This window comes from Allofrancisella frigidaquae (assembly GCF_012222825.1).
In the GTDB taxonomy this organism is placed as follows: Bacteria; Pseudomonadota; Gammaproteobacteria; order Francisellales; family Francisellaceae; genus Francisella; species Francisella frigidaquae.
The window spans coordinates 403,701-461,371 of record NZ_CP038017.1 but is presented as its reverse complement, the minus strand read 5'-3'; the positions used below and the strand labels follow the sequence as shown (position 1 = coordinate 461,371).

The window sequence follows — 57,671 nt, the reverse complement described above, 5'->3', positions numbered from 1 at the left end:
ATCAACAAACTTTTCCTGCTTATTAATCACAAACAAGCTTATAAACCAACTAAATACTAGATAAGGCAAGCTAAGTATTAATCTAAAAAGTCTATAACCAAAAACTGCAAGAAAAAGTATAATCGCAAGTATAAAAATAAAAGCAACTAAATTTATTTTTATAGACTTATCTGCTAGAACAAGCATTACAAACCCATGGTATTTAGTCGCCCAAATACCTATCAGTGTAGCTGCAGCAACTACAAATATAAGCTTAAAAATTTTTATCATTTTCCACTTCCTTTTGCTTATGCTCTACTAAACTACTTTTATTACCTGCTAAAAGCTGGTTTTGTTGTTTAACCAAAGCTTCAACAGTATTTTCTAAACTATCATTCAAATTCCGTCTATCTTGAGCATTTAAATCTGTAATAGCTTTCTCTAAATTTTTAGCGTCCTGGTTTTGAATAAATCTTTGTTGCAAAATTTCTAGCAAGTTTGCTTTAGTTTTATCTATAACAACTTGATCATTAGCATACACAGCATTTTGTAAAGCTATTAAAGCATTATAAAGATTACTTGCCACCACATATTTAGCTTCGTTAGTCGATACTATTTTTTGGTTTTTTGGAATATCTTGTATCTCGATAACTGAGCTTAAGAAACTTAAATACTTGTTAGATTTTGTAGTATCAGTTTTAGTTTGGTCTAAATTTTCCGGTGTTATATAAATAAGTTTGTCTAATTGTTGTTGTATATTAATAAAAACATTAACGATATCACTCCTAGAATCATATTGATCCAAAGCTTTTTTAATGTTTTGCATATCATTTGCACTTAAATTAGCAACCTTACTTGCTTCTATCTTACTAAAAGCGATGCTTACCAACTCTTTAGCTTTAGCTGTATTTCCATTAAATAAAGCTACATCTTTTGCCAAGGTCAAATAATCAATAGCTGATTGGATATTAATAATACTCATTTGCATATATATATCTTTAGTTGGAGTAGCAATTTGGTTATTTAACGCTTCTAACTGACCTTGAATAGCTCTTAAATTACTTTGCTGAGCCTGTGCTAGAAAGCCTTCTTGCTCTATAGATTTTATCTGGCTAGATTGTGTAGCTTTTAACTGATTAACTTGGGATTGTAGTTTTTCGTAGAATTGGTCTATTTGCTGGGATTTTTTAGATTCTATAGTTGAATTAACAAGCATATATCCAGTTAGACCTATAGCAATCAAAGACCCCACTAAACTAAGCTTTGATATCATTGTATTTGACGTAATATTTGACGCTGTTTTTTTATTCTCTTTTGGATCACTATTTTGATTACTTTTCTCTACTGACATAATCATTAGCCTCTATATGTTGTAATATTTTTACATAAATACAATAATTACTTAATTTTTCAAGTTTTAACGTATTATGGAACCCTTGTGAATTAACAAATTTTAACATTTTTGTGCTCGTTATGGTAACTATACTATCTCCAGGTAGCGGTATTTTTTCAAAAATTCTGTTTAAAGATTTAAATACATCTATACTTGTTGTTATTATGAACCTAGGCTGTTTGTCTCCCCACAGTTTTAAATATTTAGTATATAAAGCTTCCTTACTCTCAAAAGCGCGTTGATAAGTTTCAAACTTTTGACAAGTTGTATGTTTACTTATTTCCTTTTCTAAATACTCATTACCATCAACACCTGAGAAAATAGCAAACTTCCTATCAGATAAACCTTGCTTTGAGATGAGTTTAAACAGCTCTTTAGAATTATATTCTTTTGGATGCTTTGCATTAAGATTAAAGTTTGCTAGATGCTTTGCTGTTGTAGCACCAACACTATATATAGACTTATCCATAAAATTAGATGGTAAATACTGACTAAATAAACTTTCCACAGCATATTTACTTGTAAATATAAAATCCGTGTAATTTTCAATTTTAAAATTTATTTTCTTATGTACTATTTTTATAGATGACAGTACCTCAACTGACAAACCGCTAGACTTAAATAATTCAGCAAGTTGCTTAGCGTCATCATATGGACGAGCAATCAGTATATCCATTTACTGGTGTTTAAGTGCCTGTGAATATATATAGTCTAGCATAGACTTTAGTCCATTTACTCTAGTAGCGCTCAAATTACTACCAAAGCCTATTTCTTTTATAAAGTCTGTGGTTGATTGTAATATATCACTAGGCTTTGAATCATTATAAACCCTAAGAAGCAACCCTATTAAACCAGAAACAATCAAAGCATCACTTGTAGCTATAAAGTGTAACCTATCATCTATTATATCGCTATCAAACCAAACTTGCGATTGACATCCTTTGACAAGGTTTTGTTGCACTTTTTTCTCCTCTGGAAAATGGGTTAGTTGCTTCCCTAAAGATATTATATAATCATACTTATCTTCCCAGTCTTCAAAAAAGGATAATTCTTCAACTAAATCTTGTTGTCTTTGAATAACTTGATTTTGCATTTGTGCTATTGGCTTCTCTAGAACCTTAAAATAAATAATTTGCTAATATTAACACAAACAATAAAGCTTATAAACTTTATAGCTTTCCCAAAATTATAGTTGGATATTAAATACATAAAAAATGTTTAAAAAAACAAAATATATATTGACAGTACAAGTAAATGGTTATAGAATACTCCATGTTGTTCCCCGATAGCTCAGTCGGTAGAGCAGTTGACTGTTAATCAATTGGTCGGCGGTTCAAGTCCGTCTCGGGGAGCCAAAAATTTCACTTTCTCATGAAAAGTTTACATTTAGAGTCTTCTGGTTTTTATATTTATCTCCTCCTTTTTTAAGCTATGAATGCCAGATGACCCTAAATTTTCTCCAAGTAAAGTTAAACGTCTATAGCTAGTTTTAGTTCCTTTTGATTTATTTAAATTTCACAAACCTAATAAACACAACTGGAACTCTCTTTTAAAGGGCGGTTGTAAACTAAAATTACATGTTTCTAACCACGTTAAAATATTGTTGCCTTGTTACCATCTTGTCTAATTCCAAGCTTATAACAGTTTCTTTAACTATTTTTAGGACTTTAAGGTTACAATTTTACATTTGAGCTAAAGTTATGACGGTGCAGGTATAAAAAATGTAAAGTTTATTTTTTAAATATTGATTTATAATTTTAAATATGTATAATTAATAAAATAAATTAAACCTTAATTTATTACACTTACACACTTAACTTAAATAAGGTTTAATTTTATAACGACTCTTGATAGATGTAAGTTTCCCCTCAATTCTCATATCTCCTGACTTGCATCTATCATAAGTCTTTTTTCCTTATATTTTATAGTTGTTTTTTGCTATAATTCATGAACACGAATTATTATAAATTCAACAATTCATGAAAGCATCTCAAACTATTATTACTACTACAAAAGAGCTACCTAAAGAAGCTGTACTTATTAGTCACCAATACATGCTAAAAGCGGGCTTAATCAAAAAACTTGCGTCTGGAATATATACTTGGCTACCAGTTGGGCTAAAAGTACTACAAAAAATCCAAGACATTGTTCGTCAAGAAATGAATAAATCAGGAGCTAGCGAATTACTATTACCAAGTGTGTTACCTTCTGAACTTTTACAAGAAACTCATCGTTGGAGTAAGTTTGGTCCTGAGCTTCTAAAACTAAAAGATAGGCATGATAGAGATTTTTGCTATGGTCCAACCCATGAGGAGCCTATTGTAGATATGGCTAGAGATACGATCAAAAGTTATAAGCAGCTACCTTTAAACCTATATCAAATCCAAACAAAGTTCAGAGATGAAATCCGTCCTCGTTTTGGTGTGATGCGTGCTCGTGAATTTATTATGAAAGATGCTTACTCTTTTCATGAAAATAGCCAATGCTTACATACTACTTATCAACAAATGTATCAAACTTACTGTAATATTTTGGACAAAATCGGTTTAGAATATCGTCCTGTAAAAGCAGATACAGGTGCTATAGGTGGTGATAATAGTCATGAATTTCAAGTTCTAGCAAACGCTGGTGAAGATATTATTTGCTACAGTAATAGTAGTGATTATGCAGCGAATATTGAGCTAGCAACTTATGCAAAACCAGATTTTAGTAAAAAAGAAGTTTCTAAGAATCCTATAAAAAAGATTTATACTCCTGATATCAAAACTATTGAAAGCCTATGTAAGAAGATGGACTTTGATATTAAACAAACCGTAAAAACTATGATTATCAAAGATGCTAAAAACAATTTTTTTGCGTTAGTGATACGTGGTGATCACGAACTTAATGAAACTAAAATAAATAAACTAGAGCAAATAGTAGCACCGTATACTTTAGCCACAAAGGAAGAGATTTTCTCAATTTTTAATGCTAACCCTGGTTCACTTGGTATAAATAATTGCCCTATTCCGATAATTGCTGATTACAGTGCTGTAGCAATTACAGATCTATGTTGTGGTGCTAATGAGGACGATTATCATCTTAAAAATGTAAACTGGGATAAAGATGTAACGAACTATCAGGTTGCTGATATTAGAAATGTAGTTGCTGGCGATATCTCACCGGATGGTAAAGGTACCTTAGAATTAACTAATGGTATAGAGGTTGGCCATATTTTTGAACTTGAGGATGTTTATTCTAAACCGATGAATGCTAATATTATTGGGCAAGATGGCAAATCTAAACCTATGTTAATGGGCTGTTATGGATTTGGTGTATCCCGGGTTATAGCTGCAGCAATAGAACAATCTCACGACGATAAAGGAATCATCTGGCCAGAAGCTATAACCCCATTTCTAGTAACTATATTGCCTATCAATTACAACAAATCTGCGCAGGTAAAAGAAGTTGCTGATAAACTTTATCAAGACCTAATTTCCAATGGAATAGACGTACTCTTAGATGATCGTGGCAATCGCCCAGGAGTAATGTTTGCTGATGCTGATTTGATTGGTTGCTCTCACCATGTAATAATTGGTGATAGACTTCTTGAGCAAAATTTAATTGAATATAAAAACCGTAAAACTCAAGAAAAACAAGAAATCTCTATTGAACAATTAAAAGAAATTCTAAAAGTCTATTACTATAGTTATTCCAGCTAAGTTGTGTTTAAAAGTTAAAGCTAAGCTTATAGCTGTAGTAAGTAGGTTCCAGATCGTAAGTTTGGAATGACAAGCATTTTTCTATATTGTTTACTCGGATTAACTATACCCTATTTGACCAAACTTAAAATACCAGTATACTTCTAATAAACCCAACTCCACTTTAATAATTATGATCCAGCCAAAATCATACATTGACACCTCACCGTCCGTATATGGAAAATTTGCTGTAATGGCAGCTGAGTATAATGCAATTAGTTTTACCCAAGGAGCGCCTGATTTTGATACTCCAGAATGGTTAATTGATCGTACAAACTTTTACATGCAACAAGGTAAAAACCAATATTCACCAATTCCTGGTACCTTAGTATTACGTAAAGCTGTAATTCAAAAGACCAAAAGTTGTTATGACGTAGATATAGGCATCGATAATGTCGCTATTACAGTTGGGGCTATCGAGGGGCTATTTGCAGCTATTACAGCATATGTAGAAAAAGGCGATGAAGTAATAATGTTTGACCCTGTATTTGATGCTTACGTTGGGTTAACAAAACTCAACCAAGGCAAACCAATAAGACTAAACTTACTGTCAGATGGAAAAATAGATTTACAAGCTCTAGCAAATGCAATTACCGATAAAACTAAAATCATTATTCTTAACTCTCCTCACAATCCTATGGGAAGTGTTATCTCAAAAGAGGAATATTTAGAATTTGCTAAAATCATTAAAGATAAGAATATCTTAGTTATAGCTGATGAAGTTTATGAGCATATTTATGCTGGTGAAGTTTTTACTAGTGCTTTAGAAATTCCTGGACTTAGAGATAAACTAATAGTGTTACAATCTCTTGGTAAAACTTATAATCTAACAGGATGGCGTTTAGGAATTGCAATAGCCCCTAGTGAAATTATAAAAAATATTTTGGCAGTAAAGCAGTTTTCAACTTTTTCAGCAGTCCACCCTATGCAGCTAGCCTTAGCTGAAGGGATTTTAGAACACCCTGAATACTACCAAAACCTTCATAAACTTTATAAAAAACAAAACTCTTTATTACGCCAACATTTAAAAGGTTCTCAATTTAAGCTTTTAGAATGGCATGGTTCACCTTTTCAGATGCTGGATTATACCAATATCAGTAATGAAAATGACAGTGAGTTTGCTACAAGACTTATTACAGAATATGGTGTTGGACTAATACCAGTATCCTCACTTTTTGAAAAGCCTAAAAATGGTTTACTTAGATTATGCTTTGCTAAAAAAGACAATGCTATTATAAAAGGAGCAAAAATCCTCTCAAAAATCTAAAAACAAACTACATTACCTAGGGAAATAACAGAGCATGAATAAACTAAAAGTTGCAATAATACAGAGTGATATAATTTGGGGTAATAAAGAGTTAAACTATACAAAGCTAGAGCAAAAAATAGCCACTCTAGACCAAGAGATGGACTTAATCGTATTACCTGAGATGTTTAATACTGGTTTTATTATGAACCCAACTAATGAAGCTAGTTTCCAAGAAGATATTGTTAACTGGATGTACAATCAAGTAAAAGATAGAAACTCTGCTATCGTTGGAAGTGCAGCAACATTTGCAGATAATAAAATTGCTAACAGATTATATTTTGTAACCTCTGAAAAAGAAGTATACACGTATGATAAAAATCATCTTTTTATATATGCAGGTGAAGACAAAAAATATACTAAAGGAAACCAGCGAAAAATAATCCAATATAAAGCTTTCAAGATACTTCTTACAGTTTGTTTTGATCTACGCTTCCCCGTATTTAACTGTAATAATAATGAATACGATATTTTACTAAATGTAGCTTGCTGGCCTGAATCGCGGCGTGAACATTGGCAAGCTTTACTTAAAGCTAGGGCTATAGAAAATCAAGCATATGTGGTAGCTTGTAACAGAGTTGGTAAGGATCCAAACTTCAGTTACGCTGGAGATAGCATGATTGTCGACTATAATGGTGGAATATTAGCTTATCAAGAATACAAAGAAACTGTACTTATTGCTGAATTAAATAAAAACGAGCAGGTTCAACATAGGGAAAAATTTAATTTCTTATCTTCCCAAGACAATTTTATTCTTCACCTCTAATAGTTTTTGCTAATTTCTGTAACATAGCATTAACAAACTTGTACCCTTCTTCTGTACCCATACTATAAGCTATTTCAACGTATTCTTTAATAATTACTTGATATGGATTTTCCAAACATTCTATAAGTTCTGCAACAGCAGACTGCAATACAGCCAAATCAACATAGTTTATTGAATCTATACCGTCTTTGGAGCTTTGTTTTATATGCTCTTGTATAGTTTCTTCATTCGACTCTGCAGAATCTATAAGTCTATAAAACAGATTCCAATCTGTTTGGTGCCTTTCAGCATTATCAGAGAAATATTGAACTTTCAATTCATCGAACGTATTATCTGCAACCTTTTTTTGGTATAAAGCTTGTACGGTATATAAACGAGCATTATTTCTAGCTCTTGCTGTAGTTTTCATAGTAGTTAAAATTTTAATTGACGAGTTATCTTAATAGTCAACAATTATAACTTATTAGCAATAATATATATAGCAGTTGTGACACATAACAAACTTATAGGTACAATTATATATAAACCATTAATAAGGATGTCATGCTGAACCTATTTGACACGTCTCACTATTTTACTATTTAAATATACACTTTATTTAAAATTGTATGATACAATGCCATGATCTTTAATAACCAACTATATCGAAAAATATGAAAAAAGCTATATATATAATATCTTTAGCGCTTATAGCTACTATATTGGCATCTTGTAGTACAAATAATTCGCAAGAGTTTCCTAAAACGCCTTATACATCAGGAAATGTTTCGCTAACTTTGAAAAAAGGAGTAACAACAAAAGAGCAAGTGATACAAGCCTTTGGATCACCAAATATTGTAACTCAGAATGCTGATGGAGATTCAGTTTGGACATATCAGACAAATGCAACTATCCAAAACAGTTCTAAAAAAGAAGGTTTTTTAACTCTTATTCTTGTTGGTGGAGCTACTAAAAATAGCGATTTTATGGAATCACAAAAAACTATGACTATTATAATAACATTTAAAGATGATGTAGTTTCAAACTTCAAATCTCTATCAACAAGCTTCTAAAAAAGAGGGCAAAATGTTAAAAAAACTTTCTAAATCTATCATATTTCTAATGATAATTATTTTAGCTAGCTGTGTTGTAGAACCGCCAAAACCAGACCTTACTCCGCTACAAATACAGCTCATGCAGACAAAAGTTTTTAATGTTAATAAACGTTCTGCTTTTAATTCTACGGTTACTGTTATGCAAAACCTTGGATATATTATTCATGATGCAAACTTTGATACTGGTATAATTACAGCACAGAGTACCCAAACTGTAGACTTCTGGCAAGAAGCCCAATACACTGAAGCTACAGCATTTATACAAAAGTATAGAGGTTCAAAAAAAGACTCTAGCATAAGAATAAACTTTGTTGTGCATAAAACTGTTCCAAACCCAAGTCAACAAAGCTCTGTTCCGATTCATAAATCAACTGCTGTAGTCGATCCTCAAGCATACAAGAATGCTTTCACCAAGATTCAGCAGCAAATTTTTATTGATACTGGAGTATCGCCAGTATTAGACCAACCTATACAACAAACCGTTTAAAATTTTTAAATCTCTTTACGACTATTTTTCTCGCCAAATTTAGTTTACTATTCTACAAATAAATAAAACATACTATATTCTGATATGCATAAATGGTGGCAAGAAATTAAGTTAAAAGATATGACTAGTGAGCAGTGGGAATCTGTATGTGATAGATGTGGATTATGTTGTTTGAATAAACTACAAGATCATGACACTGACGAGGTCTACTACACTAAGGTTAGCTGTAAGCTTTTAGATACATCAAAATGCCAATGTTACATGTATGAAAAAAGAAAACAGCTAGTACCTGAATGTATAAACCTAACCTATAAACAACTAAAAAGTCATGCTTATAAGTGGCTACCAAACACTTGTAGCTACAAGTTACTTTTAGAAGGTAAGGATCTACCAGAATGGCACCATCTAAATACTGGCTCAACTGAACAAATGCATAAACAAAAAAAATCAGCTAAACATTTTGCTATTTCAGAGTATGAACTAGATGTGGATGAGTACTTAGATGATTTTATAATAAAGTTAGATAACTAATTCTTATTTTTAGTATATACTTCGCTTACTAACTCTTTATTGGGCATGCTCATGTCTAATTTACTACCTATAAATCCTCTTTTTGAAAAAGTTATTACAGACTTTTTTAATGAAGGTTATTGTGTCATAGATAATTGGCTTTCTAAAGATGAGACTTCTCTATTAACAGCTGAATTGGCTCAACTCTACCAAGAAGATTGTTTTAGAAAATCAGCAATAGGTAATAAGCTAAATGAGACAGTTAAAAGATCTATCCGCAGCGATTTTATTTACTGGCTAGATGAAACAAAACATGCTCAATCATTTTTTCAAAAAATAAATAACTTTATAGAATATATAAATAAAACTTGCTTTGCTGGCATCGTTACAAAAGAGTTCCATTATGCAATTTACCCCAAAGGTGCTTTTTATAAAAAACACCTTGATACTTTCCAAAATGATGATCGTCGCAATATATCTATAGTGTGTTATTTAAATGATGCTTGGCAAGAATCTTATGGTGGCGAACTTAAGTTATATCTTCCAAATGGAAATTTAAACATCTATCCAGCTTGTAGCAAGATAGTGATATTCAATAGTAAAAAAATAGAACATGAAGTTAAGACTATTTTGTCAGAAGTTAAAAGGCTCAGTATAACTGGTTGGTTGAAGACTAGCTAGGTAAATTTGGGATTGTATATAATAGAGCTTTAATCTTTTAATTTATAAAATAAATCACTAGACCCAATGCAACCAGCATAATAGCAAATATTTTTTGTAAAATTTTATCATTTAGTTTTTTCTTAAGCTTAGTTGATAAAACCATACCAGTAACACTACCAACTATAAATAGTATTGCTACGTACCAGTTCATACTGTCTAAATCATAGTGTGAAATAAACCCTGATATTGAAACTACAAAAATAACAAGTAGTGATGTATTAATAGCCCTCTTAATTGGCATGCCTGTTATAAACATCAAAGCTGGAACAATTAAAAACCCTCCTCCAACTCCAAAAAAACCTGTTAAAGTCCCAACAATAGCTCCACTTAAAAGTAACGCTGTAATGCATCTAATACCGATACTCTTACATATAGAATGCGTATCAGAGATAATTTTTGACTTTATTAAACTCCAAACACCTATAACTACCATAAGTACAGAGAAACTAAGCATTAGAGTTTGATCAGTTAAAGCTTGAGAAAGATAACTACCCACAGGTGCAAACATTACACCTGTAACTATCATAATGAATGCTGCTAAGTAATTTAAATCATGATTTTTTAAATTTATAACCAGTCCAAAAATAGCAGTAAACCCCACAACTAATAATGATATGGTTATAGCACTATGGAAGTCTAGTCCCACACCATAAGTTAAAAGAGGCACTGCTAGTATAGAACCCCCTCCACCTGTTAAACCAAGAGCTATACCACAAATAAGACCAAAGATTATTAATGAGATCATTTACTTCACCAGACCACATTTTAAATTAGCTGGAACAGCAACATCCATATATTTAGGGTTTGGTAGATTTAAATTTGCCATAAGCTCTGCATACTCTTGTGCTGATTTAACTTGTAATCTCGGATTAAACCTCTTCTCCTCACCAATAGTACTAGATGTAAAGCCATTATAATCATGTCCAGGATAAACTATAGTTTCATCTGGAAGCTTGAAAAGTTTGTTGTTTATACTATCGTATTGAGCAAAAGAGTCTCCATGTTGAAAATCTGTTCTACCAGTACCTCTTACAAATAGAGTGTCACCTGTAAAAAGTTTATCTCCAAGAATAAAACTATAAGAGTCATCTGTGTGACCTGGGGTGTATATAGCTTTTAGCTTCATACCATCAAAGTTTACAGCTTCACCCTCTTTTATCTTCACAGAAACACACTCTGCTTTTGTGTGTGCTCCCATTACTGATTTGCAAGCTGTTGATTCTCTTAGTAAACCAAGTGCTGTAATATGGTCAGCATGTACATGTGTATCAATTGCAGCAACTAGTTTAAGATCTAGCTCGTCAAAAAGTTTATGATACTTACCTAACTGCGTATCAACTGGATCTATTATAATAGCTTCTCTACCTTCTCCTGATGCAATAAGGTAAGTATACGTAAAAGTATCTATATCAAATAATTGTCTGAAAATCATAACCTCTCTCCTATTTAGCTTTTTTATTGTACGGTAACAGCTCTAAGATATTTGCTAAAGCACAAGTGCCAGACAAACCTGCAAACAAAAGGCCAGCTCCAAAAAAACCGCTTAAAATTGCAAAATATTGTGACACTGTAAATGACAATACTACCCCTAATAGCACCATAAAACCAACTACTATTTGCACTTGACGCATAATTGGAAAAGGCTCTTTTACGTTTTTTTGAGTTGGTTGCTTATGTTGTTTCCATGAGTTTATACCACCATCTAAAAGATAAACTTTCTTTGCTTTAAGTCCAGAAACTTTATCTGCTGCTTGATTAGTTCTATTACCAGATTGGCAATGAAGTACTACGACTTCATCAGACTTAATGTCAGCATCATAAATATCATCAATCATAATGTTTTCAGCACAATCAATACATTCTCTTTTATGCTCATGAGGTGTTCTAATATCTATTAATTTAACCTTTTCTTTTTTTTGTAAATCCAAAAATTCTCTTACTGATATTTTTTCTACTTTATGCATCTTTTTCTCCTTTTATTTTTTTCTAATTTAGATAACTCTAATATTTGTATTAAATTTTTTTACTTATCTTCACAATAAACTGAGTGCAGAGCTTCTAATATCTTTGCTACACCTTTGTCTTTTATACTATAAAAACAAACTTGTGATTCTTTTCTGACCTTAACTAAGCCTTTTTTTCTAAGTACTGATAAATGTTGTGAAAAGGCTGATTGACTTAAATCAAAATATTTAGCTAATTCACCTACAGACATCTCACCTTTTGTAAGTAAGCACAAAATAAGCAATCTTGATTCATGTGAAATAGCTTTAAGCATATCAGCAGCTTTACTAGCATTTTTTTGCATTTGTACTAAATCCATTTCAAGCTCCAAAGAGTAAACCTGTTTATATATTAGCAAATACTAATTTAGAAATCAACAATGTAATAGCTCAATTAAAGCTATAGCCAACCACGTATAAAAATAGTACTAACTGAAATAACTTGATTTTAAGCTACTTCAGTAGATCCCCGTGTCAAGCACGAGGATGATTTTTCAGTAAATTTAGAATATTTCTTTAAATTCTTCGGCATAGTAAACTGTTTTGCCATGTAACTTCTTTAATTTACCAGACAAATCAAGAACCATAAATACATCTGCTGGAACATCATATTCACATTTTACATTGTATTCTGTAGCAGGTTTAAAACCAAATCGCGGGTAATAGTTTGGATGCCCTAGAACAAATATAGCATCAATGTTACACTTTTTTGCTTCTTGTATAACTTGCTCAACTAGCTTTGCTCCAATTCCTAAATTTTGGTAATTTGGAGATACACACATTGGAGCTAATCCATATATATCTATATTTGGAATACCATCTTGAGACATTTTTGAAAGAATTATCTGTCCAATAATCTGATTATCTAACTCTGCAACTAAAGATATCAAATTCTGGTGGTCTGTATGTAATAGTCTGACTAATTTTTCCTCATCACCACTTTCAAAACAATTAGAAATAAGCTTATATATAAGCTCTTGATCTGCAAGTTGCTCATGCCTAATTTTTATATTCATACAAAACTTAGCCCCTTATAACTAAATCTCTAGTTGAACGTATCTCGATATTTATAAATTTATCTACTACCTTTAGCTTACCAAATACCGCAAACTTAGCTCTGATACTTTTATCAAAGTTTAAATATTTGACCTGGTTGGGTACGATAAAGGTTGAAAATCTAGAATCTTCATTTATTTTAAACAATAGCTTTAGGCTCTCACCTATATTTGAAGAGGTAATTCCTGCAACTCCATATAGCACAGCATATTTACCTTTTACTTTTTCCAAATCTATATCTGCTAACTCAAAAGTATTTATAGTATAAATATCTTGTTTAGAATATTCTCTAATACGTTTTTCTACCATTTGTTGCTTTTTCTTTGGCATCAAATTCAAGGTATCTGCGTAATTTAATTTACCATCATTCTCTACTTTAGTAAGTAAATTTATGCAACGTTCGAGGTTTTTATTAACTATAAAATTAACTTTACTCATATCTTTTTTTGAATCACTAGCTATAAGCTCTTTGATTTTATTATCATCAATAGGCTTGCTTATTCTAGGGCATAGCTCATCATGGGAATTATCTTCGGTAATAAATTCAAAATATGATTCTTGATCAGCTTTACGTACCAACTTAACTTTAGCAACTCCACAATCAGGACAATAGACATTGCCAAAATGAAGCTTACTATTATACTCGTTTATTTTTACAAAGCCTTTTTTATATCTAGCTATATTCACTACTTTTCCTTAAACTTTTTCAAACAGTATATCTGATATCGGATGTTCTAAGCTTTGCCCTCTTTTTTCAAACTTTGTCAAAGGGCGCCAGTCTGGTCTAGGAGCAAAGTCTGAATATAAATTTTTATACTGACCGTGGTTTTCTAGCAACCCTAAAACATCTTCGGCATAAGGTAACCAGTCACTAGCAAAATGCAACAACCCACCTTTATCTAATTTTCTAGCGAAAAGGTCAAGGTTAGATTGATTGACTAACCTACGTTTATTATGCTTTTTTTTATGCCATGGATCAGGAAAATATATCTGAATTGCTTTTAAAGAATTATCTTCGATCATATCTTGTAATACCTCTAAAGCATCATGGCTTATAACTTGTAAGTTTGAAATGTCTCTATGCTCTATTTCATATAATATATTACCCACACCTGCCTTATGAACTTCAATTCCAAGGTAATTTTTATCTGGATTTTCTAGTGCCATTTGTACGAGAGAAGTCCCCATACCAAAACCTATTTCTAAAATCACTGGATAATCGTTATTAAAAATATTAGCAAAGTTTAACTTTTGTTCTTTTCTATATTCTATTAGGTATTTTTCAGAATATGTTTCCAATGCTAACTGCTGTTTTTTTGTGACTCTCCCCGCTCTTTGAACATAGCTTTTTATTTGACGCAAATTTTCTTTGGGTTTATCAAACATTTTTCTAGATTTATAACAATTTTGTTAATACTATTCTATATTAAGTAAATTAAAAATAAGAGTCTAACAATGCTAATATTCTTAACTATTATAGCTTTACAAATAAGTTGCCTTATTCTACCAGGTCCAGATTTCTTTGTAACTATTAGCAACTCTATCAAATTTGGGCAAAAATATGGTATTTATACTGCCTTGGGAGTAGCTTCTGGAATATTCCTAAATACTTTCTTTGTATACTGGTTTGGCTCATTTTTACTCTACAAAGAACCTATTTTATTTAAATTTATCATATTAGTTGGAGTAGCTTATTTAGCTTATTTAGCTTTTAATCTCTATAAAAACGTTTTCACAAAAAGTCCACAAAACTCCAATGCCGAACAATACATAAAAAACTTATATCAACTTGAAGAGCGTCCAGCTTTCAAGTTTTTTTTAAATGGAGCTTTCACCAATCTTGCTAATGCTAAAGTGGTTGTATTTTTCAGCTCTATGCTAAGCTTAGTTGATGAGCTAACCAGCTTTGAAAAAATTGCTGTCTGGTTATGTATAACTTTAACTACTGCGATTTGGTTTTGTACAGTAGCTATATTTTTTGGCAATAATAAATTAAGAGAAATGTTTTTTAAAGCTATAAAAAAAATAGAATTTATATCCGCAATTTTTATCACAGTTTTTATAATAATAATTTTAGTAGAACTTTTTTAGCTTATGAAGACAAATAAATTCCATCTGCTTTTATCAGGATTTTCTTACTTTTAAATAAGCTACCTATAGCTTTTTTAAATGATGATTTACTAATACCAAATTCTTTTTTTATAAGAACAGGGTCTAACTTATCATGAAATGCTACAAAACCACCTTTAGAAACTAAATAGTCGTATATTTTTTGAGCATTCTTAGCAAGGTCTTTATATACTAATTGTTGCAAACTTAAATCTATTCGACCATCTTTACGGATAGATTTAATATAGCCCTTCGTAGATTGCCCAAAGCTTAACCTTTGAAATACTTCATTTTTGTATAGTACACCCCAATGAGTATTATTTATGATTGCTTTATAACCGATATCAGTTGAGTTCCCTATAATCAGGTTAACCTCTTGATTAAGCTTAAAATCACTATCATCAAAATCTGATATAAATTTGTTTATCTTAGAAGAAGCTATAAGCCTACCATTTACTTTATCACGGTAGATATATACTAAATATGATTTCCCAAGCTCAAAAGGTCTATGTTGCTCAGCTAAAGGTACAAGCAAATCTTTATCTAAACCCCAATCTAGAAACGCTCCTATATTAATAATTGATTTGACTGGTAAAAAAGCAATTTCACCAACAACTGCTACTTTTTTTGTAGTAGCCATAAGCTCAGACTTAGAATTTTCGTATAAAAATACATTTATAGTATCTCCTACACTCAAATCATTTTCCAACTCTTTTTTAAGTAAAGTTGCAATGCCTAATTCTACAGCATCAAGATGTAATATATACTCACGAACATCTATAACTCTTAAATTATGATAGTTTCCTAAAGTAATCAAGTTAATTTCTCAGTAAAAATTCTTATGCTTTAATTATAACACTGGTTAAACTGTTGATATAGATAAATAGAGTCCCGTAGCTTATAGACAAGATATTGGGTTTGCAATTAGAGCTAAACACATTTAGTTTACAATCAAATCCTATATGTCTACCATTCAAGTAAATTATTTTTAAAAAACATCTAAGAGGGAAAAGGTATGAAAAACCTTTCTATAAAAAGTTTTAATTTAAGATAACTAAAAAAGCTTAGACTCACTTAAGTCTAAGCTTTTACATCTAAAACAACACCTTACCCCAACCTAATTTTTCACGTAAAGTATCATAATAATTATAGTTTTCTGTATGAAGCACAGAAACCTTTTTACTAGCTTTTCTAATAGTAATTTTTTGCTCTGACTTTAAAATAATATCATGACGCCCATCTATACTTAGTACAGGTTCAGGATTATTATAATCAGTTATATAAATATCTATAATACTATCGTCTGAAATTACTAGTGGTCTGCTATTTAATGAATGTGAGCACACTGGTACCAAAACCATACTGTTTTGATTAGGGTTAAGTATTGGTCCACCTGCTGACATTGCATGGGCTGTAGAACCTGTCGGTGTAGCTACTATTAACCCATCACCTCTTTGGTCAAAAGCATAGCCGCCATCAATAAAAACTTTCAACCCAAACATCCGGCCTCTACTAGCTGTTATAGCTATTTCGTTTAAGGCTATTGAAGCTTCTAATGGAGCCTCAATGTTATCAACTTGACACTTTAACATAGCCATCTTAGAAAGAGCGCTTTTACCTTTTAAAATATCTATTAGATCACCTTGTAACCCCTTACTATCAGATGTAATAGTCGTTAAAAATCCAAGCTTACCTTTGTTAACGCCTATAACTGGTATATTGCTATATAATGCCAAAACTCTAGATACTTGCAGAAAATTTCCATCACCACCTATTATTATGGCAACATCACAGTTTAAAGCTATATCTTTCAGGCACATTTTTGGGGTGTCTTTTAAAGCTAGGTTATGACTAGATTCACGCTCGATTATCACATCTAAACCCAAATCATTTAGTTGAGAGCATAATCCCTGTATAGTTTCACCAACTTCTTTTTTATGATGCTTTCCAATAATAGCTATTTTTTTATATACAAATGACATCTTTAAGCATCTCTAAAAAAACTACTGCTAAAATTATATCAAAAAGAAATACTGTTGCAAAATTTGGAACTTAAATTTGCTTATCCTAGCATTTAATCGACTTTACTTTTTTTACAATTTATTAGAAAGGAACTTTCATTAAATGCTCATCCATTAAAGAAATACACATATCTATAATCTCAAACAAATTTTGATAATCTCCTAAATTCTCTTCGTTATAAATTAAGCTATCAGCTTTAGTTGTTTTTAAACAACAATAGGTTTGTGTAAAGTCTTTTAAATTAAGTTTTTTGTAAAGTTCATTCAAAAGCTTATGCTCTTTAACTGAAGTTAAATTTGGAAATTGCAGTAGTGGTCTTAAAATTTTATCGAGTTCCATAGACCAGAGTGGATTTGGATTTTTATGGTTTAATATATAACTTTGGTTACCCATTGATTCGTCTGTAGTAACTTCAGCAATGACTGGTTTTAATTCTTGACTTTTTATCTTATACTGGCCCGCATTATTAAAAGCTTTATACTTAGTAAGGATTTTGTAAATATTTGTCACATCATATGTGATATTTTTAGCTGTTGAACGAGAGCAGGCTTTTTTAAAGTCATCTTGGTCACTTAAATTAAAAATTTTCTCCCACATAGCGTCAACAATCCATGATCCAGAAAATTCTTTATGCTGATTAAAAAGTAACACAATACACCAAGTATGAGCACCTACAACCGAAACTACATTCGTTAATGAACATCGATCTAGTATGTCACCTCTTGGCTGATAAACTTTACTACGAATATTAAAAATCATTTTAAGATGCTTAATATCTCCTTCAGAAATAAGGTACCTTTGTTGCAAATGCATAGCTGGCGTTAAGTTAATTTCTGATATAAATTTAGCTAAAAGAAAAGCACTTAGCAAATTTCTATGTCGACAAACACCTATCTTATTTTGTATAAATATTTCAAGGTCCATTACAAACCCACTAGTATAACCATTGGTTGCTAACAACCGATGGGTCTTGGGATCTCTCCTATTATTGTAATACCCTAATATGAAGTTATCCACTTGTTTTTCATCATTATTTGGCAGTAGTTGACAAACAAAAACTTGTAAAGAATTTAACACTTGAGTTACATATGATGGAGAATTAGGTTTCAATTCATTTATTTTTTTCACCAGATATTGTTTAAGATTATCATAAGCCTTAAGCAATTCAAGCGACTGAGGGTTTAACCTAATAGTTTCTCTTCCTGATACAAGGCCACTTCCCACACTTAAATAAATGCTATCATCATTTACGACATTAATGAAGTTAGTATTAGAATTTATAACTTTCTTTTTATTTAACGGATATAGCCAGTGTATTTGTGAAGCCTTAGGGTTTTGTAATAAAGGCAAAAGTGGTTGGTATGCATGAAGGTCAAATACGTCAAAGTCCTGACCGGGTAAAATAGGAATTTGAGCTTGTTTAGCAACATTTCTCATTAGCTCAGACCTGTTTTTGGTAAACTCATTTTTATATTTGTTGCTAATTTGCTCAGCATTTGCTATAGTCAGCGTTCCTTTTAAACATTTCGGACAATTGGTAAAATCATCATTCCGCTCTAATACAGTTTGATAGTTACATGAGTTACAAGTATATAGCATAAACTTTCCTTTAGGTTGTTAGTCAATTTCTCTGCTCTATGAAAATTTAAAACAACATTATTTATTAATTTCATATCTGTTATCTAACTGCTAAGAACTAGTATAAAAACACATCTAGCTTGTTGATTTTTATACTGGTTCCAAACAAATTTAATAGGCCGAGTTTTAAATAACTATTATATTAAAAAAAAATACTTTTCATACAGGGTAAATTTGATACGGCTTATTAAATTTTTGCAGGAAATGCTATAAAAATAGGACTTGGTAGCTCTATTGCAATATACTTCAAAAAAACTTTTATCAACTAAACTTGTATGGATTTTTAGAAATATACAAGCTAAAGTATTAGCTACAAATATAAATCAAGTACTTAATAATGGATAAGAAAAATTTACTAACTAGCATAATAATACCTGTCAAAGATGAGTCAGAAGGTTTAGAGCAACTTTTTTCAAGGCTTATACCTATAGCTGAGCAATTACCAACCAAATATGAATTAATATTTGTCAATGATGGTAGTACAGATAGCACACTAGAGCTACTTTTAGAGAAACAAAAAAACCATAACGAGATAAAAATCGTAGACTTATCACGTAACTTTGGCAAAGAATCAGCCCTTTATGCAGGTTTTGCAAACTGTAACGGAGATGCTGCTATCTCTATAGATGCTGACCTACAAGACCCACCTGAATTAATATTAGAAATGGTAGACTATTGGTTAAAAGGCTATGAAGTTGTTACAGCTGTCAGAGAAAATCGAGATACAGATACTGCTGCAAAAAAAGGTTCTGCGGGGCTTTTTTATAAGTTAATGAATAGAATAAGTGAAACTAAACTAACGCCAAATGCTGGTGATTATCGATTATTAAACAGAGCAGCTATTAATGCTTTCTTAGAGCTTAAAGAAAAAGTACGTTTTAATAAAGGTTTACTTAGTTGGATAGGCTTTCATGAAAAGCTTGTCTACCATACTAGGGAGGGACGTGCTGCTGGGCAAACTAAATGGAATTATTGGAAACTATTCAAATTTTCTATAGATGGAATTACTAGCTTTAGTAAAGCACCTCTAGAAATATGGTCTTATTTAGGAGTATTTATTGCTTTAATGAGCTTTGTGTATGGTTCCTTTATCATACTAAAGTCTTTAATTTTTGGTATAAGTGTACCAGGTTATCCATCATTAGTTACTTTTATACTATTTTTTAGTGGTCTACAAATGATTGGTATAGGCATGCTTGGAAGCTATATAGGTAGGATATTTATAGAAACAAAACAGCGTCCTTTATACATAGTTAGAAAAGTGTATTCTGGAGGTAAAACCAATTAATAAAAAATTACGGCTTTAAACGAATACCTTTGTTTAACAAATACCAAGCTAGATAGTATAAAACAAAGGTAAAAATAACTATTGCAGAAAATGCTATATATGGGTTTACCGTAGAAATACCTATAAAGCCATATCTAACAAAATCAACTATATAAAATAGGGGATTACACGCTGATAAAAAGTGCCAAAATCCTGATAGATTATTTATATCGTAAAAAACACCACCTAAGTAAATAAGAGGCGTAAGTACAAATGTTGGGAAAATAGTAGTGTCATCAAACTTTTGTGAAAATATAGCATTTAGCAATCCGCCCAAAGAAAATAATGCTCCACAAAATATAAATCCAGCTAACACTAAAACAAAGCTATGAATAGTAGTAAAACCACCTAAAATAAAAGCCGCTATACTTACAAAAACTCCAACTAAAAATCCTCTAAATATTCCACCAGAAATATACCCAAGTACAATAATATGGTTATTAACTGGTGAAACTAAAAGCTCCTCTATTGCTCTACTAAAGCGTATCCCAAAAAATGAGCTAACCACATTACCATAAGAGTTCTGGATCACAGCCATTATTATTAAACCTGGAGTAATATACTGCATATAAGTAATACCATCATGCATATCACCTATACGGGCTCCTACAACTTTACCAAATATCAAAAAATATAAAACTATTGTAATTACCGAAGGTAAAAGAGTTTGTGGCCAAATTCTAAAAATCCTTTTACTCTCACGATTAAAAATTGTTACATACATTATCCAATAATCTCGAATGCTCATTTTACCCACCTACTTATTTCTTGCTACCTCTATAAATAGCTGTTCTAGTTTAGCTGATTTGGTTCTAACATCTAAAACTTCTAAATTATGTTTTGTACTCAACTCAGAGAAAATATTATTTAAAACAGCTCCCCTGCTTACTTCTACCTCTAAAGTGTAATCATCTATTAGTTTAGCTATTCCAGATTCAAGCTGTATATCATCATTACATTTAGATTTTAAATCAAAAATATACGTATGTTTATCTGCTGATTTTAGAAAGGTTTTCATATCTGTGTTTATATGCAATTTTCCTTTATGAATCAAAGCAATATGGTTACACATAGACTCAGCCTCTTCTAAGTAATGTGTAGTTAAAATCACAGTTAAACCTTCTTTATGAAACTGAGAAATCATTTCCCAAAGAGAATTCCTAAGCTCAACATCAACACCTGCTGTTGGCTCATCTAATATCAGCAACTTAGGTTTATGAATTAAAGCTCTAATAACCATGAGCCTTCTTTTCATACCTCCAGACAAAAACCTCACTTGTGTATTACGTTTATCATATAAATCTACTTTTTTTAATAGTTCCTCAGCATATGGTTTCGCTTGTTTTTTTGAAATACCAAAAAAGCCAGCTTGAGTTATTAAGATGCTAATAGGTGTCTCAAAGATATTTAAGTTAATCTCCTGTGCCATAAAACCTAAGTGCTTACGAGCCTGATTAAAATTAGTATCTATGTCATAGCCAAATATTTTAATTTTTCCAGACGTTTTATTTACAAGTGAAGATATCATCCCTAAAGTAGTAGATTTACCTGCTCCATTTGGACCTAACAAAGCAAAAAAATCTCCTTTTTCTACATTAAAGCTAATCTCATCAACTGCCTTTAACCCACTTTTATAAATTTTACTCAGATTCACTATTTCAAGAGCTTTTTCTTTTGGCATATGATCTAAATCACATTATTTGGTAAATACTAAGCAAATTATACCATTTCAGTATATGTTATACATAAAATACTTGAAAATGCAGGATTTATATCAGAGTACTTTATATATACCTAACTAATTTTGCTAAAAATAAATGTAAATATTGTAACACCAACAACTATTATAAACATTGGCCTAACTAAACTTGATCCTCTTAATATAACCTTTCTTGAGCCGACCCAGCCACCAAAAAAGCTTCCCACAGCCATCATCAAGCCATAAAATATATTTACATGACCAGATGCTATAAATATCATTAATGAGAATAAGTTACTTTTTAAATTAAGTACTTTGGCATATCCAGAAGCTTGTAAAAACGTGTATCCTAAAAAATAAACTATAGCTATAATCCAAAAGTTACCTGTTCCTGGACCAAAAAAACCATCATAAGCACTTAGTAGAAAACCAAAAATAATAAAAAATGCCATCTCTGACATTCTTTTTTTACCTACATTAACTCCTAGGTTTTTATTGAAAATACTAAATAAGAAAACTACAATTAAAAGTACCGGTACAATATAGTTCATAAATTCATTGTTAATAACTAGTGCCATTATAGTGCCAAAACATGCTCCTATAAATCCAGCAACTAATCCTCTAATAACTGTTTTAAAATCTATAAGCCCACTTTTGTAGTATTTGAAGGTAGCCATTGCTGTACCAATACTAGCTTGTAGCTTATTAGTCCCAAGTGTAACTGTAATAGGCAAACCAACCATACTCAAAGCAGGAACACTAATAAGTCCTCCACCACCAGCTATAGCATCTATAAAACTTGCTAAAAAGCCCATCGAAACTATAAATATACATAATAAGAAAAAATGATCTGTTAAAAACTCTTGCATACTTACTCCTTAATGTGGATAGCAAGCCAAATGGTTGGATTGTCTGTATAAGTTACCCAATGCTTGCTATTTTTAGGAATAAATAGATACTCTCCTTGCTCTAAGTTATACTCTTTATCCTCTAATTTAAGTTTTGCATTACCTTTTAATACTAGTACCCATTCATCATATTGTTGAATATAAGGTGTATCGGTAGGAGTCACTTGGCCATATGAAATTATCTTTTCAATTTTAATATTTTTAGTGTTTAATAAATCGATAAACTTTTCGTGTTTAGAAAAGTTAGGAATTACACCAAATAAATTATCTCTCATATTTATCTACAACTTAAAAACTTCGCGGGTATTTTTATATGTTTGTTCAGATACTTTCTCCAAACTCTCACCTCTTAATTTTGCAAGGAATTCTGCTACATATTTTACATACTCTGGATAATTTGGCTTACCTCTAAATGGTACTGGTGTTAAATAAGGAGCATCTGTTTCCACCAAAATTCTATCTAATGGTAATTTTTTAGCTGTTTCTTGAATATCCTTGGCATTTTTGAAAGTCAAAATCCCAGAAAAGGAAATATACATACCCATATCTATAGCTTGTTTTGCCATATCATAATCTTCCGTAAAGCAATGTAAAATCCCTCCACACTTTTCTATATTTTCTGATTTTAAAATATCTAGAGTATCTTGTTTCGCTGCTCTTGTGTGAACAATTATTGGTTTGGAAACTTCTATAGCCGCCTGGATATGATTTACAAATTTTTCTATTTGCTTAGCTCTAGTATCTTGACTATTGTAGTAATAATCTAAGCCAGTTTCTCCTATAGCTACACATTTAAGGTGATTAGATTTAGTAATCAGCTCTTTTATATTCGGCTGATAAGTGTCTAATTCACTTGGATGTACCCCAACAGAAAAATACACATTTTCAAAGTTTTCGGATATTTGTTGGATTTCATCTATTTCATGCCATGCTACTGCAATTGATATAATCTTTTCAACTCCCACACTTTTTGCATTCTTTATAACTTGCTCAAGGCTTACATCTTCTAACTTTAAATAGTTAAGATGACAATGTGAATCAATAATCATTTTCTATGGAAAAATATTGTAAGTTAAAATGATTATAGCAAACAAGCTATACCATCAACAAAAAAATTGAGCTAATTGGAAATAACTAACACACCGCCAGAAAAATTGCTTTCTTTTTAGCTAGTAATATTTATACTCAAACTAGCTTTTGCTAATATCTTAAGTAATTTCTTTTTATAAAAAGTATTATGGCATTATACACCTATCCTTCTAATAAACTTGAATATCTAGTAAAGATATTTTCTAAATTACTGCAGTTTAATAAAAAAGAAATTTTTAAGCCAACTTATATACTAGTTGGTAGCCGTGGCATGCAACACTGGTTAAGCATGGAACTTGCTAAGCAAAACAGCATTTCCATGAACACAAAATTTGATATGATAAATAGTTTTATAATTAACACTAGTTACAAAATAACTAACAATCAATCTCATAAGAAAGCTTATTCTAAAGAAGTTCTTAGCTGGCGTATATTCAAATTACTAGATGACATTGGCGTTGCCAAACTAAAAAACTACTACAAGGATAGTAGCCAAAGAAAATATCAATTAAGCTCACAAATAGCTAATGTTTTTAGCAAATATATAAAGTATCGTCCTGCTTGGTTAGAAAAATGGCAAAATCTTCAATTTATTAGCAACTCACCTTCTGAGGATGAACTATGGCAAGCTAAACTTTGGCAACTTCTTACAAGCGAAAACCCTAAAACACCTATTCAAATACAAAAACAAGGCATAGGAAAACTTAGTTCTGAAACTTTACCTAAAGATATTTACATCTTTGGAGTTAGTGCAATTTCACCTAATAATTTAGAATTTCTACTCGAAGTAGCAAAGTACACAAATATACATCTTCTGTATTTAAACCCTTGTAGTGAATATTGGTACGATTTAAAAAAAGCTAAAATAGCTAGTTGGCTTAATACCGAAGAAGATTTTACAATACAACCCTTATTAGCTAGCTTCGGGCAACAAGGAAAAGATTTTTTTAACCAACTTTTAGAACAAAATCAGCAAGAATTCACTAGTTTTGAGCATGTATGTGAGAATATAAAAATAACACCTTCTGATGGAGGCTCTCTACTAACAAATATCCAACGAAATATACTTGAATTAAATACTGAAAAGTATACGAATAGTATTGATAACTCTGTAATAATAAATTCTTGTCATAGTCCACTTAGAGAAATACAAGTTTTACATGATAACCTTCTAGAGCTCTTTGAACAAAACTCTACCCTGCAACCACAAGATGTTTTAGTAATGTGCCCAAATATTGAGGATTATGCTCCTTATATAGAATCAGTTTTCACTAAATCTCCTAGTGATTCGCCTAACAGGCTTCCTTGTTCAATAGCTGATAGATCGATTATAGATTCAGAAAGTTTAGCAGCTAGTTTTATTGAGATTCTTAAGCTTCCTGATAGTAACTTTGAAGTTACCAAAATTATAGATTATTTATCCGTACCAGCTTTACAACGAAAATTTGACATTACACTTGAGCAACTTGAAACTATTAAATACTGGTTAACTAAGGCCTGTATACATAGAGGATTAAATAATCAAACTTTTAGCTGGAATTGGGGACTTAAACGACTATTGTTAGGTTTTTGCTTAGCTGATGAGCCTATGATTATAGAAGATTCATTGCAAACTTTACCGAATATCCAAACAAATGATATTCAAGAACTTGGAAAACTATATGAACTTATTGAACTTCTACAATCATTTTCTGAAGAACTTAAACAAAAACGCTCAGCTCATGACTGGCAAGAATTTTTATTAAAAATACTGGATACTTTATTTAATATAGACGACTCTGATGAATACATAGCAAACGTTATTAAACAAAATATTGCAAAAATTGTACAATATACTGACCAAGCTAACTTTACAGGGCTAATTGATCTAGCCATTATTCGAAATATTTTAACCACAGCTCTTTCTGAGCCTATTGTAAATAACCATTTCTTACGTGGTAAAATCACCTTCTGTTCAATGACTCCTATGAGAAGTATACCGTTTAAAGTAATTGCTATGCTTGGGCTTAATAGTACAACTTATCCCCGTAAAGATACAAAAATTAGTTTTGATCTAACAAACCATTTTTCAGCTCAAAAAGGTGACAGAACCAAACGTGATGATGATAAATATCTCTTCTTGGAAACAATAATTTCTGCTAGATCAGTGTTGTACCTAAGCTTTCAAGGAAATAGTTACAAAAATAATTCTGAACAAGAACCAAGCCTTATAATCAAAGAGTTTATAAGTTATTTAGAAACCCACTATAGCTGGAATCTTAAATACAACCTTAAAAAATACCCTTTACATCCTTTTAGTCCAAAATGCTATAGCAAAAACTATCAAAGCTACGATGATAAGTGGTTAAAGCTTATAAGAGCAGAGAAACAAAATTTTAATTCCCAAAGAAATAACGATATAGAGTTGCCTACTAAATTTAGTTTACAAGAAATAGTTAACATTTTTGAAGATCCTTTCAAAGCTTATTCACAACATACTCTAGGCTTGACTTTACAAGAAAATGAACCAGGACTTTCAGATACAGAACCTTTCGAAATAGATGCTTTACAAACTTATAAAATAAAAGAACATTTTTTAAATTGTCATGAAAATCACAAAGATATTGATTTAAGCGTCAAACACCTTAGATTTTCTGGTAGGTTGCCTCAATCACCACTTACTGATGAATTATTGCACCAGAACCTAGACTTAATAAGTGGTTTTTACGATAAAATTGGCCACTTAAATCTACAAAACTTAACTTTAGAAGCAAACATACAAAATATAAAAATATACTCTAATGTTAAATTGTCTAGTGATAATACTTTAATCTTATACAAGGTTTCTAGCTTAAAACCAAAAGATAAATTACAACTTTATCTAAAGTGTATGTTGTACAACCACATCTATAATGAAAAAATAACTGGAGAATATTTATATATCAATGATAAAAAAGTAGAGTCCTTTAAAATTAATACTTTTGAAATAGAAAATGTCGAAGACGAATTATCTCATTATTTAATTCAAGCAATAAATTTTCTAAAACAGCCTACTCTTGCTCATACCAGCCTACTTGAACCTGCATTTCAAGAAAATAACAATAAAATCAATGAGGTTTTATATAAAGGTCCTCGTCCTTTAACTAAAAATCTTTATTATAAATTATTAAACGATAATAGATTTAACACAGAAAACTTAAATAAGTACTATACAAAAGCTTTCAAGGACATTATATTAAATAACAAGTAAACTGATGTTGCCATAATCTCTTTTATTATTATCTTTCTTTTTAAAGGTTTTAAAAAAACCATACGTCTTAGCTTTATAGCCAAAATCTATACTTAAACTTTTCATCTAAAGATAAGTTGTTTGGGTGAGAACCGACTTCCCCTTGGGGTACTTTTAAGCCATATTGACCATAAAAATCTTTCCAATATTGGGAAACTGAGAGATCATTTAGTGATATATAATTAAGGTAATGTTCTTTAAAAAAGATACCTTTATTTGCGTATTTAAATAATTCATGGATAAGCTCAGAACAATAAAACTTTCCTGATTGGTCTGGTAAAAATAAATCATTATACTGACAACCAATTAACTTGTGTGCATACTTGATAACATTATTAAGAAAATCATCTTTTTGGGCTGTGCGTCCAACTAATATTTTATTATTAGAGTACCTAGCTAAATCAGCGATTATGACTCCTTCAGTTTTTACTGACTCTATAATTCTACTGTCACCAATATATAAGCTACAATGGTAATAACTATTACCTCCGTAGCCAACAGATAAGTTAGAAATATTTTTTTCACAACTATCTACTATAAATAACACATCTCCTTTTCTCAAGCACTGACTAATACTCAACTTAACAACCCTTTTAATTTATCTTCTGTAACCACATTCACACCTAGCTCTTGTGCTTTTGTAAATTTGCTGCCCGCATTTTCACCACAGATGACCATATCCGTTTTTTTAGAAACACTTGAAGTAACTTTAGCTCCCATAGATTTCAGTAGCTGCGTTAAGTCTGTACGGCTATAATCTTCAAATGTACCAGTGATAACTATTATTTTATTATCAAAATTACTGTTAGTAACTTTTTCTATCTTTCTTGGATTAGATATTTCTATACCAACGTTTAGTAAATCTTCCATTATTCTTATATTCAAAGGGTCTTGCCAGAAAGAAATTACATTATTAGCCATAATTTCACCGATATCATTTATAGATATTAGCTCATCAAAACTAGCTTGACGAAACTTTTCTAAACTACCAAAATAATTTGCTAGCGATTCTGATGATACTTCTCCAATGTCTTTAATCCCGATAGAAAAAATAAACCTGGCTAAGCTAGGGTTTTTACTATTGGTAATTGAATCTAAAACATTTTGTGAAGACTTAACACCCATTCTCTCAAGATTAACTAATTGCTCAAAGGTAAGCTTATAGATATCTGCTGGATATTTAATTAAATTATCTCTAACTAGTTGTTCAATAAGTTTAGCTCCAATTTTATCAATATCCATAGCTTTACGAGAAACAAAATGTTTTAGGCGTTCAGCGGTTTGTGCCTGACAATGCCAACCTCCTGTACAACGATATATCGCTTGATCATTAATGTTTTCAACAGGTGAATTACAAACTGGACAGTTGCTTGGCATTTCTATAAGCTTAACTGACGTTTTACGATACTTTGGTAGACTTCTAACGACTTCTGGTATTACATCTCCAGCTCTGCGTACGATTACTCTATCACCCACACGGATATCTTTTCGCTTTATCTCATGGATATTATGTAATGTAGCGTTTGAGACTATAACTCCACCAACTGCAACAGACTTAAGTCTAGCTACAGGAGTTATAGCACCTGTTCTGCCTACTTGAAACTCAATATTAATAACTTCTGATTCTACTTCTTCGGCAGGAAACTTATATGCTACAGCCCACTTTGGTGCTCTTGAAACATAACCAATAGCCTCTTGAAGCTTAATATCATTAACTTTAAAAACTAAACCGTCAATGTCATAATCCAAATCTGCTCTACTATGGCTCATTTGGTGATAATATTCTTCAATAGCATTAAAATCAGTTGCTAAACTCATATGATTACTTATAGTAAAACCTAAGCTTTTAAGGTAGTTCATAAGCTGATATTGAGTGGGAGGGTGTTCAAAGTCTTTAGAATAATATCCTACTCCATAACAATATAATTTCAACGGACGTTTAGCTACAATTTTAGAATCCAACATACGTATACTTCCAGCAGCTGCATTACGAGGGTTTGCAAAGCTCTTTTGACCATGCTCTTGCATATAGTTATTAAGTGCTAAAAAACTAGCTTTATCTAAAATAATCTCTCCTCTTACTTCTAGCTCCTTAGGTGGGCTATTCGTATTTAATCGTAATGGCACGTTTCGGATAGTTTTAACATTTTCTGAAACTTTTTCACCTTGAACTCCATCACCTCTAGTTACAGCATAATCAAATCTACCATTTTTATAAAAAATGCTTATAGCAAGCCCGTCCATTTTTGGCTCACACTCTAATTCAACATTTGAAAAATCGAGTTTTTCATAAAAACTTTTAAGTTCTTCCAAGCTAAATACGTTAGATAGTGAAAGCATTTTTTTCTTATGCTTAACAGTCTCAAAGCCTTCTAAAACTTTTCCACCTACTTTATCTAAAACTGAATTTACTGGGGTTAATTCAGGGTGTTTAGCGACTAAACTTTGTAAAAGCTGAAAAAGTTTATCATAATCACTATCTGTTATTATCGGTTTATCTAATGTGTGATATAGATAACTTTGTTGACTAAGATAATCAGCAAGCTTATCTATAGTTGATTTTAACTCAGCAAAAGCTAAACTATCATAATCCGTATAAAAAAACGTTCTTGGTGTCATAAGCTAATTTAAATATTCGTATTTAAAATTTCATTGGCTAACATTTTATACTATTTGGCTCTTTTTTAAATCACCTAAACAATTGAGCAATAACTATAATTGTAAGCTCAGTTTCTTTTTAGAGCTTAAATTAAAAATATTTTTACCGTAAATATTTTTTGTAAAAAATTATATGGTACATACATTAGATTCAAGGTATAATGATAAGAAAACAAGCATAAAGAAATAAATTATGAAAAAAATTATAGGTTTTGCATTATTAGTAACTTTATCTTTTACTGGCGTTTACGCAAAAAATTTACAGCTTATGCAAGATAATATACAAAAGGCCCAAGAGGAAAATTCTTCCTCTTAGAAAAGCAATACAAACTCTAAGACCCTTCTAAAACAATATAGAATAAGGCTAGATCACTTATTCAAACTATAAAGACCTCTCTAAGGAGCAAAAAACTTATAATCTGTCACATATAAAAATTGCTATAAATCAAGATTTTGGATGTTATCCAAATAATACTGGCGATTAGCTTTGTCTTGTAAATCTAAGAAATCAAAAGAAGGTTGTTCAAATTCTGATGAACAAATCAAACAAGATTTGCTGTATAAAATTATTAGTCATGAATGTTTATTTGCTAGAATTAGGCTTATTAGTTTAAAGTAAAAGTAAAAAGGGGAAATATTATGGCTACTTTAGTTGGTACACAGTCAAATTTTGCTAAAGCGCTTACTGAATTGGCAGAATTAGATTTTGATGCAATAGAAGCTTATGAAGCTGCTATTAACAGACTAAAAAATATAAACTATAAAGAACAATTACAGCATTTCAAACAGGAGCATGAAAAACATGTACGCGATCTAAACGAAATTTTACTTCTTCATGATCATGAAAGAGTAACAGGCCCTAGTATGAAACAATGGCTAACTAAAGGTAAGGTAGTTATTTCTAATATAACAGGTGATGATATAGGCATACTTCAAGCAATGATTACAAATGAAGAAGATACTAATACTGCTTATGAAAGAATGTTAGACCGCCAGGACAAATGGTCAGATGCTGTTGAAGTACTAGAAAAAGGCTTAAAAGATGAAAGGCATCATAAACAATGGCTCAAAGAGACTATTGCAGCTAAAGGTATAGAATAACTATAGCTCACTTAGGCTCTTTCCAAATTTTATAAATAAATAAGCTATAGATGGATTTTTATCAAATTTTCTACAGCCAAAATAAAATTTGGATACTGACTCATCCTTAGGAAAGGGCTATAGGAAAAACCCTACCTTGTACCAAAAATTTTATCTCCTGCATCGCCTAATCCTGGGATAATATATTTTTCCTCGTTCAAATGGCTGTCTATAGCTGCTGTATATAACTCAACATCTGGATGAGCTTTTTTTAACGCTGCTATGCCTTCTGGGGCTGCTACAAGTGTAATGATTTTAATATCTTTAGAACCTGCTTTTTTAAGTAATGAGACGGTTTCTATCATCGAACCACCGGTTGCTAACATAGGATCAACTATTAGCGCTATTCTTTCATCTAACTTATCGCAAAGCTTTGCAAAATATGGTACTGGTTTAGCTGTTTTTTCATCACGGTACATACCCACCATACTTACTTTAGCTGCTGGTATATGCTCAAACACACCATCTAACATACCTAGCCCTGCTCTTAAAATAGGTACTACTGTTAATTTTTTACCTTTAATCTGTTCAACTGTAATTTTTCTACCTTCCCAACTAATAACCTCTACTTCTTCTAATTCAAAACTTGCTGTTACTTCATGTGTCAATAAACTAGCAACTTCTTTTGTCAAGCGCCTAAACTCTTGGGTACTAATATCTTTAACACGCATAAGTCCTAACTTATGTCTAACCATTGGATGTTTTATTTCGACTACTTTCATATTAAAAATTAAATTTAAAATTCTCTATTATTTTTAAGATTTTAACATATTACCGACATTTCTTTGACAAATTAGTTTTTAAAAATAGTTTACTTGCCCTAGTATAACCTTTTGGTTAGCTCCTGTAGCAGCTGGAACATTATTATATTGTCTATGGAGAGTTTCATTACCAAGTACAGCAAAAGCTATAGCCTCTTTTGCGTCACTATTTTCCCCAATATCCTCAAAAGTCAGTATAGTTGTCTGATTAAGTAACTTTTTAATTTGCATAATTAAAAAGTTATTGTAGGCTCCTCCACCTGTGAAAATAATTTCATCTAAATCATATTTATCAAATACAAAGCTTTGATACGCTCTAGCTATACTCTCGGCTGTAAATATAGTTAATGTATGCACAATATCTTCTGGTTGCTCGTCATTATATTTTTTTATAATCTTATCTGTATAACTAATTCCAAAAAGCTCTCTGCCTGTTGATTTAGGAGGTTGTTGGTTTAGGTATGGATTTGCCAAAAGTTCTTCTAACATTTTTACTATAACCTTTCCTTTTGATGCTACATTGCCATCTTTATCATAACTCTTAGCAAATAGCGTCTCCATCGCCCTATTAATCATCATGTTACCAGCACCTGTATCAAATGCTATTATTTGATCAATACTGGCTCCTTTTGGGATAACTGTCGTATTAGCAATCCCACCAATATTGTGTAAAGCTCTTGATTTGTTTTTATCACGATATAGTAGATAATCCACATACGGTACCAATGGCGCACCACCACCTCCTGCTGCTATATCTGCTGCTCTAAAATTTGAAACAACTGTAGTTTTACATTCATAAGCTATAGTAGCAGCGTCACCTAATTGCAAAGAAGACTTAACAAAACCGGCTTCATCTTTTGATTGATGATAAATTGTCTGCCCATGGCTTGCTATAAACTCAATTTGTTCTAGAGCCACATTAGCTTTTTTTAATAATGCTTTAGTAGCATTTGCATACTCTGTGCCAAGCTTAAAATTCAAACTACATAACAATTGAGCACTACTAGTGCTTAAGTCAAGAGCTTTCTTTATATCCTGTAAAACATCATTAGAGTAATTATAAGTTTCAAATGTAACTAGTTTAATCTTTGTATTTAAACCATAACCTTTAACTTTACATAAAGCTACATCTATACCGTCCAAAGATGTGCCTGACATTAGGCCTATACAATATTTATATTCGTTCATACTTAACACTTTTCTAACTCTAAAAGCTCTTCCCAAAGGGTATACTTTTGTTCTAATTCAGTGTTAAGTTTATCAAGCTTTTGTTGTATTACTTTGATTTCAGACTGGCTTTTTTGATAAAACTCCATTTCACCCATTTGATTTTCTATCTCTGAAATACTAGCCTCTAGTTTTTCTATTTGGCTAGGCAAGTTACGTAAAATCTTTCTCTGTTCATAGCTAAGCTTATTTAAGTTACTAGCTTCTTTATTATCTTTTGCCTGATTATTATTTGTTTTATTGATGGTGGCTTTACATTGAGATAACCAATCATCATACCCACCAACATACTCCTCAAGCTTACCGTTCTCAAAAACTATTGTGCTAGTAGCAACATTATTTATAAATTCTCGATCATGACTTACTAAGAGTATTGTACCTTGATAGTTTATAAGTAGCTCCTCTAATATTTCTAGAGTTTCGATGTCCAAATCATTTGTTGGCTCATCTAGAACAATAACATTACTAGGCTTTGATAATATTTTAGCTAATAAAAGACGATTTTTCTCACCACCTGATAGATGTGTTATAGGTGCATGTAACCTATCAGGGGTAAATAAAAACTTTTGTAAATATGTAATAATATGAACCTCTTTACCTCCAATGTTGATAAAATCAGACCCTTCTTTTACATTATCTACTACGCTTAGTTTCTCGTCTAGCTGGTCTCTTAGCTGATCAAAATAAGCAACTTTTAAATTATCCGCATGAGAAATAATACCCTCAGTTGGTGATAAAGTTCCTAACAAGCAGTTTAAAAGCGTACTTTTACCACAACCATTTTGCCCAAGGATTGCTATTTTGTCACCACGATGAATTTCTGTAGAAAAATTTTTAAATAAATATTCTGAACGATATTTGAAGCCTAGATTATCAGCTTGTATTATCTTTTTTGATGAAGTTTTAACATGAGATGTGCCAATATCAACCTTACCAACTTTGTGTTTACGTTGGCTTAGCTCCTTACGCATTTGTTCTAAAGCTCTTACTCTACCCTCATTTCTTGTACGACGAGCTTTTATACCTTGACGTATCCAAGCTTCTTCTTGAGCTAATTTTTTATCAAATTCACTATTAGCTTTTTCTTCAGCATGCAAAATCTGTTCTTTTTTTTCCAAAAATTTAATATAGTTCCCCTCAAAAGAAAAAAGGTGTCCTCTATCTAGCTCAACTATACTTTTAGCAACATTATTTAAAAACTTTCTATCATGTGTAATAAATAATATGGCTCCATTAAAATTAGCTAGAAATTCCTCTAACCATTTTATCGAGTCTATATCTAAGTGGTTTGTTGGCTCATCTAATAACAGCAGGTCTGGCTTTTTAATTAAAGCTCTAGCTAATATAACTCTTCTTTTCATCCCACCAGAAAGATCTTTAAATATAGCTTTTGGGTCTAGCTTTAACTTGGATGCTAAAATCTCGACATCATTTAAGTAATTCCAAGCATGATTTTCATCTATATATTTATGTAACTTCTCCAACTTTGGTGAATTAGGATTACTAGCTAAAGTTTGCTGATACGCTATGAGCTTCTCCCCAACCTCATCTAAGCTAGATAATATAACATCTGCTATACTTCCTTGAATACTTGCAGGAACCTCCTGGATCATACTTGAAACTACAGCATTATTGTGAATAATAACTTCCCCGCCATCAGGCTGAATTTTATTTTCAATAATTTTGAGCAACGACGATTTACCTGTGCCGTTACGTCCAATAAGACATATTCTTTGGCCTTTTGTGATTTCTAGATTAACGTTGTTAAGAACTATCTGAGTACCAAAATTTAAACTGATATTTTTAAGCGAAACTAACTGCATTTATATACTTTTGTTAATAAAGTTGTAGATAGCTATTTTACCTTTTCATACAAAACTTTGGTAGCTAATATAAATATTATAATAGCAACAAAATACATTCCTCCGCCAAAAGAAATAGGTGAGGTTGATGAAACTGACGCTAAATGTCCCATCATAATATCATTTAAAAACCAAGCTAGACCAAAACCAGCTCCCGCTGCACCCATGGCTTTGCCTTGCTCTTTATCAGAAACAGCAAAAGATATCATTGACAATAATGCAGTATAACAAATTAGCTGTGCCATTGATGAGATAATTCCTATTAACCACTGTAATTTTTCTACCCCTAGAAATAAGCCTACACTTATAAGAGATGCTCCGCATACTACAGCAGCCAATATAAAAGCATTGTTGTTAGAAAACTTGGCAAAAACTTTGGGTTGTAAAGTTAAGCTTGCAATTGCCGTTGCTAAACCTATTACAGCATAAAATATACCGACTTTTGATACGCTATAGCTATAAGCTTGTGTTAAAAATAATGCTACCCCTTGACCATAAAATCCCCAACCACATTGCACCAAAAGATAAACTACTCCGATAGCTCTTATACGCTTATCTGAAAGCAAAAAAGATATAGTCGTATAAATAGTACCAAGTTCTATAACTAAACCAGGGTTTTTTGGCAAATCTCGCTGCATCGCTATATATATAAATAACATATTTATAAAAGATAAAACACCAGCGAAAAAAAATGGCAAAGTATGACTTATATTCAAAGTCGAAACTAAACTTGTAATCACCGGCCCTATCACAAAACCTAAAGAGCCTGCCATCGCTATAAATCCAAGGTTTTTAGATTTTTCTTCTTCAGTAGAAATATCTATAACAGCAGCTTGAGCTATTTCAAATGCTCCGCCTGCCAAACCACTAATAAATCTACTAGCTATAAACAAAATATAGTTATGTGAATAAATAGCATAGGCAGATAACGCATATGACAAACAAGTTACAAAAAGAGCTACCATCAAGATAATTTTTCTCCCATACTTGTCAGATAATTCACCAATAACAGGACAACCTATCATTAGACCCAAAGGCCAACACGCTAACGCTATTGAATAATACCAGTTTTGGAAATTACCACTAGGGTCACCAAATGTAATACAAGTATTATCAAAAAATAATGAAGGCATAATAGGGAAAACTAAACCTATACCCATTATATCAACTATAATCGTAGTGATAAGTATTACTATTACTACGTTTTTTGAATGTAAATTCATAAGAGACTCTCTATTATATTTTTTTTAAAAAAAGAAAAATCGAATAAATACTACTTAAAAACAGTAAAGATATCAATGCTTAGACATCTGCAAAATATAGTTATGCTCAATTGCTAGCTTTTTCACCGAGCTAAGAAACATCTTGATACAGAAGGTAAAATTTGCGTCTGTTTCATTCAATAATTCAACATCTTTTATTAATGGCCGTATGTGCTTTTCAAATTTTAATAGTTCTTTATAACTTATCCTTTTGTGTTTTTTAATATCATATACAATATCTGATAAAGATTTCATGATATAGTCTTTAAATGCTATAAATACTGGTTCTTGGTCTAGTTTAGCCACTAGTGTAGGATCTAGTGAAGCTTCAATATATTCATACATAACTATCATATATCTATAAATTCTGCGTATATATAGGCCCATTTTCTCATATTCTCTGACCCTTTTAGCAGAGCCTTCATATTTAAGCTCTTTTAATAAAGATAACTGTTTTGTAAATTCAAGAAAGATACTTTCTCTAAGTTTTTGATGGGACTGGTTACGCTCTATAAATAAAATTTCAAAAAAGTCTCTAATTTGTGAAACAGTTTTTACATAGCTTTGTTTTATTCTTGTTTCAGCTCTTATAGGGAAAACAAAACGGTTAACCATCAAAGCTATAGCTATCCCTAGGGATATCTCCTCTGCTCTTTGGATTGCAATTTCAACACTGGGACGAGCGTTTAGGATAATAATTATTATTGTTATACCAGCAAGAGTACCAGCATAACTATATTTTGATGAAGCTCCTGCAAAATATACAGATAACATCAAAAATGGTAAAACCATAATCATTTGCAAAGACTTATTAGCGAGAAATACCGTTATTATCATAGCTATTATCGCACCAGCTACAGTACCTAAAAACCTCATAAGTGCTTTATCCAAAGCCCCTCCTAAGTTTGGCTGAGTCGACATGACTACTAATACAGTTATTACCATCCATAAATACATTTGTTTAACTTCAAAAAAATCACCCAAGTAGAAACCTACTAAATAAGCTATCGCTACACCTAATGTAGCTTTCATAGCATTAATTGCTGCATACTTATTACTGTTTAAAAATGCAAATTGCATATATATTCACTATTTGATTTGAAACTCTTTCTTAGAGTTATTTTAACATAAACAATGCTTCTAAAGGCTTTGTTATCTAATTAATTACATAAGCCAATCGATCATAAAATCCTTATATAATTACCGTGCAGATGAAAAACTCCAAATATAATCCATGATCTAAGAGCACCTCGTATCAAATATGAGAACACAGTTGTTGCAAGCTACGACCTTATGATGGTTTCAGAAAGCTTAATAAAATTAGTTCATTAGCTTATAACTTAACAGGTACGTTCATTCAATAATTTCGGAGAAACTTAAATATAAAATAACTAGAGCAAATAAATTAAAAATGTTACTTGTATTTTTGTTTAGTTTTAAGTATAAATAATTTAAAACTTATTTTAAAATAATAAAGGTGCTTAATGAGTTTTCATCTATATAAGAATAATAATGGTATAGCCATAGATCATTATAAAAATAAAATATTAACAAACTTGCCAGATAAAGATGCGAGCGTGCTTTGTGAGTTGGTTTACGAAAGTAGAGCTTTAGATTTTGCTCTTAATTCACCAGATTTGAAGGATTTCTCACTTGCTAATATTTTCTATGAAAACAAACGTAAGGTTATAGAAGATAAAGAACTTAATTTATCAAAAGATATAAAAGATGCCTTAGAACAATACCCTCATCACTACTATCCAATATTAGCAAAATATAAGTTAGTAGCTACAAGTAGCCAATTAGGTAACGATGTTGGTTACTATGGTATCGCAGTAGCTACTGCTGAAGATAAGCAAAATAAAGGTATATATGTAATAAACAGAGGTACAAGATTAAATAGTTTGGATGGTATCTATAATGATTTAATCAAAACAGATTTGTTAAATATGACAATTTTAGGTAAAGGCACACCAATTACAATGGTATCAAATCATACAAAATCAGCTATAGAATTTGTTAAGTACCTTCTTAAAAATTATAATCTTAAACATATAGGCTTTGCAGGACATAGCTTGGGTGGCTCAATAGCACAAATGCAAGCAGTATACTTTGTAGATAAAAGATTTAGAGGAATTAGACTATCACCATCAAAAGGATTTGAACCTTTTGGTATTAAGAATGAAGCAGACCCATTTATGAAATATAATAATGAGGACGGAGCACTTTACTATTTGACTTTAAATCCAATTAAAGCTTTTAAGTCATGGCAGTGTAAGCTAGCAGCTAAAAATTGTAATAGTTGGCAGGGTATAGCAGATAAATTAATAATTAATTATACAAGCTTTAAGTCAGATATTGATTTTACATCTTTTAGTAGGAGAGGTGATATTATAGCTAACATAGCTGTAAGCGTAGGTAAAAAAGTGTTGATAGATAGTGCTGGTAGTTATAAGGACTTTAAAACTCTTCATGAGATAGCTAACTATCGTTATCAAGAATATCGACTAGATGGTAGTTTAATAGAAACACAAGTAAATAAACTTAATTCAGATATTTTAAAATTAAGCGGTAATTTAGAGCAAAAGACTAAGTATAGATTATGTTTTAATACCGATACTTTTAGTAACCGAGTAGAGGTTTAGCTGTAATGAGACAAATTCAAATAATAACACTATTTTTTTTATGTTGCTTTTTAACTAGTTGCATGACAGCTGCTGCAACATATGGATATTTAGAAAGAAGTATAAGTCCAAAAGCAACTAAAGAACAACAGCAGCAAGTTAAACAAGAGGTTATGCAACTTCTTGAGAAAGAATATAAGCAACCATTTAAATTAGAAAGTTTTGAATATAAATACCAAACTCATAACCGCCCTGGGTCTTTTGATTTTTCCCAATATGGTTCATACTACTTCAAAGTACAAGCTCTAGATAATCCAATTATAGTTATGGATTTTAGAATCGATGATATTAATAAATCATCAACCAATGAATTGTTAGAGGATTTTAAAAAGAGTCAATTAAAAAGCGTTTATTGTGCTGCTTTTCCAGCATATTATCGACAGTCCATAGCAAATAAAACGAAGGTATTACAACCATATACTAAGCAGACAGAAAAATTTTGTGATAGTAGAAATCAAACAAGCTTTCATAGTCCAAGAGATTACTACTTAAAACATCAAGATGAATATAAATAGAATTGGCTTTTTAATTAAAGTATGTGTTTGGTACAAGTTAAGAATAGATCGTTTTAGCAGTCTATTGCTTGGTGCTTGTGTCTTTTAAAGCACATTTGCGTTTAGCAGTTGTTAAGCCATTGAAATAGCAACTACAACTGTTTGAGCATCGCGAGTTTTGTAGTTGCCAATGGCATACAACTAAGCGGTAGCATGTGCTAGGCATTTTTGCATACTTTTTTTGCAATGAAAAAAGTATGTCGCTAAAACTTACGTAGTAAGTAGCGAAACTAATCATACTTCGACTACGCTCAGAAACCGAGCACGAAAATAACTGTATACAAACATTTTAATGACAAACATTATCCAATACTTTAATATGTAACTAGGGCTATGCTTCAAAGATCAAGCTCAATAGCATAAAAATGATCATTTACTTGTTAAAAAAGAGAGGAGTTTTATGATATCTAAGTCAAATTATAAGGATTACCCTAAAGAAGTTCCAAGCCATATCAAAATCCCTGAGATCACTTTAAGTGATATGCTTAAAATAGTAGTTGAAAACTTCTCTTCTCGTGAAGCTTTTATATGCCAAGGTCAAAAACTAAGCTTTAAACAAGTTGATGAATATTCTGATATGTTTGCAGGATACCTACAACATAAATGGGAAGTAAAAAAAGGTCAACATATCGCCATTATGTTACCAAATCTACTACAGTTTCCTATTATTATTTTTGCGTTAATAAAATTAGGCTGCGTTTTCGTAAACATCAACCCTCTTTATACAAGTAAAGAAGTCAAAGGAATTCTTAAGGATTCAAAAGCAAAAGGAATTATCGTACTCTCATCATTAGCACATACTGTGGAAGCAATTGCTGCTGAATGTGAAGACCTTACGCATATGATGGTTACACATATCGCAGATTTATATTCTACTCCAAGAAAACAAATAATTTCTTTTGTAGCTAAATATATTAAAGGTATGAAAGACAAATATTTAAAAGATAAGTTTGACACGTTCTCTAATGCCATAAAAGCAGATTATAAACCTGACTACTCTAAAATAGAAGTGGCTCCTGATGATATGGTAGCCTTACAATACTCTAGTGGTACAACAGGTACACCCAAAGGAACTATTCTTTTACATAAGAATATCGTTGCTAATATATATCAAATCAAAGCATGGACAGAAGGCTTTAATATTAAACTTAGTGAACAAATTGTATTAACTACCCTACCTATTTATCATATTTTTAGTCTCACAGCTAATTTATTTCTTTTCTATTTTTCTGGTGCTCTACAGATTCTAATCCCAAACCCAAGAGATATTAATGGTCTAGTAAACCAAATGAGAAAAAGCAACTTCTCAACTATTTTTGGGGTTAACACTCTTTATGTTGCGTTACTAAATAATAAAAAGTTTAGAAAAAGTAACTTCCCTAATTTCAAGCTTTCTATAAGTGGTGGGATGTCAACCGTCAAAGCAGTAGCAGATGAATGGAAAAAAGTTACAGGTGTGAATATCAAAGAAGGCTATGGCTTATCTGAAATGTCACCAGTTGTCACTGTAAACTCACTCGAAGATTCTGAGTTTAATGGTACCGTTGGATATCACCTACCAAATACAGATATCAGAATATATGATGAAAAAGGTAATGAACTTCCTCAGGGAAAAACTGGTGAAATCTGGGTTACAGGACCTCAAAAATCTCCTGGATTTTGGAGTTTGCCAGAAATCAACAAGGAGCACTTTACTAATGATGGCTGGTTAAAAACAGGAGATATGGGATACCTCGATGAATTAGGACGCTTGGTTATCTCAGGAAGGATAAAACATATGATTATTGTTTCAGGGTTTAATGTTTTCCCTAAAGAAATTGAGTTAGCTCTTATTGATAAACATGAAATACAAGATGCTGCTGTTGTGGGTATACCTTCGGTAGAGACTGGTGAAATGCCCGTGGCATTTGTAGTACTAAAACCGCACCAAAAATTAACAGAAAAAGAAATTATCTCTTACTGTACTACTAAGCTTGCACATTATAAACTACCGAGAAAAATCATTTTTAAGGATGAACTTCCTAAGAATACTGTTGGAAAAATAGACATTAAATTGTTACAGCAAGAAGCTCAGAAGTATCAATAGAAGGTTTTTAAAGTTTTGTTTAAGGAGTCAAGAGATGTTAAATAGTTTATTTAATGTAATATACAAAAAGGCTAGAAAATCAATGCCTACAATTTCTAAAACTGAGCAAACTGCATTAAATGCTGGTGATAGCTGGTTTGAACAGGATATTTTTCAAGGTAAACCTGATTTTGAGAAACTCCATAACTTACAGAAATTCAGCTTATCAGAAGAAGAAAAATCTTTCTTAGAAAATGAAACCACACAACTCTGTGATATGTTAGATGACTGGAAAATCAATTATGTAGATAAAGATCTAACAAAAGAAACTTGGAAATTTATAAGAGAAAAAGGTTTTTTTGGTCTAGTTACTAGCAAAGAGTACGGAGGCAAAGGCTTTTCAGCAGCAGCACATTCAGAAATAGTCATGAGAATTGCGACAAAAAGTGTTACTGCAGCAATCACTGTCATGGTACCTAATTCTCTAGGTCCTGGAGAGCTTCTGCATCATTACGGTACAGATGCACAAAAAAAATATTACTTACCTCGTTTAGCTACTGGTCAAGAAATCCCTTGCTTTGCTCTAACAGGTCCAACTGCTGGTTCCGATGCAACGTCTTTACCTGATAAAGGAGTTGTTTGCTATGGTGAGCATAATGGAAAAAAAATCTTAGGTATCCGGCTAGAAAATATTAATAAACGTTATATCACGTTAGCACCTGTTGCAACTTTAGTAGGTTTAGCATTTCAATTACAAGATCCTGAAGGTTTATTAGGCGGTGTTGGGGAAGAAGGTATCACGTGTGCACTATTACCCCATGATCACAAAGGATTAGAAATTGGTAAGCGTGGATTCCCATTAGGTCAAGCTTTCATGAATGGTTATATCAAAGCTAAAGAAGCTTTTATTCCTATAGATTGGATTATTGGTGGGCAGAAAATGGCTGGAGAAGGTTGGCGAATGCTAGTGGAATGTTTATCTATTGGCAGGTCAATTTCTTTACCTGCATGTGGCTCTGCTAACACACTTATGTCGACTGTAATCACCTCTGCCTATAGTAATGTAAGAGAACAGTTTAAAGTTCCTATTGCACACTTTGACGGTGTCCAAGAGAAATTAGCCGAGATTGGTGGTTTAGCATATTTGGCAAATGCAACGCGTGAATTTACTGTATCTGCTGTTGATGCTGGTATCTCACCATCAGTTGCCTCGGCTATTGCTAAATATCATTTAACTGAAATGGGTCGTACAACAATTAATAATGCTATGGATATTCATGGTGGACGAGCGATTATTATGGGTAAAAATAACTATCTAGCTATTCCATATATGGCAACACCAATAGGCATTACTGTTGAGGGTGCAAACATTATGACACGTAACTTAATGATCTTTGGTCAAGGAGCTATGCGTTGTCACCCATACATACGTGCTGAAGCTGAAAGCTTGATGAATTTAGATGAAGAACTTGGACAAAAAGAGTTTAGCAGTCTTATGAAAAAGCATATTTGTTATACACTTGGTAATAGCTCTAGAACTCTTTGGTATGGTTTAACAGGAGGAATTACTGCTAAAGGATATCAAAGTAAGTTTAAACACTATTACAAATATATTACCCACATGAGCACAGCTTATGCATATATTAATGATTTATCACTTATTGTATTAGGTGGCGGATTAAAAAGAAAAGAAAGATTATCCGCACGTCTAGGAGATATTATGAGCTATTTATATATGGCTTGTGCTGTATTAAAATTTTACAAAGATATAGGTGAACCTGAAACTGATGATGCTTTTGTACATTGGAGTTTACAATATTGCTTATACCAAGCACAACAAGCTATGCTGGATTTATTTAGAAATTTTCCTATTAAGATTTTAGCTTTAAAAATGAAATTTTTTGTATTTCCATATGGTAAAAAATTTAAAAAGCCTTCTGATAAACTTGAAGCTGAAATCTGTAAAGAACTTTCTACAAATAGTGCAACTCGTAACTGGATGAAAACTAGATGTTATATCCCGAATGATGATCAAGATCCAACTGGCAGAGTTGAAAATGCTTATCTGACAATACTAGAAACTATGCCAATTAAACATAAGATTATACAAGCTATCAAAGCGGATAAATTACCAAAAATGACTTGGACAGCAGTGATCGAAGAGGCTTATGAGCAAAAAATTATCACTTCTGATGAGTTAAATAAAGTTAAAGAAATGTTAGCTAAAGTTAATAACGTCATCCAAACCGATGAGTTTGACGATTATGCTTTAGGACCTAAAAACGCACATCCTGAATGGCAGAAAGAAAAACCTTAAAAAGGAGAAAAATATGTCAAATTTAGAGCAAAAATTCAACGAAATGGTTCAAGCAGTGCGGGATGCAACCATTGATTTTAAACCAGATAACAATCAAAAACTAAAACTCTATGCTTTTTACAAACAAGCAACTGAAGGAGACATCCAAAGCAAAGCTCCATCTGCGTTTAGGATGGTCGAACGTGCAAAATGGATGGCATGGAATTCAGTTAAAGGAATGAGTAAAGAAAACGCCATGCGTGAGTATCTAAAAGTTTTTGGCTCTGAATATTTACCTGAAGAGGAAACTATAATTCAGGAAAGTAGCTCCGAACCAGCTACTACAGTAAAACCAGAACCTATTTCTAAAGAGTCTCAACGTAAAGCTATTGATAAAATTGCTGTACTTGGAGCTGGTGTTATGGGTTCGCAAATTGCCGCTCATTTTGCTAATGCTAGATTTCCAGTAGTGTTATTTGATTTAAAATCAAAAGAAAGTGAACCAAACTCTATAGTCAATGAAGCATTGCAAAAATTAACTAAGCTTAACCCAGCTCCTTTTGGCTCAGAAGATTCTATTAAGTATATAACCCCAGCAAACTATGATGATAACCTGTCTCTTTTAGAAGACTGTGATTTAATAATTGAAGCTGTTGCAGAACGTTTAGATATTAAAGAAAAACTATATAATAAAATTGCTACTTATATTAATCCAAATGCTATTCTAGCAAGTAATACTTCTGGACTAAGTATTGCCACTTTAGCAAATTTTCTTCCAGAAGATATAAAGGTAAATTTCTGTGGAGTGCATTTCTTTAATCCTCCAAGATACATGCCTTTAGTAGAATTAATTCCTCATTCTAATACAAATGCAGATGTATTAGATAAATTAGAAACTTTTTTAACAACAAAACTTGGTAAAAGCATAATTCGTGCTAAAGACACGCCTAACTTTATAGCTAACCGTTTAGGTGTATTTTCAATGCTAGTAACATGTCACTACACAGAAAAAATGAATATCCCTCTTGAGGTTGTGGATGACCTAACTGGTAAGAAGCTAGGTCGTGCAAAAAGTGCTACTTATCGTACAGCAGACTTAGTAGGACTAGATGTACTTTCGCATGTTATTGACACAATGAAAGACAACTTAAAAGATGGTTGGGAACAGCTATACCAAACTCCTAGCTGGATTAAATCACTTATTAATAAAGGCTCTCTAGGACAAAAAACCAAGAAAGGTCTATATATCAAAGAAAATGACAGCATAAAAGTCCTAGATTTAGAAACACAACAGTATCGAACTTCTGAGAAAAAAGCCGATAAAGAAGTATCTGAAATCCTTTCAGAGAAAGATTGGGGTAAGAAGCTAGAGGCTTTAAGAAACAGTAAAAACACTCAAGCTCAATTTGTATGGGCATGTTTTAGAGAAATGTTTCACTATGCTGCTGTTCTTGTTGGTGATATATGTAACTATCCCAAAGATATGGATTTTGCTATCCGTTGGGGCTTTGGATGGAAACAAGGGATATTTGAAATTTGGCAGCTAGCTGGATGGCAAAAAATTAATGGCTGGTTAGAAGAGGAAATATCTGCTGGTAAAACTTTATCTAATCAACCATTACCAAGATGGGTCGATAAACTAGAAACAGGAGTTTATGTCAATAATAAAGAATTTAGCTTTACTGATAATGAGTTAGTGCTGCGTGATAGATTACCTGCATATCAGCGCCAATTATTTCCAGAAATGGTGGTTGGTGAGCATAGCACACTTGATATTGAAACCTTGTTTGAAAATGAAGGTGTCAAATTATGGCAAATTACTGATCACAAAGGAGTGGGTATTTTGTCATTCAAAAGTAAAATGTGTGCAATTGGTGATGATGTTCTTGATGGAATATCTCAAGCAATTGATATTGCTGAAGAAAAATGTCTAGCCATGGTTATCTGGCAAGAACAAGATGTTTTTTCCGTTGGGGCAAACTTAGAAGAATTTGGCATGAAGTTTATGATGAATGGTAAAGAGGCTATAGAAGCAATCATTCGCAAAGGTCATCAAATAATCACGCAAAAATTACGCTATAGTAAAATTCCAGTTGTTACTGCAGTTAAAGGTTTTGCATTTGGTGGTGGATGTGAAACTATTTTACATAGTGATGCTGCTGTGGCTGCATTCGAAAGCTATATCGGACTAGTTGAAGCTGGTGTTGGGATTATACCTGGCTGGGGCGGGTCAAAAGAAATGGCGCAACGTGCTAGCCAAGCTCAAGACCCATGGAAAGACTTTGAACGACGCTATAAAAATTTAGCTATGGCACAAGTTGCTAAAAGTGCTTGTGAAGCTAAAGAAATGGGCTTTTTACGCGAAGATGATATAGTTGTAATGAATACTAAAGAAATCCTATCAGTAGCTATCAAAAAAGCTCAATTAATGGCATTTGTTGGCTACCAACCTCCTTTAAAACAAAAAATTAAAGTCTTTGGTGAAACAGGGATTGCTACAATTAAGGCTTTACTTGTCAATATGCGTGATGGTAATCAAATCTCTGAACATGATTATAAAATCGCTGTAAATCTTGCTGATGCAATGTGTGGGGGAGAAATTGAAAAAGATACTATGGTTTCAGAGGGCTGGTTATTAGAAAGAGAGCTAATAAACTTTATTGAGTTAGCCTCTTCAGAAAAAAGTGCTGCGCGTATGCAACATATGTTAGAAACTGGTAAGCCATTAAGAAACTAATTTTAAGGAGTATTCGCATGAGTGAAAACGTATATATAGTCGCTGCAAAACGCTCTGCTGTTACAAAAGGCAAAAAAGGTGGTTTTGCAAAAAAACGTCCTGATGAATTATTAGCTGATGTTTTACAAAAAACTGTTGCTGAATCTGGTATTAATCCTAAAGATATCGGCGATATAGTGGTTGGTTGTGCTATGCCAGAAGCTGAGCAAGGGCTAAATGTAGCTAGAATTTCTTCACTTTTAGCAGGGTTACCTGATACTATCCCTGCTTTTACAATTAACCGCTACTGCAGTTCTGGCTTACAATCTATTGCTATTGCTGCTAACGAAATTGCTCAAGGCAATATGGATGTTGCTATTGGTGCTGGTATAGAAAGCATGAGTATGATTCCATTTGGTGGTAATAAAATGTCTTTTAGTAAAGAAATTTTTGCCAAAGATGAGAACGTAGGTATTGCATATGGTATGGGAATTACTGCTGAGAATGTTGCTAAAGATTGGAACGTTTCTCGCCAAGAACAAGATGCTTTTGCTCTTAAAAGTCACCAAAAAGCAATCTATGCTATCGAAAATGGTTATTTTAAAGATGAGATTTTGCCGATAGATGTAGATCACCGTAAGCCAAATGAGAAAAGTGGCGAAATCATAAACCATAAAGAAACTATATCCGTAGATGAAGGCGCTCGAAAAGATACCTCACTTGAAGCTCTAGCTAAATTAAAACCAGCTTTTGCAGCAGGTGGTTCTGTAACAGCTGGAAATAGCTCACAGGTGTCAGATGGTGCAGCTGCAGTAGTTTTAGTTAGCGAGAGATATCTTAAAGAACACAACTTAAAACCTCTGGGTAAATTTCTAGGTTTTGCTGTAGCAGGAGTTGATCCTCGTATTATGGGTATTGGACCAGTTAAAGCTATTCCTAAGGTACTTAAGCAAACTAGTTTAACAATACAAGATATAGACTGGATTGAATTAAATGAAGCTTTTGCTGCCCAATCATTAGCTGTAATTAATGATCTTAAGCTTGACCAAGAAAAAGTTAACCCTTATGGAGGTGCTATTGCTCTTGGGCACCCTCTTGGTGCAACCGGCACTATTCTAACTGTAAAAGCACTCCACGGTTTACGTCGTACTGGCAAAAAATATGCAATGATTACAATGTGTATTGGTACAGGCATGGGCGCTGCAGGTATTATTGAAGCTTGTTGTTAGTTAATAATACGATACTACTTGTTATAGCAGCATATAATGTTGCATTACTTATAAATTATATATATAACGCACATTAGTGATAAGTATGTTGCTATAGCTTATGCAGTAAGCAGCGAAATTTGCTTATATGGATAAGGTTAAATTTACTAACTTTTACAAAAACTACTAGAGATTATTTAACATGATAAATTTAGATGATTATAAACCTATAGAATTCCCGTGGGATTATACCTGCTTTAGTTCAATAGATAAAAACCCTATTGGGATTCAACTACCCTTATACCATATTGGAGAGCATTTTTATACTAAGTTTAAGTGTTTGCCTCACCATGTTGGTTGGGATAATGTTATTCACGGTGGTGTGATAGCATTGCTATGTGATGATATCCTTGGCAAACACGTGTTAGAGGTTAGTAAATCCTTTTGTATGACACGTAACCTAAATATAAAGTATCTAAAACCCACATATAGTAAAGCAACACATATCTTTAAAACTACTATTATCCGTAAAGGTCGTACCACAGTATGGGCAAAAGTTGATATTTACAATGAAAAAGGTGATTTATGTACCTATGCTGATTCAGATTTTGCTCTTTTAGAAGAGCACCTCGCAAAGCACAAAGATATAGCTAGTTATAATATTAATGACTTAATCTCTCACTCACAACTAAAACTATAGTGATATTTAAATAATATCCTTATTTGCCACTTTCACTTAATTCAAAGATTATACCTAGTTATCAAAAATTACTAGTGTGTATCAAAACCACTATATACAGAAACTAATTTCAAACTTGTATCCTATTATAACTCAAAAATAAAGTTTCAAACCAGGAGGCAATTATAAGTTTGTTTAGGCTACCATTATCTGAGTATTTAAAATCTGGAGTTTCGCAAGTAAACAACGTAAATTTAGCTTTATCTGTCCCTCTCTGGTTTAACGTTATCCTTGAACGCAATGATTTTGAAATTGAAGTAACAAATTTAGATAATAGAGGGATTCTTGAATTTTTAGCATTTTCGCATAATGATAAAGAAGATGGTTTAACCAAACGCGTGGAGCAAAGATTCGCAGAAGGTATCTTTAACAAATATGGCGACATCACCCTGATATGTTATGATAAGAGCTCACGGATGGTCATAGGCCTTGCAAATATTGATCTTGACAATAACAATAATCATATTGACCTAGAAGATCTAGCTACTATTAATAGTAGCTCTATGCTTAAAGATACTAATTTTTTTTCAAAAATTGGTATTATTTTATTGACCTCAATTTCAATGATCGCAGCTAAATACGGTAAAGGATTTGAACTATGTGATGTTAATAAAAGTTTTTATGATCAATTTAATGAATATGGACTAAAACCAGTCGGAAACACTAACATCAAAAAAACACATTGTTCTATAACTATGGACTCTCTTGTGCCTAGTAAACGTTATTATGAAAAATACTATACTGAATTTAAAAAAGGAGTCCAAAATATAGACTTAAACCTTTTCATTTATTCGTTGAAAATGAAAAATACCGTATCTGAAAGAGAAAATTTTTATAAGGATAAAAACAAAAACAATACTAATATACCATACCAGTACAATGGGTCCTTCCAGGATAGTAATAAGTTTATGCAGCTTAAAAAGGCTTTTGATATATGGCGAATTAATAAACCTCAGAGTAAAATTTTAGAAAAACTGACTACTAGTACTACTAGCGAAAAAAAATATTCTCACGTTCCCACAGTAATAAATAAAGACTGCCAATATGCTTCGATTATACAACAACCCAAAGGGCAAATTATAAAAGAAGATCAAATAACAGGAACAAAGGATGTTTGTATATTATGTGATGGTGCCGGAACCCTACCGTACCAAAACACTTATATTCATTGTAGTAGATGCAATAAAACTGGCACTTACTTATATCCTGAAGGTTGGATAAAGAAAAACTATGTAACAAAAGAGAAATGTATACTATGTGATGGTATTGGAATTATTCCTAATATTAGTAATAAAATTATTAAGTGTAGCCGATGTGAAGGTACAGGCCAGATGGATAAGCTTCTATAGATAATCTTAACTTATTGCCACTAATGGTGCGTTTACCTTTTTACGATTTTAAAAAATTATTGAGAATTAATATCCAAATTCATATTACACTATATCCGTGTTTTATTCTTATATTTACAATTTTATTAATAATCGAATTAGCCTCAGCCATAGAAGCTACATGTATACTTTTTCTATGGGAGAATTTAGTAAGCTTTGAACCATAATCGCATACGACTAGTAAATCATCTAAAAGATCTCTCAATATAGTTATATTATAATATTTGGTCTCAGTTTCTAAAGAAATCATAAGCTTCTATCTATTAATCACTTCTTTAATTTTTTTCACTACTAAATGCACTAACCTGTTTTTATCCATAAAAGTGTAATAGAATTTTTATGAGAAAAGAATATTTAATTACAGTGACATAATATCACACCATAAGATATTCCAGTTCTACACTGGCGGAGAGGAAGAGATTCGAACTCTCGATAGCTGTTAAGCTATACACGCTTTCCAGGCGTGCTCCTTCAACCACTCGGACACCTCTCCAAAGAGATACAAAGTATACAATAAAATTTTTTATTTTCAAACCTTTATAGAACCATAACTACCGCAGATATAAACATCAATGCAATAAATAGCATCTTTAATAACCTTGGAGATATTATCCCTAAGTATTTAACTGCTAATAAACTACCAACTACAGAAAATGGGATAGCTGATAAAAGCAGAGGTATACTTAAATAACCAAATGTATTAGGCACATCGACATTAATACCATACACCAACATAACAGTAGCAATGCTTGAACTAATAACTACACACACGCTTGCAATCGAAATGGCTTTTTTTATATCCACACCCATCTTTATAAAAAACATAGTTACAAAGGTTGTGGAAGTAGCAAGTATACTTAATACACCACACACCCCACAGATTGGATACGCAATTTTTGATGGTAGCTTCACAATTTTACTATCATTATGTAAAATCATCCAGATACCACTTAATACAAGTATCACAGAGAAAATATGCTTTAATAAAATCGTATCTATATGCTTAACAATTAATCCTCCTATCACAGCACCTATGGCCAAAGCTATTAAATAATATCTTAGCTCTCCAAACTGAATATTTCCTTTACGTTGATGCTTATAAGTAGCTATCAAACTCAAGCATATAGACATACCGCAACACGTAGCCAATGCTATTTGCATTGCATAACTTGGACCATATACATGAACAATAATATAATAAAAAGCTGGTGTTGCTATCAATCCAGCTCCACCGCCAAGCAGTGTAGATATAAAACTAGCCACAAAACCCACTACAGCTCCTAATATAATCAACATTTTTTCTCCTTTAAAGTTTTATTTGAGATAGTTGTAAACCGTTGCTCGACTAATACCTAATGCCCTAGCAATATAATAACTAGCATTTTTACCATCTAACGCTCCTTGATTTTTAAGCTCTAAAATTAAATCTTTTTTTTGTGCACGATTTAAATTATCTAACAACAAGTTTTTATCTATACAATATTTTTGTACAAAACCATTTATCTTTTCATATAAAGTATCCTTAAATAGATTTTGTTCATCTTTTGCTATTTGATTACCATCATCTGGCAAAAACATATTTATTAAAGCTCGATACTTATCAAAAACAGAAACATCTAAATTTATACATAATGCTCCTACTACGATACCTTTATCATCTCGAATAACAGTAATAATACATTTCATCTTCCGTCCATCATAATTTAGCTTCTCATAAGGACCTATTACAGATAATAATTTGTCATAAGCTTTAAAATCTATATGATCTAAATATGATGAATCACCGACTTCTCTTCTAGATATAGGATTAAATATTGCTTCTATTCTATTTTTACTTAGGTCATGAATAACAACCTCAGCAAAAGGATAAAGAAGCTTACTTATCGCTTGTGCGATATCACTATAAGATCTTAATTCAACACGCATTTCTTCATACTCAAAACAACTATTTAAACAATATATTCTAATTTAGACATTATTGTCAATATAAATAAATAAAAATAGTTTAGAATATAGCAACAGCTTGCTATAATGAATTTGTTAGACTTTTAATTTATACAAACAATATAATAGCGAGGGAAAATTATGATGAAGAAAAAATTACTTACAATAGCTACACTATTAGCAGCTTCTGTGGCACTTACATCATGCACAGCTGAAGCTGTTGCTGTTACAGGTTTAGTTTTAGCCAGTGTTGCAGTTGGAGCTTTAGCATATGAGTGGATGGAAAACCCAGATGCTTATAACGCATATGCAAAAAGTAGAGATACTGTCTTTTCAGCTGTTCAAGAAGTATTAAAAGAAAATAACTATACCACTACAGAGCAAACAGTTGATCAGAAAAAATCTGAAATTAAAGCTGTTTCTCCTAGTGGTGACTCTATTAATATTGTAGTCCAATCCGCTAAAGATAATAAAGATCAATCAGCTATTTATATTAAAGATGATAGCAAAGCTAATGCAACTATTATACTTAATCAAATTAATGAAAAACTTGCAGAAGCAAAATAATGATATTGAGGAACATCTCTTTGTGATCCTAAACAAAGCATTTCGAGAGCATTTTTGATACAGTTAAAGACATATAATTTTAGGTTGCAACAGGACCCTAATCAGCTATAAGATCATATTCGGTAGATTCTGTTATTTCAACCGTAGCAAATTCTCCTACTTTTAAACCTCTCTCAATTGCATCGCCAACGATTACCTGACCATCAACCTCTGGAGCATCATATTTAGTTCGCCCAATAGCATAATTTTCATCTTTATTAATAGAATCTATAATTATCTGCTGCTCTGTACCTATAAAACTTTGTAACTTATCAGCACTTATTTGAGCTTGTAACCCCATAAACTCATCTAAACGTTGTTGTTTAACTTCTTCGGAAATAAGATTATCAAAACCATTTGCCTTAGCTCCTTCAACTTCAGAATATTTAAAACAACCTACCCTGTCAAGCTGCGCTTTTTCTGCAAAATCTAATAAATGCTCAAAATCTTCTTCTGTCTCACCTGGAAAACCAACAATAAAAGTACTACGAATAGTTATATCTGGGCAAATATCACGCCATTTGTTTATTCTATCTAAAGTCTTTTGCGTATGTGCAGGACGCTTCATTCTCTTTAAAACTTCTGGTGATGAATGCTGTAAAGGCACATCTAAATAAGGCAGTATTTTCCCCTGAGCCATAAGTGGTACAATTTTATCCACATGAGGATACGGATAAACATAATGTAACCTTGTCCAAATATCTAAATCACCTAAAGCTGTAGCAAGATCTAAAATATTACTTTGATACTCTTTATCTCTCCAAATACCAGATTTATATTTGATATCAACACCATATGCAGAAGTGTCTTGAGATATCACAAGTAATTCTTTAACTCCAGCATTTTTAAGCTTCTCAGCTTCTTTCATTATATTATCGATAGAGCGACTTTTTAGCTTACCACGTATATCTGGAATAATACAAAAAGTACAAGTATTATTACATCCTTCTGATATTTTTAGGTATGAATAGTGTCTTGGAGTCAGTTTTATCCCTTGTGGAGGCACCAAAGATACAAAGTCATTAGCAAAAATTGGCGCATGAGTATGCACAGCTTCGATTAAATTTTCATAATCTTGTGGACCTGTGATACTTAAAACTTCTGGATGTTTTTCTTTGATAAGTTCAGCCTTATTACCCAAACAACCAGTTACTAACACTTTACCATTCTCAGCAATTGCTTCACCAATCACTTCTAGAGACTCATCTATAGCTGAATTTAAAAAGCCACATGTATTAACTATAACCATATCAGCCATTTCATAACTATCAACAAGATCATAGCCTTCAGCTTTTAATTTAGTAATTATACGTTCTGAATCTACTAAATTTTTAGGACACCCAAGGCTTACAAAACCAATTTTAGGAATTTTAATCATACCACTTATTTAAATAAAAAAATTATGAGGGTTATTTTAGAGCAATTTGATAGAAAAAAATAGTTGAAGTTTAAATTACATTTGAGCTATTGGCTGAGAAGAATCAGACTCATCACATTTAACACCAAAGTCAAGATCAGTTCTTCTATCTAAATAGTAAGCCTTTTCAGACGCTTTGTAGATACATGCATCGTTTAACCCACCTGCACAAAACTCATCATAAAATTGAGTTGGCTCAGCAGCTGGTTTTAATTTACCATAACTTACTACACACATTTGATCTTGATTTACATTTCTTGACAACAAATACTTATATACAGCATCACCACGCTTTTGACCAAGATTAAAGTTGTACTTCTCGCTTCCTCTAGGGTCAGTGTTACCAGATAATTTAAGTGGCTGGTCTGGATGAGCAACTAAATAATCTGCTGTTTTGTCTAAACATGCTTTTGCATCGTCTGTTATATCATAACTATCAAAGCCAAAATATACTGACCTACAATTAATTTCCATCAACTCTTGCTTCATCTTCTCTACTTGGTCTGAACTCATATTCTCAGAACCAAATATCTGTGAAGACATTTCTAAAGCCTGTGAGCTATCAACGCCAGCATACTTATCCTTTATAAGATTGCTATTATCTGGTCTAGTACTAGAACAGCTAGCTAATAATAAAACTGAACTTATAGCTGCTAATCCTAAAATTTTATCTCTCATTAGTTTATACTCCCGTAGTTTAAGTAACATTATCAAAATTTGTAACATTATAATTCCCACTATCATCTACATATTTACCACCGTGGTTATCTGCAGATTCAAGGGTGCTAATAAAGCCTGGCCCATCAGTTTCAGTAAGCTCAGAACCACTTAGGTCAGCATTTGCATTTGGCATCAGTTCTGGTCCTTGATACCAAGCACATCCACCAAGTAAAACAAATATAAATAATAAAAACACTCTCATTTTCATTTATTAGCCTTAAAAATTTTTAGGTGACCAACTTGGAGACTGAATAAGAGTTTGTGTATCTCCAATACTTTCAACACTAAATTGGTTTTCTCCATCTAATGATACCATATCCAAAGAATTATGTCCTTTTGAATTAGTAGTAATATAAGCTATCATATCACCGAATGGGGAAACTGTTGGTGAGGCATCTGCTTTACCATTAGTAAGTGTAGTAATATCACCACTAGCTAAATTAAAACTAGCTATTTGAGTACCTGTTGATCTAGCTTGTTGATACATAAATACGATATTCTTACCATCTGAAGTATAGTTAGGCTCATAACCTTGATATATTTTACTACTTAATATAGAAGACTGCGGATATTTAGAATCAACAGGCGCGATATATATGTTTGGTCTTGTACCCCTATCTGATGTAAATATTACACTCTTACCATTTGGAGAAAACTTAGGTGCTGTATTTATACCATTTATAGTTAATTGCTTTAAAGCTTTTGTTACTAAATTCAATATATATATATTTGTCTGCTCTGAGTAACCTTTTGATAACGCTAGAACAATCTTACTGTCATCTGGTGAATATGCTGGAGAACTATTTATTCCTTTATAATTAGTCACTTTTGTAACCTTACCAGTTCCAATCTCAAGTTTATACACGCCCATGCTACCACCGCTATAACTAGAGTATATTATAAACTTACTATCATTTGACCAAGATGGTGTTGCTATAGGGTTATCGGTTTGTTTTAGTACAGTATGTTTATTATAACCGTCATAATCAGAAATAATAAGTTCATAAACTCTACCATATCTTGCATAAGGGTTTGTTACCTTAACATATGCCAACTTAGTTAAAAAGAATCCTTGTTCTCCAGTAATCTTTTGATACACATAATTTGAAATCTTATGAGCTAAAGTTCTCATCAAAGAAACGTTTATATTGCTATAAGTTACAGACTGTATGTAACCTGTGTTGTTTCTTTTAAGAATCTGTACTTCTACAGTGTAGTTATTGTAAGAATTTTTTGTGTACTTAGTAAATACAACATAGTCAGCATTAATATTTTTCCAAGGAATTTCATGTTTATCTTTTATTTCATACTGTATACTGGCATTACCTTTTAGCTTACCATTATGGTTAAAATCTGATACTACAACTGAGTTTACATCTTGAGGAAACTGATCTATTACATTATTACTAATCAGTGACACTAGGGGTTTTTTGATAACTCCCGTTGTTACCTCCGCTACTAACTCTGCCTGTAAACTAGAAACTAAAAACATTAATATTGCAAATACTGCTATTATCTTTTTCATTGCTTAATTTCCTTACTTAAAACTACGACTGCTTAAATATAAAGCTTATATTTTCACTCTGTATTGTTTGCTTAGCCACACTATTTGATATGGTTGGTGGAGTAGTATTCTTTATCGCATCAACAAGTGACTGATCACAACTATAGTTACCGGAAGTTCCTGTTAACTTTACAAACCTACCATTTCTAATTATTGCTCTAGGCAAATCATATATACCTCTACACGAATCCTTTATCCAGTTAGATCCTACCCTATCTTGATATTCAGAAATATAACTAGCTATTGCTGATTGTGCTTGATTTTGTTCTATCTGTTTTTTCGCAGCAGCTTCTGCTTCTGTTTTGGCTTTTGCCAATCTCTCTTCACGAGCTTTACGTTCAACTTCCTCTTTAGCTGCTTTCTTTGCTTTCTCTTGGGCTTCAAGCTTAGCTTTTTTCTCCTGCTCTAGCTTAAGTTTTTCGGCTTCTGCCTTGCGTTTAGCTTCTTCTTGAGCTTTTTTTTGAGCCTCGATTTGTTCTTTTTTCTCTTGTTCTAATCTAAGCCTCTCAGCCTCTGCTTTAGCTAGTCTTTCTTCAGAAGCTTTGCGTTTAGCCTCTTCTTTGGCTTTTATAATTGCTTGCTCTCTAGCTTTATCTACAGCCTCTCTAATTTTACGTAGCTTTTGCTGCTGTTGTTCGTACGTTTGAATCTGATTGTTAAGTTCACCACTTGTTATAGAAGTAGCTTGTATAACTTGCATCTGCTTAGAAGCCTCTACAATCTGTGCTTGTAACCTCACAGTAGAATCAAATTTAAGCAAACTTATATAAGATAATACATATAACATCACTACTATAACTATATGTATAATTACTGCCTTAATTAAAAAAGGATTGTTATCTATCTGTTTTCTAAAGTATCCTAAAATTTTACGATAATTAAGATTTGCCATCTTCTGTGACTAACCCCACTTTATCAACTCCAGCCTTTTGAATAAGGGCCATAGCTTTTACTACCTGACCATAGTTTGCATTACTATCACCTCTTACATACACAGGCTTTCCTGGATTTTGTTTAGATAAATTAATTACCACGCTCGCAAGCTCTCTAGATTTTAATGGCGCTTTAGGATTACTAACCCCCTGATTAACAAAATACGCTCCTTGATTATTTACAGTTACAACTATTGGCTTACTATCTGTAGAGGGAATTTTTTCTGACTTAGTCTTAGGCAAGTCTACTTTAACCCCTTGAGTTAAAATAGGTGTAGTAATCATAAAAATAACCAATAGTACCAACATAACGTCTATATATGGAACTACATTGATGTCTATCATTGGTCTTTTTTTCCTAAAAAACTTTTTATTTCTTCTTTTCATAATAAAAGCCTTTAGTAGCTTTCTTGACTACAGTGTTGGTGCTGCTCTTTAACCAAATTATTATTATGTGCTTCTTTCAACAATAAGATACATAAATCATCTTGGAATGATTCATAAGTAGACAAAATATCATCGACTTGATTTGAAAGTCTACTATGACCAATAACAGCAGGAATTGCGACAAATAAGCCCAGTGCTGTAGCTATCAAGGCCTCAGCAATATGCGGAGCCACTACTGATATAGTAGCCTGCTCCACACCACCTAAAGTATTAAAAGACGACATAATCCCCCAGACTGTTCCAACTAATCCTATATATGGAGCCACAGCAGCTATAGTTCCTAAAGCTGGAAGTTTTTTTTCTAACTCTTTAGCTTCTTGAGATATAGCTATACTTACAGTTCTTTCCATACCTTCTAGGATTG

58 protein-coding genes and 2 tRNA genes (2 of these 60 cut by a window edge) are annotated in these 57,671 nt (G+C 32.0%); 22 read left to right on the top strand and 38 right to left on the bottom strand.

Annotation, left to right across the window (positions count from 1 at the left end; all coding sequences use genetic code 11):
* The 4 genes in view from E3E15_RS02160 to E3E15_RS02145 are tightly spaced (each overlapping or abutting the next) and all read right to left on the bottom strand, a layout consistent with a single transcriptional unit that may run on beyond the window.
* Positions 1–270, bottom strand: the start of a protein-coding gene (locus E3E15_RS02160) for a heme biosynthesis protein HemY (protein ID WP_172106416.1). 888 nt of this gene lie to the left of the window's left edge; the window shows 270 of its 1,158 coding nt (coding positions 1–270); it begins with the start codon at positions 268–270; its stop codon lies off the left edge, out of view.
* On the bottom strand, positions 254–1,330 hold the full coding sequence (locus tag E3E15_RS02155; protein ID WP_172106415.1) for a hypothetical protein: 1,077 nt from the start codon (positions 1,328–1,330) through the stop codon (positions 254–256). Before E3E15_RS02155 ends, E3E15_RS02160 begins: the two co-directional genes overlap by 17 nt.
* Complete coding sequence (locus tag E3E15_RS02150; RefSeq protein WP_172106414.1) at positions 1,311–2,048, bottom strand: uroporphyrinogen-III synthase; 738 nt, start codon at positions 2,046–2,048, stop codon at positions 1,311–1,313. Before E3E15_RS02150 ends, E3E15_RS02155 begins: the two co-directional genes overlap by 20 nt.
* Entirely contained in the window at positions 2,049–2,465 is a 417-nt protein-coding gene (locus tag E3E15_RS02145) for a SufE family protein (protein ID WP_172106413.1), read from the bottom strand.
* Positions 2,466–2,651: 186 nt separating this feature from the next.
* Between E3E15_RS02145 and E3E15_RS02140 the strand changes: the two genes are divergently transcribed.
* The 4 genes from E3E15_RS02140 (at position 2,652) to E3E15_RS02125 (ending at position 7,184) form a co-directional block, all read left to right on the top strand.
* A tRNA-Asn gene (locus tag E3E15_RS02140) sits at positions 2,652–2,727 on the top strand.
* A 624-nt stretch (positions 2,728–3,351) separates the two neighbouring features.
* Complete coding sequence (locus E3E15_RS02135) at positions 3,352–5,073, top strand: proline--tRNA ligase (RefSeq protein ID WP_172106412.1); 1,722 nt, start codon at positions 3,352–3,354, stop codon at positions 5,071–5,073.
* Between the two features lie 172 nt (positions 5,074–5,245).
* Positions 5,246–6,379 (top strand): aminotransferase class I/II-fold pyridoxal phosphate-dependent enzyme, encoded by a 1,134-nt coding sequence (locus E3E15_RS02130; protein WP_172106411.1) that lies wholly within the window; start codon positions 5,246–5,248, stop codon positions 6,377–6,379.
* A 34-nt stretch (positions 6,380–6,413) separates the two neighbouring features.
* The gene (locus E3E15_RS02125; protein ID WP_172106410.1) at positions 6,414–7,184 is read left to right on the top strand and encodes an amidohydrolase; all 771 of its coding nucleotides are present in this window, start codon (positions 6,414–6,416) and stop codon (positions 7,182–7,184) included.
* Here E3E15_RS02125 and nusB read toward each other — a convergent pair.
* Positions 7,168–7,593: a transcription antitermination factor NusB gene (gene nusB, locus E3E15_RS02120; RefSeq protein ID WP_172106409.1), complete on the bottom strand. Its 426-nt coding sequence runs from the start codon at positions 7,591–7,593 to the stop codon at positions 7,168–7,170. The two genes, E3E15_RS02125 and nusB, sit on opposite strands and share 17 nt — an antisense overlap.
* Positions 7,594–7,837: 244 nt before the next feature.
* On the opposite strand from nusB, the gene E3E15_RS02115 reads away from it, so the two are divergent.
* The 4 genes from E3E15_RS02115 (at position 7,838) to E3E15_RS02100 (ending at position 9,956) form a co-directional block, all read left to right on the top strand.
* Complete coding sequence (locus tag E3E15_RS02115; protein ID WP_172106408.1) at positions 7,838–8,236, top strand: hypothetical protein; 399 nt, start codon at positions 7,838–7,840, stop codon at positions 8,234–8,236.
* Between the two features lie 49 nt (positions 8,237–8,285).
* A complete protein-coding gene (locus E3E15_RS02110; protein ID WP_209451689.1) occupies positions 8,286–8,765 on the top strand; it encodes a hypothetical protein in 480 nt (159 codons plus the stop codon).
* Between the two features lie 84 nt (positions 8,766–8,849).
* A complete protein-coding gene (locus E3E15_RS02105; protein WP_172106406.1) occupies positions 8,850–9,296 on the top strand; it encodes a YcgN family cysteine cluster protein in 447 nt (148 codons plus the stop codon).
* A gap of 51 nt (positions 9,297–9,347) precedes the next feature.
* Entirely contained in the window at positions 9,348–9,956 is a 609-nt protein-coding gene (locus tag E3E15_RS02100; protein ID WP_172106405.1) for a 2OG-Fe(II) oxygenase, read from the top strand.
* Between the two features lie 37 nt (positions 9,957–9,993).
* Here E3E15_RS02100 and E3E15_RS02095 read toward each other — a convergent pair whose 3' ends face one another.
* The 7 genes from E3E15_RS02095 to trmB all read right to left on the bottom strand — a co-directional run bounded on the left by E3E15_RS02095 (position 9,994) and on the right by trmB (position 14,443).
* Positions 9,994–10,740: a sulfite exporter TauE/SafE family protein gene (locus tag E3E15_RS02095; RefSeq protein WP_172107222.1), complete on the bottom strand. Its 747-nt coding sequence runs from the start codon at positions 10,738–10,740 to the stop codon at positions 9,994–9,996.
* Between the two features lie 3 nt (positions 10,741–10,743).
* The gene (locus E3E15_RS02090) at positions 10,744–11,430 is read right to left on the bottom strand and encodes an MBL fold metallo-hydrolase (RefSeq protein ID WP_172106404.1); all 687 of its coding nucleotides are present in this window, start codon (positions 11,428–11,430) and stop codon (positions 10,744–10,746) included.
* A 10-nt stretch (positions 11,431–11,440) separates the two neighbouring features.
* Entirely contained in the window at positions 11,441–11,962 is a 522-nt protein-coding gene (locus tag E3E15_RS02085) for a rhodanese-like domain-containing protein (protein ID WP_172106403.1), read from the bottom strand.
* 59 nt (positions 11,963–12,021) lie between these two features.
* On the bottom strand, positions 12,022–12,321 hold the full coding sequence (locus E3E15_RS02080; RefSeq protein WP_172106402.1) for an ArsR/SmtB family transcription factor: 300 nt from the start codon (positions 12,319–12,321) through the stop codon (positions 12,022–12,024).
* 183 nt (positions 12,322–12,504) lie between these two features.
* A complete protein-coding gene (locus E3E15_RS02075) occupies positions 12,505–13,017 on the bottom strand; it encodes a GNAT family N-acetyltransferase (protein WP_035721512.1) in 513 nt (170 codons plus the stop codon).
* Between the two features lie 7 nt (positions 13,018–13,024).
* A complete protein-coding gene (locus tag E3E15_RS02070) occupies positions 13,025–13,744 on the bottom strand; it encodes a hypothetical protein (RefSeq protein ID WP_172106401.1) in 720 nt (239 codons plus the stop codon).
* Between the two features lie 9 nt (positions 13,745–13,753).
* Positions 13,754–14,443 (bottom strand): tRNA (guanosine(46)-N7)-methyltransferase TrmB, encoded by a 690-nt coding sequence (gene trmB, locus E3E15_RS02065; RefSeq protein WP_172106400.1) that lies wholly within the window; start codon positions 14,441–14,443, stop codon positions 13,754–13,756.
* 69 nt (positions 14,444–14,512) lie between these two features.
* Here trmB and E3E15_RS02060 point away from each other — a divergent pair, with 69 nt between their 5' ends.
* Positions 14,513–15,148: a LysE family transporter gene (locus E3E15_RS02060; protein ID WP_172106399.1), complete on the top strand. Its 636-nt coding sequence runs from the start codon at positions 14,513–14,515 to the stop codon at positions 15,146–15,148.
* Position 15,149: 1 nt separating this feature from the next.
* Here E3E15_RS02060 and E3E15_RS02055 read toward each other — a convergent pair whose 3' ends face one another.
* From E3E15_RS02055 to E3E15_RS02045, 3 genes are all read right to left on the bottom strand, one after another.
* Positions 15,150–15,983 carry a CvfB family protein gene (locus E3E15_RS02055; protein WP_172106398.1) on the bottom strand — a complete coding sequence of 278 codons (834 nt, stop codon included), beginning with the start codon at positions 15,981–15,983 and terminating at the stop codon, positions 15,150–15,152.
* Positions 15,984–16,260: 277 nt separating this feature from the next.
* Positions 16,261–17,148, bottom strand: coding sequence for an NAD(+)/NADH kinase (locus E3E15_RS02050; protein ID WP_172106397.1), 888 nt, complete (start codon positions 17,146–17,148; stop codon positions 16,261–16,263).
* 121 nt (positions 17,149–17,269) lie between these two features.
* Positions 17,270–18,787 (bottom strand): hypothetical protein, encoded by a 1,518-nt coding sequence (locus E3E15_RS02045; RefSeq protein WP_172106396.1) that lies wholly within the window; start codon positions 18,785–18,787, stop codon positions 17,270–17,272.
* A 376-nt stretch (positions 18,788–19,163) separates the two neighbouring features.
* Between E3E15_RS02045 and E3E15_RS02040 the strand changes: the two genes are divergently transcribed.
* The gene (locus E3E15_RS02040; protein WP_172106395.1) at positions 19,164–20,114 is read left to right on the top strand and encodes a glycosyltransferase family 2 protein; all 951 of its coding nucleotides are present in this window, start codon (positions 19,164–19,166) and stop codon (positions 20,112–20,114) included.
* Between the two features lie 7 nt (positions 20,115–20,121).
* Here the strand turns inward: E3E15_RS02040 and E3E15_RS02035 are convergent, their stop codons facing one another.
* The 5 genes from E3E15_RS02035 to E3E15_RS02015 all read right to left on the bottom strand — a co-directional run bounded on the left by E3E15_RS02035 (position 20,122) and on the right by E3E15_RS02015 (position 23,809).
* Positions 20,122–20,901 (bottom strand): ABC transporter permease, encoded by a 780-nt coding sequence (locus E3E15_RS02035; protein WP_035721490.1) that lies wholly within the window; start codon positions 20,899–20,901, stop codon positions 20,122–20,124.
* 9 nt (positions 20,902–20,910) lie between these two features.
* Positions 20,911–21,834 (bottom strand): ABC transporter ATP-binding protein, encoded by a 924-nt coding sequence (locus E3E15_RS02030; RefSeq protein WP_172106394.1) that lies wholly within the window; start codon positions 21,832–21,834, stop codon positions 20,911–20,913.
* Between the two features lie 113 nt (positions 21,835–21,947).
* Positions 21,948–22,721 (bottom strand): TSUP family transporter, encoded by a 774-nt coding sequence (locus E3E15_RS02025; protein ID WP_172106393.1) that lies wholly within the window; start codon positions 22,719–22,721, stop codon positions 21,948–21,950.
* Positions 22,722–22,723: 2 nt separating this feature from the next.
* Positions 22,724–23,035 (bottom strand): cupin domain-containing protein, encoded by a 312-nt coding sequence (locus E3E15_RS02020; RefSeq protein ID WP_172106392.1) that lies wholly within the window; start codon positions 23,033–23,035, stop codon positions 22,724–22,726.
* A 6-nt stretch (positions 23,036–23,041) separates the two neighbouring features.
* On the bottom strand, positions 23,042–23,809 hold the full coding sequence (locus E3E15_RS02015; RefSeq protein ID WP_172106391.1) for a TatD family hydrolase: 768 nt from the start codon (positions 23,807–23,809) through the stop codon (positions 23,042–23,044).
* Positions 23,810–23,997: 188 nt separating this feature from the next.
* On the opposite strand from E3E15_RS02015, the gene recC reads away from it, so the two are divergent.
* Positions 23,998–27,078: an exodeoxyribonuclease V subunit gamma gene (gene recC / locus E3E15_RS02010; protein ID WP_172106390.1), complete on the top strand. Its 3,081-nt coding sequence runs from the start codon at positions 23,998–24,000 to the stop codon at positions 27,076–27,078.
* A gap of 73 nt (positions 27,079–27,151) precedes the next feature.
* On the opposite strand, the gene E3E15_RS02005 is transcribed toward recC, so the two are convergent.
* Together E3E15_RS02005 and ligA are read right to left on the bottom strand one after the other, a co-directional pair.
* Complete coding sequence (locus tag E3E15_RS02005) at positions 27,152–27,697, bottom strand: YiiX/YebB-like N1pC/P60 family cysteine hydrolase (RefSeq protein ID WP_172106389.1); 546 nt, start codon at positions 27,695–27,697, stop codon at positions 27,152–27,154.
* The gene (gene ligA / locus E3E15_RS02000) at positions 27,694–29,736 is read right to left on the bottom strand and encodes an NAD-dependent DNA ligase LigA (RefSeq protein WP_172106388.1); all 2,043 of its coding nucleotides are present in this window, start codon (positions 29,734–29,736) and stop codon (positions 27,694–27,696) included. The genes E3E15_RS02005 and ligA overlap by 4 nt, the downstream gene beginning before the upstream one ends.
* A 232-nt stretch (positions 29,737–29,968) precedes the next feature.
* Here ligA and E3E15_RS07940 point away from each other — a divergent pair, with 232 nt between their 5' ends.
* Entirely contained in the window at positions 29,969–30,091 is a 123-nt protein-coding gene (locus E3E15_RS07940; RefSeq protein ID WP_280954105.1) for a hypothetical protein, read from the top strand.
* A 323-nt stretch (positions 30,092–30,414) separates the two neighbouring features.
* Complete coding sequence (locus E3E15_RS01995; protein ID WP_035721473.1) at positions 30,415–30,876, top strand: DUF2383 domain-containing protein; 462 nt, start codon at positions 30,415–30,417, stop codon at positions 30,874–30,876.
* Between the two features lie 131 nt (positions 30,877–31,007).
* Here E3E15_RS01995 and upp read toward each other — a convergent pair whose 3' ends face one another.
* From upp to E3E15_RS01970, 5 genes are all read right to left on the bottom strand, one after another.
* Complete coding sequence (gene upp, locus E3E15_RS01990) at positions 31,008–31,637, bottom strand: uracil phosphoribosyltransferase (RefSeq protein ID WP_035721472.1); 630 nt, start codon at positions 31,635–31,637, stop codon at positions 31,008–31,010.
* Positions 31,638–31,715: 78 nt separating this feature from the next.
* Positions 31,716–32,864, bottom strand: a complete 1,149-nt coding sequence (anmK, locus tag E3E15_RS01985; RefSeq protein WP_172106387.1) for an anhydro-N-acetylmuramic acid kinase AnmK — start codon at positions 32,862–32,864, stop codon at positions 31,716–31,718.
* Positions 32,865–32,866: 2 nt separating this feature from the next.
* Positions 32,867–34,726: an ATP-binding cassette domain-containing protein gene (locus E3E15_RS01980; protein WP_035721470.1), complete on the bottom strand. Its 1,860-nt coding sequence runs from the start codon at positions 34,724–34,726 to the stop codon at positions 32,867–32,869.
* A 32-nt stretch (positions 34,727–34,758) separates the two neighbouring features.
* Positions 34,759–35,988 (bottom strand): MFS transporter, encoded by a 1,230-nt coding sequence (locus tag E3E15_RS01975; protein WP_035721469.1) that lies wholly within the window; start codon positions 35,986–35,988, stop codon positions 34,759–34,761.
* Positions 35,989–36,060: 72 nt separating this feature from the next.
* A complete protein-coding gene (locus tag E3E15_RS01970; protein WP_172106386.1) occupies positions 36,061–37,107 on the bottom strand; it encodes an FUSC family protein in 1,047 nt (348 codons plus the stop codon).
* A 404-nt stretch (positions 37,108–37,511) separates the two neighbouring features.
* Between E3E15_RS01970 and E3E15_RS01965 the strand changes: the two genes are divergently transcribed.
* The 8 genes from E3E15_RS01965 to E3E15_RS01930 all read left to right on the top strand — a co-directional run bounded on the left by E3E15_RS01965 (position 37,512) and on the right by E3E15_RS01930 (position 49,638).
* The gene (locus E3E15_RS01965) at positions 37,512–38,672 is read left to right on the top strand and encodes a lipase family protein (protein ID WP_172106385.1); all 1,161 of its coding nucleotides are present in this window, start codon (positions 37,512–37,514) and stop codon (positions 38,670–38,672) included.
* Between the two features lie 5 nt (positions 38,673–38,677).
* Entirely contained in the window at positions 38,678–39,226 is a 549-nt protein-coding gene (locus E3E15_RS01960) for a hypothetical protein (protein WP_172106384.1), read from the top strand.
* A gap of 439 nt (positions 39,227–39,665) precedes the next feature.
* The gene (locus E3E15_RS01955; protein ID WP_172106383.1) at positions 39,666–41,351 is read left to right on the top strand and encodes a long-chain-fatty-acid--CoA ligase; all 1,686 of its coding nucleotides are present in this window, start codon (positions 39,666–39,668) and stop codon (positions 41,349–41,351) included.
* A gap of 34 nt (positions 41,352–41,385) precedes the next feature.
* Positions 41,386–43,647 (top strand): acyl-CoA dehydrogenase, encoded by a 2,262-nt coding sequence (locus E3E15_RS01950; RefSeq protein ID WP_172106382.1) that lies wholly within the window; start codon positions 41,386–41,388, stop codon positions 43,645–43,647.
* 13 nt (positions 43,648–43,660) lie between these two features.
* Entirely contained in the window at positions 43,661–46,363 is a 2,703-nt protein-coding gene (locus E3E15_RS01945; protein WP_172106381.1) for an acyl-CoA-binding protein, read from the top strand.
* A 17-nt stretch (positions 46,364–46,380) separates the two neighbouring features.
* The gene (locus E3E15_RS01940; protein WP_172106380.1) at positions 46,381–47,571 is read left to right on the top strand and encodes an acetyl-CoA C-acyltransferase; all 1,191 of its coding nucleotides are present in this window, start codon (positions 46,381–46,383) and stop codon (positions 47,569–47,571) included.
* A gap of 181 nt (positions 47,572–47,752) precedes the next feature.
* Positions 47,753–48,250: a PaaI family thioesterase gene (locus tag E3E15_RS01935; RefSeq protein ID WP_172106379.1), complete on the top strand. Its 498-nt coding sequence runs from the start codon at positions 47,753–47,755 to the stop codon at positions 48,248–48,250.
* 170 nt (positions 48,251–48,420) lie between these two features.
* Entirely contained in the window at positions 48,421–49,638 is a 1,218-nt protein-coding gene (locus E3E15_RS01930) for a molecular chaperone DnaJ (RefSeq protein WP_172106378.1), read from the top strand.
* Positions 49,639–49,717: 79 nt separating this feature from the next.
* On the opposite strand, the gene E3E15_RS01925 is transcribed toward E3E15_RS01930, so the two are convergent.
* From E3E15_RS01925 to E3E15_RS01910, 4 genes are all read right to left on the bottom strand, one after another.
* A complete protein-coding gene (locus E3E15_RS01925) occupies positions 49,718–49,927 on the bottom strand; it encodes a hypothetical protein (protein WP_172106377.1) in 210 nt (69 codons plus the stop codon).
* A gap of 153 nt (positions 49,928–50,080) precedes the next feature.
* Positions 50,081–50,170 (bottom strand) — tRNA-Ser (locus E3E15_RS01920).
* A 44-nt stretch (positions 50,171–50,214) separates the two neighbouring features.
* Complete coding sequence (locus E3E15_RS01915; RefSeq protein ID WP_172106376.1) at positions 50,215–50,973, bottom strand: sulfite exporter TauE/SafE family protein; 759 nt, start codon at positions 50,971–50,973, stop codon at positions 50,215–50,217.
* A gap of 18 nt (positions 50,974–50,991) precedes the next feature.
* Positions 50,992–51,603 (bottom strand): helix-turn-helix transcriptional regulator, encoded by a 612-nt coding sequence (locus E3E15_RS01910; protein ID WP_172106375.1) that lies wholly within the window; start codon positions 51,601–51,603, stop codon positions 50,992–50,994.
* A gap of 159 nt (positions 51,604–51,762) precedes the next feature.
* Here E3E15_RS01910 and E3E15_RS01905 point away from each other — a divergent pair, with 159 nt between their 5' ends.
* A complete protein-coding gene (locus E3E15_RS01905) occupies positions 51,763–52,188 on the top strand; it encodes a DUF3568 family protein (RefSeq protein ID WP_172106374.1) in 426 nt (141 codons plus the stop codon).
* A gap of 97 nt (positions 52,189–52,285) precedes the next feature.
* Here E3E15_RS01905 and rimO read toward each other — a convergent pair whose 3' ends face one another.
* The 7 genes from rimO to tolQ form a co-directional block, all read right to left on the bottom strand.
* Entirely contained in the window at positions 52,286–53,605 is a 1,320-nt protein-coding gene (gene rimO, locus E3E15_RS01900; RefSeq protein WP_035721375.1) for a 30S ribosomal protein S12 methylthiotransferase RimO, read from the bottom strand.
* A 75-nt stretch (positions 53,606–53,680) separates the two neighbouring features.
* Positions 53,681–54,322 carry an OmpA family protein gene (locus E3E15_RS01895; RefSeq protein WP_209451682.1) on the bottom strand — a complete coding sequence of 214 codons (642 nt, stop codon included), beginning with the start codon at positions 54,320–54,322 and terminating at the stop codon, positions 53,681–53,683.
* Positions 54,323–54,341: 19 nt separating this feature from the next.
* The gene (locus E3E15_RS01890) at positions 54,342–54,572 is read right to left on the bottom strand and encodes a hypothetical protein (RefSeq protein WP_035721372.1); all 231 of its coding nucleotides are present in this window, start codon (positions 54,570–54,572) and stop codon (positions 54,342–54,344) included.
* Positions 54,573–54,581: 9 nt separating this feature from the next.
* The gene (locus tag E3E15_RS01885; protein WP_172106373.1) at positions 54,582–55,889 is read right to left on the bottom strand and encodes a PD40 domain-containing protein; all 1,308 of its coding nucleotides are present in this window, start codon (positions 55,887–55,889) and stop codon (positions 54,582–54,584) included.
* Between the two features lie 22 nt (positions 55,890–55,911).
* On the bottom strand, positions 55,912–56,820 hold the full coding sequence (gene tolA / locus E3E15_RS01880) for a cell envelope integrity protein TolA (RefSeq protein WP_035721358.1): 909 nt from the start codon (positions 56,818–56,820) through the stop codon (positions 55,912–55,914).
* The gene (gene tolR / locus E3E15_RS01875) at positions 56,807–57,247 is read right to left on the bottom strand and encodes a protein TolR (RefSeq protein WP_035721355.1); all 441 of its coding nucleotides are present in this window, start codon (positions 57,245–57,247) and stop codon (positions 56,807–56,809) included. Before tolR ends, tolA begins: the two co-directional genes overlap by 14 nt.
* Positions 57,248–57,258: 11 nt before the next feature.
* Positions 57,259–57,671 carry the 3' portion of a protein TolQ gene (gene tolQ / locus E3E15_RS01870; protein WP_035721351.1) on the bottom strand. It continues 313 nt past the right edge of the window, so the window shows 413 of its 726 coding nt (coding positions 314–726); the start codon falls outside the window, past its right edge; the stop codon is at positions 57,259–57,261.

Bases quoted from the DNA above. Each gene is read 5' to 3' on its own strand.
- rimO (WP_035721375.1), bottom strand. From the start codon at position 53,605: ATGATTAAAATTCCTAAAATTGGTTTTGTAAGCCTTGGGTGTCCTAAA.
- E3E15_RS02015 (WP_172106391.1), bottom strand. From the start codon at position 23,809: ATGATTATTGATTCACATTGTCATCTTAACTATTTAAAGTTAGAAGAT.
- E3E15_RS01960 (WP_172106384.1), top strand. From the start codon at position 38,678: ATGAGACAAATTCAAATAATAACACTATTTTTTTTATGTTGCTTTTTA.
- tolA (WP_035721358.1), bottom strand. From the start codon at position 56,820: ATGGCAAATCTTAATTATCGTAAAATTTTAGGATACTTTAGAAAACAG.
- E3E15_RS02115 (WP_172106408.1), top strand. From the start codon at position 7,838: ATGAAAAAAGCTATATATATAATATCTTTAGCGCTTATAGCTACTATA.
- ligA (WP_172106388.1), bottom strand. From the start codon at position 29,736: ATGACACCAAGAACGTTTTTTTATACGGATTATGATAGTTTAGCTTTT.
- E3E15_RS02090 (WP_172106404.1), bottom strand. From the start codon at position 11,430: ATGATTTTCAGACAATTATTTGATATAGATACTTTTACGTATACTTAC.
- E3E15_RS01895 (WP_209451682.1), bottom strand. From the start codon at position 54,322: ATGAGAGATAAAATTTTAGGATTAGCAGCTATAAGTTCAGTTTTATTA.
- recC (WP_172106390.1), top strand. From the start codon at position 23,998: ATGGCATTATACACCTATCCTTCTAATAAACTTGAATATCTAGTAAAG.
- E3E15_RS02080 (WP_172106402.1), bottom strand. From the start codon at position 12,321: ATGGATTTAGTACAAATGCAAAAAAATGCTAGTAAAGCTGCTGATATG.
- E3E15_RS01975 (WP_035721469.1), bottom strand. From the start codon at position 35,988: ATGAATTTACATTCAAAAAACGTAGTAATAGTAATACTTATCACTACG.
- anmK (WP_172106387.1), bottom strand. From the start codon at position 32,864: ATGAACGAATATAAATATTGTATAGGCCTAATGTCAGGCACATCTTTG.
- E3E15_RS02045 (WP_172106396.1), bottom strand. From the start codon at position 18,787: ATGCTATATACTTGTAACTCATGTAACTATCAAACTGTATTAGAGCGG.
- E3E15_RS02100 (WP_172106405.1), top strand. From the start codon at position 9,348: ATGTCTAATTTACTACCTATAAATCCTCTTTTTGAAAAAGTTATTACA.
- E3E15_RS02135 (WP_172106412.1), top strand. From the start codon at position 3,352: ATGAAAGCATCTCAAACTATTATTACTACTACAAAAGAGCTACCTAAA.
- upp (WP_035721472.1), bottom strand. From the start codon at position 31,637: ATGAAAGTAGTCGAAATAAAACATCCAATGGTTAGACATAAGTTAGGA.
- E3E15_RS02025 (WP_172106393.1), bottom strand. From the start codon at position 22,721: ATGCAAGAGTTTTTAACAGATCATTTTTTCTTATTATGTATATTTATA.
- E3E15_RS01955 (WP_172106383.1), top strand. From the start codon at position 39,666: ATGATATCTAAGTCAAATTATAAGGATTACCCTAAAGAAGTTCCAAGC.
- E3E15_RS01940 (WP_172106380.1), top strand. From the start codon at position 46,381: ATGAGTGAAAACGTATATATAGTCGCTGCAAAACGCTCTGCTGTTACA.
- E3E15_RS01945 (WP_172106381.1), top strand. From the start codon at position 43,661: ATGTCAAATTTAGAGCAAAAATTCAACGAAATGGTTCAAGCAGTGCGG.
- E3E15_RS01980 (WP_035721470.1), bottom strand. From the start codon at position 34,726: ATGCAGTTAGTTTCGCTTAAAAATATCAGTTTAAATTTTGGTACTCAG.
- E3E15_RS01965 (WP_172106385.1), top strand. From the start codon at position 37,512: ATGAGTTTTCATCTATATAAGAATAATAATGGTATAGCCATAGATCAT.
- trmB (WP_172106400.1), bottom strand. From the start codon at position 14,443: ATGTTTGATAAACCCAAAGAAAATTTGCGTCAAATAAAAAGCTATGTT.
- E3E15_RS01915 (WP_172106376.1), bottom strand. From the start codon at position 50,973: ATGTTGATTATATTAGGAGCTGTAGTGGGTTTTGTGGCTAGTTTTATA.
- E3E15_RS02125 (WP_172106410.1), top strand. From the start codon at position 6,414: ATGAATAAACTAAAAGTTGCAATAATACAGAGTGATATAATTTGGGGT.
- E3E15_RS02040 (WP_172106395.1), top strand. From the start codon at position 19,164: ATGGATAAGAAAAATTTACTAACTAGCATAATAATACCTGTCAAAGAT.
- E3E15_RS01935 (WP_172106379.1), top strand. From the start codon at position 47,753: ATGATAAATTTAGATGATTATAAACCTATAGAATTCCCGTGGGATTAT.
- E3E15_RS01950 (WP_172106382.1), top strand. From the start codon at position 41,386: ATGTTAAATAGTTTATTTAATGTAATATACAAAAAGGCTAGAAAATCA.
- E3E15_RS02030 (WP_172106394.1), bottom strand. From the start codon at position 21,834: ATGCCAAAAGAAAAAGCTCTTGAAATAGTGAATCTGAGTAAAATTTAT.
- E3E15_RS02155 (WP_172106415.1), bottom strand. From the start codon at position 1,330: ATGTCAGTAGAGAAAAGTAATCAAAATAGTGATCCAAAAGAGAATAAA.
- nusB (WP_172106409.1), bottom strand. From the start codon at position 7,593: ATGAAAACTACAGCAAGAGCTAGAAATAATGCTCGTTTATATACCGTA.
- E3E15_RS02050 (WP_172106397.1), bottom strand. From the start codon at position 17,148: ATGTCATTTGTATATAAAAAAATAGCTATTATTGGAAAGCATCATAAA.
- E3E15_RS02110 (WP_209451689.1), top strand. From the start codon at position 8,286: ATGATAATTATTTTAGCTAGCTGTGTTGTAGAACCGCCAAAACCAGAC.
- E3E15_RS02105 (WP_172106406.1), top strand. From the start codon at position 8,850: ATGCATAAATGGTGGCAAGAAATTAAGTTAAAAGATATGACTAGTGAG.
- E3E15_RS02085 (WP_172106403.1), bottom strand. From the start codon at position 11,962: ATGCATAAAGTAGAAAAAATATCAGTAAGAGAATTTTTGGATTTACAA.
- E3E15_RS02060 (WP_172106399.1), top strand. From the start codon at position 14,513: ATGCTAATATTCTTAACTATTATAGCTTTACAAATAAGTTGCCTTATT.
- E3E15_RS01970 (WP_172106386.1), bottom strand. From the start codon at position 37,107: ATGCAATTTGCATTTTTAAACAGTAATAAGTATGCAGCAATTAATGCT.
- E3E15_RS02035 (WP_035721490.1), bottom strand. From the start codon at position 20,901: ATGAGCATTCGAGATTATTGGATAATGTATGTAACAATTTTTAATCGT.
- E3E15_RS01995 (WP_035721473.1), top strand. From the start codon at position 30,415: ATGGCTACTTTAGTTGGTACACAGTCAAATTTTGCTAAAGCGCTTACT.
- E3E15_RS07940 (WP_280954105.1), top strand. From the start codon at position 29,969: ATGAAAAAAATTATAGGTTTTGCATTATTAGTAACTTTATCTTTTACT.
- E3E15_RS01910 (WP_172106375.1), bottom strand. From the start codon at position 51,603: ATGCGTGTTGAATTAAGATCTTATAGTGATATCGCACAAGCGATAAGT.
- E3E15_RS01885 (WP_172106373.1), bottom strand. From the start codon at position 55,889: ATGAAAAAGATAATAGCAGTATTTGCAATATTAATGTTTTTAGTTTCT.
- E3E15_RS02020 (WP_172106392.1), bottom strand. From the start codon at position 23,035: ATGAGAGATAATTTATTTGGTGTAATTCCTAACTTTTCTAAACACGAA.
- E3E15_RS01925 (WP_172106377.1), bottom strand. From the start codon at position 49,927: ATGATTTCTTTAGAAACTGAGACCAAATATTATAATATAACTATATTG.
- E3E15_RS01890 (WP_035721372.1), bottom strand. From the start codon at position 54,572: ATGAAAATGAGAGTGTTTTTATTATTTATATTTGTTTTACTTGGTGGA.
- E3E15_RS02075 (WP_035721512.1), bottom strand. From the start codon at position 13,017: ATGAATATAAAAATTAGGCATGAGCAACTTGCAGATCAAGAGCTTATA.
- E3E15_RS02130 (WP_172106411.1), top strand. From the start codon at position 5,246: ATGATCCAGCCAAAATCATACATTGACACCTCACCGTCCGTATATGGA.
- E3E15_RS02145 (WP_172106413.1), bottom strand. From the start codon at position 2,465: ATGCAAAATCAAGTTATTCAAAGACAACAAGATTTAGTTGAAGAATTA.
- E3E15_RS01905 (WP_172106374.1), top strand. From the start codon at position 51,763: ATGATGAAGAAAAAATTACTTACAATAGCTACACTATTAGCAGCTTCT.
- tolR (WP_035721355.1), bottom strand. From the start codon at position 57,247: ATGAAAAGAAGAAATAAAAAGTTTTTTAGGAAAAAAAGACCAATGATA.
- E3E15_RS02150 (WP_172106414.1), bottom strand. From the start codon at position 2,048: ATGGATATACTGATTGCTCGTCCATATGATGACGCTAAGCAACTTGCT.